This window comes from Streptomyces sp. NPDC047515, assembly GCF_040643055.1.
Taxonomy (GTDB): Bacteria; Actinomycetota; Actinomycetes; order Streptomycetales; family Streptomycetaceae; genus Streptomyces.
Genome location: NZ_JBEYTM010000010.1, coordinates 1 through 56,526, shown reverse-complemented (window position 1 = coordinate 56,526; position 56,526 = coordinate 1). Strand labels below are relative to the sequence as shown.

General features: G+C 71.7%; 51 protein-coding genes, 4 pseudogenes and 1 riboswitch (1 of these 56 only partly in view). Of the genes and pseudogenes, 34 read left to right on the top strand and 21 right to left on the bottom strand.

Features of this window, described 5'->3' with window-relative positions; all coding sequences use genetic code 11:
* From ABZ826_RS11180 to ABZ826_RS11165, 4 genes and pseudogenes are all read left to right on the top strand, one after another.
* Positions 1-26 carry the final stretch of an iron ABC transporter permease gene (locus ABZ826_RS11180; protein WP_361445641.1) on the top strand. Its footprint begins 985 nt before the window's first position, so the window shows 26 of its 1,011 coding nt (coding positions 986-1,011); the start codon falls outside the window, past its left edge; it ends in the stop codon at positions 24-26.
* Complete coding sequence (locus tag ABZ826_RS11175) at positions 23-1,105, top strand: iron ABC transporter permease (protein ID WP_361445638.1); 1,083 nt, start codon at positions 23-25, stop codon at positions 1,103-1,105. The genes ABZ826_RS11180 and ABZ826_RS11175 overlap by 4 nt, the downstream gene beginning before the upstream one ends.
* Positions 1,102-1,974: an ABC transporter ATP-binding protein gene (locus ABZ826_RS11170; protein WP_361445635.1), complete on the top strand. Its 873-nt coding sequence runs from the start codon at positions 1,102-1,104 to the stop codon at positions 1,972-1,974. The genes ABZ826_RS11175 and ABZ826_RS11170 overlap by 4 nt, the downstream gene beginning before the upstream one ends.
* Positions 1,975-2,071: 97 nt before the next feature.
* Positions 2,072-2,416 (top strand): annotated as a pseudogene (locus ABZ826_RS11165) (ABC transporter substrate-binding protein); the annotation flags it as partial.
* Between the two features lie 9 nt (positions 2,417-2,425).
* On the opposite strand, the gene ABZ826_RS11160 reads toward ABZ826_RS11165, so the two are convergent.
* On the bottom strand, positions 2,426-3,541 hold the full coding sequence (locus ABZ826_RS11160) for a hypothetical protein (RefSeq protein ID WP_361445632.1): 1,116 nt from the start codon (positions 3,539-3,541) through the stop codon (positions 2,426-2,428).
* 75 nt (positions 3,542-3,616) lie between these two features.
* On the opposite strand from ABZ826_RS11160, the gene ABZ826_RS11155 reads away from it, so the two are divergent.
* Entirely contained in the window at positions 3,617-6,076 is a 2,460-nt protein-coding gene (locus ABZ826_RS11155) for a helicase C-terminal domain-containing protein (RefSeq protein ID WP_361445629.1), read from the top strand.
* Positions 6,077-6,257: 181 nt separating this feature from the next.
* Entirely contained in the window at positions 6,258-7,901 is a 1,644-nt protein-coding gene (locus ABZ826_RS11150; protein ID WP_361445626.1) for a DNA repair helicase XPB, read from the top strand.
* Between the two features lie 157 nt (positions 7,902-8,058).
* Here the strand turns inward: ABZ826_RS11150 and ABZ826_RS11145 are convergent, their stop codons facing one another.
* The gene (locus ABZ826_RS11145) at positions 8,059-8,247 is read right to left on the bottom strand and encodes a hypothetical protein (RefSeq protein WP_361445623.1); all 189 of its coding nucleotides are present in this window, start codon (positions 8,245-8,247) and stop codon (positions 8,059-8,061) included.
* A 457-nt stretch (positions 8,248-8,704) separates the two neighbouring features.
* On the opposite strand from ABZ826_RS11145, the gene ABZ826_RS11140 reads away from it, so the two are divergent.
* Complete coding sequence (locus tag ABZ826_RS11140; protein WP_361445620.1) at positions 8,705-10,777, top strand: UvrD-helicase domain-containing protein; 2,073 nt, start codon at positions 8,705-8,707, stop codon at positions 10,775-10,777.
* A 223-nt stretch (positions 10,778-11,000) separates the two neighbouring features.
* Here ABZ826_RS11140 and ABZ826_RS11135 read toward each other — a convergent pair whose 3' ends face one another.
* Entirely contained in the window at positions 11,001-11,690 is a 690-nt protein-coding gene (locus ABZ826_RS11135; protein WP_361445617.1) for a copper homeostasis protein CutC, read from the bottom strand.
* A gap of 249 nt (positions 11,691-11,939) precedes the next feature.
* Between ABZ826_RS11135 and ABZ826_RS11130 the strand changes: the two genes are divergently transcribed.
* A complete protein-coding gene (locus ABZ826_RS11130) occupies positions 11,940-14,225 on the top strand; it encodes a heavy metal translocating P-type ATPase (RefSeq protein ID WP_361445614.1) in 2,286 nt (761 codons plus the stop codon).
* Between the two features lie 38 nt (positions 14,226-14,263).
* Here ABZ826_RS11130 and ABZ826_RS11125 read toward each other — a convergent pair.
* Positions 14,264-14,356 (bottom strand): annotated as a pseudogene (locus tag ABZ826_RS11125) (allophanate hydrolase subunit 2 family protein); the annotation flags it as partial.
* Between the two features lie 153 nt (positions 14,357-14,509).
* Between ABZ826_RS11125 and ABZ826_RS11120 the strand changes: the two are divergent.
* Both ABZ826_RS11120 and ABZ826_RS11115 read left to right on the top strand, forming a co-directional pair.
* Positions 14,510-15,214 (top strand): hypothetical protein, encoded by a 705-nt coding sequence (locus ABZ826_RS11120; protein WP_361445611.1) that lies wholly within the window; start codon positions 14,510-14,512, stop codon positions 15,212-15,214.
* A 91-nt stretch (positions 15,215-15,305) separates the two neighbouring features.
* Positions 15,306-16,532: a Cmx/CmrA family chloramphenicol efflux MFS transporter gene (locus ABZ826_RS11115; RefSeq protein ID WP_361445608.1), complete on the top strand. Its 1,227-nt coding sequence runs from the start codon at positions 15,306-15,308 to the stop codon at positions 16,530-16,532.
* On the opposite strand, the gene ABZ826_RS11110 is transcribed toward ABZ826_RS11115, so the two are convergent.
* A complete protein-coding gene (locus tag ABZ826_RS11110; protein ID WP_361445605.1) occupies positions 16,512-16,838 on the bottom strand; it encodes a DUF4031 domain-containing protein in 327 nt (108 codons plus the stop codon). The genes ABZ826_RS11115 and ABZ826_RS11110 overlap by 21 nt on opposite strands.
* Entirely contained in the window at positions 16,835-17,203 is a 369-nt protein-coding gene (locus tag ABZ826_RS11105) for a hypothetical protein (RefSeq protein ID WP_351075214.1), read from the bottom strand. The genes ABZ826_RS11110 and ABZ826_RS11105 overlap by 4 nt, the downstream gene beginning before the upstream one ends.
* A gap of 204 nt (positions 17,204-17,407) precedes the next feature.
* Here ABZ826_RS11105 and ABZ826_RS11100 point away from each other — a divergent pair, with 204 nt between their 5' ends.
* The 3 genes from ABZ826_RS11100 (at position 17,408) to ABZ826_RS11090 (ending at position 21,033) form a co-directional block, all read left to right on the top strand.
* Positions 17,408-18,325 carry a MurR/RpiR family transcriptional regulator gene (locus ABZ826_RS11100; protein ID WP_361445602.1) on the top strand — a complete coding sequence of 306 codons (918 nt, stop codon included), beginning with the start codon at positions 17,408-17,410 and terminating at the stop codon, positions 18,323-18,325.
* A 116-nt stretch (positions 18,326-18,441) separates the two neighbouring features.
* On the top strand, positions 18,442-19,410 hold the full coding sequence (murQ, locus tag ABZ826_RS11095) for an N-acetylmuramic acid 6-phosphate etherase (RefSeq protein WP_361445599.1): 969 nt from the start codon (positions 18,442-18,444) through the stop codon (positions 19,408-19,410).
* A 48-nt stretch (positions 19,411-19,458) separates the two neighbouring features.
* On the top strand, positions 19,459-21,033 hold the full coding sequence (locus ABZ826_RS11090; protein WP_361445596.1) for a PTS transporter subunit EIIC: 1,575 nt from the start codon (positions 19,459-19,461) through the stop codon (positions 21,031-21,033).
* 68 nt (positions 21,034-21,101) lie between these two features.
* On the opposite strand, the gene ABZ826_RS11085 is transcribed toward ABZ826_RS11090, so the two are convergent.
* A complete protein-coding gene (locus ABZ826_RS11085) occupies positions 21,102-21,707 on the bottom strand; it encodes a Uma2 family endonuclease (RefSeq protein WP_361446026.1) in 606 nt (201 codons plus the stop codon).
* Positions 21,708-22,043: 336 nt separating this feature from the next.
* Between ABZ826_RS11085 and ABZ826_RS11080 the strand changes: the two genes are divergently transcribed.
* Positions 22,044-22,742 (top strand): response regulator transcription factor, encoded by a 699-nt coding sequence (locus ABZ826_RS11080; RefSeq protein WP_361445593.1) that lies wholly within the window; start codon positions 22,044-22,046, stop codon positions 22,740-22,742.
* Positions 22,739-23,236, top strand: a pseudogene (locus ABZ826_RS11075) (ATP-binding protein); the annotation flags it as partial. The gene ABZ826_RS11080 and the pseudogene ABZ826_RS11075, both read left to right, overlap by 4 nt.
* A 90-nt stretch (positions 23,237-23,326) precedes the next feature.
* Here ABZ826_RS11075 and ABZ826_RS11070 read toward each other — a convergent pair.
* From ABZ826_RS11070 to ABZ826_RS11060, 3 genes are all read right to left on the bottom strand, one after another.
* Positions 23,327-24,115: a hypothetical protein gene (locus ABZ826_RS11070; RefSeq protein ID WP_361446024.1), complete on the bottom strand. Its 789-nt coding sequence runs from the start codon at positions 24,113-24,115 to the stop codon at positions 23,327-23,329.
* Positions 24,116-24,493: 378 nt separating this feature from the next.
* A complete protein-coding gene (locus ABZ826_RS11065) occupies positions 24,494-24,727 on the bottom strand; it encodes a hypothetical protein (protein ID WP_361445590.1) in 234 nt (77 codons plus the stop codon).
* Positions 24,717-24,965, bottom strand: coding sequence for a hypothetical protein (locus ABZ826_RS11060; protein ID WP_361445587.1), 249 nt, complete (start codon positions 24,963-24,965; stop codon positions 24,717-24,719). The genes ABZ826_RS11065 and ABZ826_RS11060 overlap by 11 nt, the downstream gene beginning before the upstream one ends.
* Positions 24,966-25,079: 114 nt before the next feature.
* Between ABZ826_RS11060 and ABZ826_RS11055 the strand changes: the two genes are divergently transcribed.
* Entirely contained in the window at positions 25,080-25,919 is an 840-nt protein-coding gene (locus ABZ826_RS11055; RefSeq protein WP_361445584.1) for a helix-turn-helix transcriptional regulator, read from the top strand.
* Complete coding sequence (locus ABZ826_RS11050) at positions 25,903-26,166, top strand: DUF397 domain-containing protein (RefSeq protein WP_361445581.1); 264 nt, start codon at positions 25,903-25,905, stop codon at positions 26,164-26,166. The genes ABZ826_RS11055 and ABZ826_RS11050 overlap by 17 nt, the downstream gene beginning before the upstream one ends.
* 95 nt (positions 26,167-26,261) lie before the next feature.
* Here ABZ826_RS11050 and ABZ826_RS11045 read toward each other — a convergent pair whose 3' ends face one another.
* Positions 26,262-27,614: an erythromycin esterase family protein gene (locus tag ABZ826_RS11045; protein ID WP_361445578.1), complete on the bottom strand. Its 1,353-nt coding sequence runs from the start codon at positions 27,612-27,614 to the stop codon at positions 26,262-26,264.
* Positions 27,615-27,829: 215 nt separating this feature from the next.
* On the opposite strand from ABZ826_RS11045, the gene ABZ826_RS11040 reads away from it, so the two are divergent.
* On the top strand, positions 27,830-29,449 hold the full coding sequence (locus ABZ826_RS11040) for an adenosine deaminase (protein ID WP_361445575.1): 1,620 nt from the start codon (positions 27,830-27,832) through the stop codon (positions 29,447-29,449).
* A 131-nt stretch (positions 29,450-29,580) separates the two neighbouring features.
* The gene (locus ABZ826_RS11035; protein ID WP_361445572.1) at positions 29,581-30,594 is read left to right on the top strand and encodes a carboxylesterase family protein; all 1,014 of its coding nucleotides are present in this window, start codon (positions 29,581-29,583) and stop codon (positions 30,592-30,594) included.
* Between the two features lie 17 nt (positions 30,595-30,611).
* Here the strand turns inward: ABZ826_RS11035 and ABZ826_RS11030 are convergent, their stop codons facing one another.
* Positions 30,612-31,196, bottom strand: coding sequence for a TetR family transcriptional regulator (locus ABZ826_RS11030; protein WP_361445569.1), 585 nt, complete (start codon positions 31,194-31,196; stop codon positions 30,612-30,614).
* A gap of 111 nt (positions 31,197-31,307) precedes the next feature.
* Between ABZ826_RS11030 and ABZ826_RS11025 the strand changes: the two genes are divergently transcribed.
* The 5 genes from ABZ826_RS11025 to ABZ826_RS11005 all read left to right on the top strand — a co-directional run bounded on the left by ABZ826_RS11025 (position 31,308) and on the right by ABZ826_RS11005 (position 36,948).
* The gene (locus ABZ826_RS11025) at positions 31,308-32,498 is read left to right on the top strand and encodes a cytochrome P450 (RefSeq protein ID WP_361445566.1); all 1,191 of its coding nucleotides are present in this window, start codon (positions 31,308-31,310) and stop codon (positions 32,496-32,498) included.
* A 5-nt stretch (positions 32,499-32,503) separates the two neighbouring features.
* Positions 32,504-32,722, top strand: coding sequence for a ferredoxin (locus ABZ826_RS11020; RefSeq protein ID WP_361445561.1), 219 nt, complete (start codon positions 32,504-32,506; stop codon positions 32,720-32,722).
* Positions 32,723-32,861: 139 nt separating this feature from the next.
* Positions 32,862-34,841, top strand: coding sequence for a protein-arginine deiminase family protein (locus tag ABZ826_RS11015; protein WP_361445558.1), 1,980 nt, complete (start codon positions 32,862-32,864; stop codon positions 34,839-34,841).
* A 56-nt stretch (positions 34,842-34,897) separates the two neighbouring features.
* A complete protein-coding gene (locus ABZ826_RS11010; protein WP_361445555.1) occupies positions 34,898-36,277 on the top strand; it encodes a histidine kinase in 1,380 nt (459 codons plus the stop codon).
* Positions 36,274-36,948 (top strand): response regulator transcription factor, encoded by a 675-nt coding sequence (locus ABZ826_RS11005; RefSeq protein WP_361445552.1) that lies wholly within the window; start codon positions 36,274-36,276, stop codon positions 36,946-36,948. Before ABZ826_RS11010 ends, ABZ826_RS11005 begins: the two co-directional genes overlap by 4 nt.
* A gap of 149 nt (positions 36,949-37,097) precedes the next feature.
* Here ABZ826_RS11005 and ABZ826_RS11000 read toward each other — a convergent pair whose 3' ends face one another.
* Positions 37,098-37,562 (bottom strand): hypothetical protein, encoded by a 465-nt coding sequence (locus ABZ826_RS11000; protein WP_361445549.1) that lies wholly within the window; start codon positions 37,560-37,562, stop codon positions 37,098-37,100.
* Between the two features lie 486 nt (positions 37,563-38,048).
* Here ABZ826_RS11000 and ABZ826_RS10995 point away from each other — a divergent pair, with 486 nt between their 5' ends.
* Positions 38,049-38,873: a hypothetical protein gene (locus tag ABZ826_RS10995; protein WP_361446021.1), complete on the top strand. Its 825-nt coding sequence runs from the start codon at positions 38,049-38,051 to the stop codon at positions 38,871-38,873.
* Positions 38,874-39,015: 142 nt separating this feature from the next.
* Positions 39,016-40,257 (top strand): hypothetical protein, encoded by a 1,242-nt coding sequence (locus tag ABZ826_RS10990; RefSeq protein ID WP_361445546.1) that lies wholly within the window; start codon positions 39,016-39,018, stop codon positions 40,255-40,257.
* Between the two features lie 604 nt (positions 40,258-40,861).
* Here the strand turns inward: ABZ826_RS10990 and groL are convergent.
* From groL to thrC, 4 genes are all read right to left on the bottom strand, one after another.
* Entirely contained in the window at positions 40,862-42,484 is a 1,623-nt protein-coding gene (gene groL / locus ABZ826_RS10985) for a chaperonin GroEL (RefSeq protein WP_072487928.1), read from the bottom strand.
* A gap of 340 nt (positions 42,485-42,824) precedes the next feature.
* Complete coding sequence (locus tag ABZ826_RS10980) at positions 42,825-43,031, bottom strand: cold-shock protein (protein WP_003967346.1); 207 nt, start codon at positions 43,029-43,031, stop codon at positions 42,825-42,827.
* Positions 43,032-43,453: 422 nt separating this feature from the next.
* Positions 43,454-43,732 carry a MoaD/ThiS family protein gene (locus ABZ826_RS10975; protein ID WP_072487929.1) on the bottom strand — a complete coding sequence of 93 codons (279 nt, stop codon included), beginning with the start codon at positions 43,730-43,732 and terminating at the stop codon, positions 43,454-43,456.
* Between the two features lie 29 nt (positions 43,733-43,761).
* Positions 43,762-45,063, bottom strand: a complete 1,302-nt coding sequence (gene thrC / locus ABZ826_RS10970) for a threonine synthase (protein ID WP_361445542.1) — start codon at positions 45,061-45,063, stop codon at positions 43,762-43,764.
* Positions 45,064-45,080: 17 nt separating this feature from the next.
* Positions 45,081-45,207, bottom strand: a riboswitch (SAM riboswitch).
* A gap of 153 nt (positions 45,208-45,360) precedes the next feature.
* On the opposite strand from thrC, the gene ABZ826_RS10965 reads away from it, so the two are divergent.
* Together ABZ826_RS10965 and ABZ826_RS10960 are read left to right on the top strand one after the other, a co-directional pair.
* A complete protein-coding gene (locus tag ABZ826_RS10965; RefSeq protein ID WP_361445539.1) occupies positions 45,361-46,305 on the top strand; it encodes a glucosyl-3-phosphoglycerate synthase in 945 nt (314 codons plus the stop codon).
* Positions 46,306-46,359: 54 nt separating this feature from the next.
* A complete protein-coding gene (locus ABZ826_RS10960) occupies positions 46,360-47,820 on the top strand; it encodes a trehalose-6-phosphate synthase (protein ID WP_361445536.1) in 1,461 nt (486 codons plus the stop codon).
* 4 nt (positions 47,821-47,824) lie between these two features.
* Here ABZ826_RS10960 and otsB read toward each other — a convergent pair whose 3' ends face one another.
* The 3 genes from otsB to ABZ826_RS10945 form a co-directional block, all read right to left on the bottom strand.
* The gene (gene otsB, locus ABZ826_RS10955) at positions 47,825-48,703 is read right to left on the bottom strand and encodes a trehalose-phosphatase (protein WP_361445533.1); all 879 of its coding nucleotides are present in this window, start codon (positions 48,701-48,703) and stop codon (positions 47,825-47,827) included.
* Positions 48,704-48,934: 231 nt separating this feature from the next.
* Entirely contained in the window at positions 48,935-49,201 is a 267-nt protein-coding gene (locus tag ABZ826_RS10950) for a DUF3263 domain-containing protein (protein ID WP_361445530.1), read from the bottom strand.
* Between the two features lie 41 nt (positions 49,202-49,242).
* Entirely contained in the window at positions 49,243-50,538 is a 1,296-nt protein-coding gene (locus tag ABZ826_RS10945; protein WP_361445527.1) for an extracellular solute-binding protein, read from the bottom strand.
* A gap of 264 nt (positions 50,539-50,802) precedes the next feature.
* Between ABZ826_RS10945 and ABZ826_RS10940 the strand changes: the two genes are divergently transcribed.
* From ABZ826_RS10940 to ABZ826_RS10915, 6 genes are all read left to right on the top strand, one after another.
* On the top strand, positions 50,803-51,711 hold the full coding sequence (locus ABZ826_RS10940) for a sugar isomerase (protein WP_361445524.1): 909 nt from the start codon (positions 50,803-50,805) through the stop codon (positions 51,709-51,711).
* Positions 51,712-51,824: 113 nt separating this feature from the next.
* A complete protein-coding gene (locus ABZ826_RS10935) occupies positions 51,825-52,757 on the top strand; it encodes an ROK family protein (RefSeq protein WP_361445521.1) in 933 nt (310 codons plus the stop codon).
* Positions 52,757-53,911 carry an N-acetylglucosamine-6-phosphate deacetylase gene (gene nagA / locus ABZ826_RS10930; protein ID WP_351075252.1) on the top strand — a complete coding sequence of 385 codons (1,155 nt, stop codon included), beginning with the start codon at positions 52,757-52,759 and terminating at the stop codon, positions 53,909-53,911. The genes ABZ826_RS10935 and nagA overlap by 1 nt, the downstream gene beginning before the upstream one ends.
* Positions 53,912-54,081: 170 nt before the next feature.
* Positions 54,082-55,062 carry a 1-phosphofructokinase family hexose kinase gene (locus tag ABZ826_RS10925; protein ID WP_361445517.1) on the top strand — a complete coding sequence of 327 codons (981 nt, stop codon included), beginning with the start codon at positions 54,082-54,084 and terminating at the stop codon, positions 55,060-55,062.
* 59 nt (positions 55,063-55,121) lie between these two features.
* A complete protein-coding gene (locus tag ABZ826_RS10920; RefSeq protein ID WP_361445514.1) occupies positions 55,122-55,973 on the top strand; it encodes a class II fructose-bisphosphate aldolase in 852 nt (283 codons plus the stop codon).
* Positions 55,974-56,056: 83 nt separating this feature from the next.
* On the top strand, positions 56,057-56,287 hold the full coding sequence (locus ABZ826_RS10915; RefSeq protein WP_361445511.1) for a hypothetical protein: 231 nt from the start codon (positions 56,057-56,059) through the stop codon (positions 56,285-56,287).
* On the opposite strand, the pseudogene ABZ826_RS10910 reads toward ABZ826_RS10915, so the two are convergent.
* Positions 56,284-56,526 (bottom strand): annotated as a pseudogene (locus tag ABZ826_RS10910) (transposase); the annotation flags it as partial. The gene ABZ826_RS10915 and the pseudogene ABZ826_RS10910 sit on opposite strands and share 4 nt — an antisense overlap.

Below are 56,526 nucleotides of genomic sequence, written 5' to 3'. Positions count from 1 at the left end.
TGCGCCGGAAGGCGGTGCCCGCATGAGCGCGGACACGGCCGCCCGGGTGCGGCCCGCCGGGTACCACGTCGTACGCATCGGGGCGCGGGGCCGGTTCCTGCTGCACCGGCGCGCGGCCGTCGTCGCCGCCGCCCTCCTCGTCGTGCTGGCCGCCCTCTGTGTCGCGTACCTCTGCGTCGGCGAGAGCTTCGTCGCGCCCGGCGAGGTCGTGAAGGTGATCCTCGGACAGCCGTCCCCCGACGAGCTGGTCGTCGGCACGCTGCGGCTGCCGCGGATGGTCGTGGGGCTGCTGGTCGGCGCGGCGTTCGGGATCGCCGGTGCGCTGATCCAGACCGTCGCCCGCAATCCGCTGGCCAGCCCCGACATCATCGGCATCAGCCAGGGGGCGAGCGCTCTCACGGTCGGCGCGATGACCTTCGGCGTCACCTCGTACACCGTGCTGCCGTATCTGTCCGTCATCGGCGGGGTGGCCGCGGCGGCGCTGGTGTACGTCTTCGCCTGGCGCGGCGGGCTGCACGCCACCCGCTTCGTCCTCATCGGCATCGGCTTCGCCATCGCGCTGCGGTCGGTCACCACGCTGTTCATGACGAAAGGCGACTATCTCGTCGCCCAGCAGGCGCAGGTCTGGATGACCGGCTCGCTCAACGGCCGCGGCTGGTCCGAGGCCGCACCGATCGGCTGGACGCTGCTGATCCTCCTGCCGGCCGTCCTGTGGGCGGCGCGGGCCCAGCGCACCGTCTCGATGGACGACGACACCACGACGGCGCTCGGGGTGCGTCTGGGACGCGTACGGCTGGGGCTCGTCGCCCTCGGCGTGATCCTGGCGTCCGTGGCGACCGGGACGGCCGGGCCGGTCGACTTCGTGGCGCTGCTCGCCCCGCAGATCGCCCGCCGGATGACCCGTACCGCGCAGATCCCGCTGTTCTGCTCGGCGCTGCTCGGCGCGGTGATCGTGGTCTTCGCGGATCTGCTGGCGCGCAAGCTCTTCTCGCCCACCGAGCTTCCGGTGGGCGTTCTGACGGCGGCGGTCGGCGCCCCGTATCTGATCTGGCTGATCGTCCGAGGCCACGGCGGCGGTCGCGGCCGTAGTGGAGGCACCGCATGAGCTCGACCCGTACGTCCGACGCGTCCGACGCGCCCGAGGCCGCGGCGACCGCGACCGGCCGGCTCGCCGCACGGGGGCTGACCCTCGCGTACGAGGACCGCACCGTCGTGCGGGAGCTGGACCTCGACGTGCCCGACGGCCGGGTCACCGTGATCGTCGGGCCGAACGCCTGCGGCAAGTCGACCACCCTGCGCGCGCTCGGCCGGCTCCTCAAGCCGCGCGGCGGGGCGGTGCTCCTGGACGGCACCGAGCTGTCGAGGATCCCCACGCGGAGGATCGCCCAGTCGATCGGGCTGCTGCCGCAGACCCCGGTGGCCCCCGAGGCGATCACCGTCTGTGACCTCGTCGCCCGTGGCCGGCAGCCGCATCAGCACTGGTGGCAGCAGTGGTCCCAGGAGGACGAGCGGGCGGTGACGGACGCCATGGAGCGTACGGACATCACCGCGCTCGGCGACCGGTCCGTGGACGAGCTGTCCGGCGGGCAGCGCCAGCGGGTCTGGATCGCGATGGCGCTCGCCCAGGAGACCGATCTGCTGCTGCTCGACGAGCCGACCACGTACCTCGACATCGCGCACCAGGTGGAGGTCCTGGACCTGGTGCGCCGACTGACCGCCCCGGCGGCGGACGGCACCCGCGGCCGGACCGTCGTCACCGTGCTCCACGACCTCAACCAGGCCGCCCGGTACGCGGACCACCTGGTCGCCATGAAGGCGGGCCGGATCGTCGCCGAGGGCCACCCGAACGACATCGTGACCGCCGCTCTCGTGCGCGAGGTCTTCGGCCTGGACGCGGTGATCGTCCCGTGCCCGGTGACGGGTTCGCCGCTCGTGGTGCCGGGTGCGCCGTGGCAGGCCACGCCGACGGCGTGAACGCGCGGCCCGCTCCCGGCGGGTGAGTGCCCGCCGGAACGGCTGCCCGACGCCGCGGGCCATCCGCCCTCGCCGGGCGCCCGGGGCCCGGCTCACCGCCGACATCGGCATCTACGGCAAGCAGAACTACATCGGCTCGATCCTCGCCGACGTCGGCATGGGCCGCCCCGCGATCACCGACAAGGCCAAGGACGGCTTCTCGTACGACGTGTCCCCCGAGAAGACCGACCTCGCGGACGCGGATGTCGTCTTCACGTCGACGTACGGCGACCCGGACAAGGCGGGGGCGACGAAGACGATGAGCGGCGGCCTGTGGAAGGGGCTGACGGCGTCCAGGAACGGAAAGGTCTTCAAGGTCGACGACCGGCTGTGGAGCGCGGGCATCGGCTACACGGCCGCGGACCGGATCCTCGACGAGTTCAGGGCGAAGACGACCGGCTGACGCGCGGCCTCACGACCGTGGCCTCCGCGACCGCCACACCAGGTAGAGCGCGGAGGCGACGGCCGCCCCCCGCAGCACCCACGGCCATGTCTGGCCGATCACCTCGTTCATCTGCCCGGTCCCGATGGGTTCGCCCCAGCGGCCCGCCGTCCGGCCCCACAGCCAGACCAGGGCGCCCGCCACGACCACGCCCGGCAGCCCCATCGCGGCCCACTTCGCCTCCGCGCGGGAGAGCTTGCGTGAGCTGTACGCCAGCAGCCAGCCGCCGGCCAGGGCCGGCCAGGAGCCCATCACGGCGCCCGCGACCAGCAGCGCGGCGGCGAGCAGCAACAAGGGGTGGGAGAAGCCGCGACCCGTCGCCCCGCCCTCGCGCGCGGCGCGGCGGCCGAGCCTCGGGAACCGTCGGCGGCGCGGGGCCTCGCCGGGACCGTCGTCCTCGGTGAGGCCGTCACCACCGTCCGGCTCGTCGTGCTCCGGTTCACCGTCGCCCGCGCGCGGACGCGGCACGGCGCCCCCGTCCGGAGCCGGCGGCTTCATCATGTCCGGGATCTCGACGCCGCCGAAGAACCCCGGCACATCGACCCCGTCACCGAACGGCGTCGGCTCGACGCGCCACCAGTCCGGCTCGTTCCCGGACCGGCCCAGCTCGTCCGATCCGGCCATGTGCGGCGGCGAGGGCACCCGCCCGGCCGGTTCCGGAGCCGCGGACTCCGCGGACTCGCCGGCGTGTCCCGGCTCTTCGTCCGGGAACTCCCCGCCCGAGGTCTTTGCCTGCACCCGCGACGCGCCCCGGCCTGAACCCTCTTTCCGGAGCATTCCCCTGCGCGGCCGGGGGATGCCGCTGCCCTCCTGCGCGGCAGGTGCCGGCCCCTGCGGCAACTCCACCGTGCCGTCCGCCGACGCGGCCGCCGCGGCGACCAGTTCGTCCGGCGTGCCGAGCCTCCCGATGATGCGGCGGACCGCCGCCGGGGTGTCCCCGGACTGCTTTCCGCGCTGCCGGTCGATCTCGCCCCGGAGCGTCGCGACGAGCCTCATCCGGGCGCCCGAGGACAGCTGTTGCTGCTGCGCCAGGTCCCCGACCCGGCTCAGATAGTCGTAGACGAGCTGGTCGCTCTCGATGCCCACGCGATGGTTCCCCTCTGCGGCCCTGCACCGACGGTAGCGCCCTCGGGCCTGTCCGGAGCGACTACCGTGGGACGGATGGGGACGACCACACCACCGCGGACGCTCGCCGAGGCTCTCCGCGCCCGGGACGAGAAATCGCTGGCGGGGCTGCTGCGCGCCCGCCCCGATCTCCTCACCCCCGTGCCGGGCGACATCACCCAGCTCGCGACGAGAGCCGGCACGCGCGCCTCCGTCGTACGCGCGCTGGAACACCTCGACCGGTTCTCCCTGCAGACCGCCGAGGCGCTCGCCGTGGCGCCCGACCCCGCACCGTACGAGACCCTGCTCCGCCTGCTCACCGGCGACGGCCGGGACGACGGCGAGCACCGGGGCGACGCGGACACGGCGATCGCGGACGCGCTGCCCGCCGCCCTGGACACGCTGCGCGAACAGGCCCTCGTCTGGGGCGAGGACGACCGGCTGCGACTGGTGCGCACCGCGCGCGAACTCCTCGCGCCGTCCCCCCAGCACCCCTCCCCCACCGGCCTGGGTCCGACCGTCGCGGAGGCGACCGCCGGGATGTCGCCGGGCCGCCTCCAGGAGATCCTGGCGGCGGCCGGTCTGCCCGCCACCCACGACCCGGTCTCCGCCGTGACGGCCCTGTCGGCACTCTTCACCGACCGGGCCAGGATGGGCGAGCTGCTGGACACCGCCCCCGCCGAGGCCCTGTCCGTACTGGACCGGCTGGTGTGGGGACCGCCGTACGGGGAAGTGACCCCGAACCCCACCCCGCCGGTGAAATGGCTGCGCGACCACGGGCTGCTGCTGCCCGTGTCGACCCGCACCGTGGTGCTGCCGCGCGAGGCCGCCCTGCATCTGCGGGCCGGGCGCGCCCACCGCGTGCCCGAACCGCGGCCGCCGGCCGTGGAGGCGGTCGCCGGCCGTGATCCCCAGGCTGTGGACAGCGCCGCGGCCGGCCAGGCGTTCCTGGCGGTGGCCACCGTCGAGGAGCTGCTGAAGGGCTGGAACGGCGGCGGGCCCGCGATACTGCGTGCCGGCGGCCTCAGTGTCCGCGACCTGAAGCGGACCGCCACCGCCCTCGACGTCTCCGAGCCCGTCGCCGCGTTCTGGACCGAACTCGCCTACGCGGCCGGGCTGCTGGCCTCCGACGGCGAGGCCGACGAACGGTACGCGCCGACGCCCGCCTACGACGACTGGGCCGAACTCCCCGCCCAGGACCGCTGGGCGCGCCTCGCCGCCGCCTGGCTCGCCGCGACCCGTACCCCCGGCCTGGTCGGCGGCCAGGACGCCAAGGGCCGGGCCCTGTCCGCCCTCGGCCCCGACCTCGACCGCTCCGCCGCCCCCGAGATCCGCCACCGGGTCCTGGCCCTCCTCGCCTCCCTGGAGCCGGGCACCGCCCCCGACCCGGAGACCGTCCTCGCCAGGCTCCGCTGGGAACGCCCGCTGCGCGGCGCGTCCGCCTCCGCCGGGGGCACCACCGACCTGCGGTCCCGGATCGCCCTGTGGACGCTCAACGAGTCCGAACTCCTCGGCATCACCGGCCGCGGCGCACTCGCCGCGCACACCCGCGCCCTGCTCGACTCCGGCCCCGACGGGGCCGCCGCGCTGCTCGCGCCCCTCATCCCGGAACCCCTGGACCACGTCCTGCTCCAGGCCGACCTGACGGCCGTCGCCCCCGGTCCGCTGGAGCGCCCGCTGGCGGACATGCTCTCCGCCCTCGCGGACATCGAGTCGAAGGGCGGCGCGACGGTCTACCGCTTCACCCCCGGCTCCGTTCGCCGGGCCCTGGACGCCGGACAGTCCGCCGCCGATCTGCACGCCTTCCTCTCCACCCACAGCCGTACGCCGGTGCCGCAGCCGCTCAGCTACCTCATCGACGACGTCGCCCGCCGCCACGGCCATCTGCGGATCGGCGCCGCCTCCTCGTACGTACGCTGCGACGACGAGGCCATGCTGAACGAGATCCTCGCCGACAAACGCTCGGCCACCCTGCGCCTGCGCCGTCTGGCACCGACGGCCCTGGCTGCCCAGGTCGATCCGGCGTCCCTGCTCGAAGGGCTGCGCGAGATGGGCTACGCGCCGGCCGCCGAGTCCGCCGAGGGCGACGTCCTGATCACCCGCGCGGGCGCCCGCCGCACCCCGCCCCGCACGCCCCCCGTCCCCGTGCCCGAGGGCCCGCCGGTCCCGGACGCGACCCTGCTCGGCGCGGCGGTCCGGGCGATCCGCGCCGGGGACACGGCCGCCACGGTGGTCCGCAAGGACCCGGCCGACGCGCCCGCCGCCACGCCCGGCGCCCTGCCCCGTACGACCTCCGCCGAGACCCTCGCCACCGTCCAGGCGGCCGCGATGACCGGCTCGGCGCTCTGGATCGGCTACGTCAACGCGGACGGCGCGGCCAGCCAGCGCGTCATCGCCCCGGTCCGGGTCGAGGGCGGCTTCGTCACGGCGTACGACCACACGGCGGACGAGGTCCGCACATACCCGCTGCACCGGATCACCGGAGTCGCCGAACTGGCCGACGACGCCACGTCCTGAATCGCCCGCGATCACCCGTCGCCCGGCACCCCGCACGGGCGTCGTGCCCGGCCGGTGGGATCCGGCCGGTCCGGACCGACGGCCCCGTGCCCGGCGACGCGACGCGCCCGCACCGCCGGATGCGGCACACTGGACGTTTGGCCGTTCCCGGCCGTCCCCGCAGCAGAAAGGGCTGACGCGCGTGAGTGGACCCCTCATCGTCCAGAGCGACAAAACACTGCTCCTGGAAGTCGACCACGACCAGGCCGACGCCTGCCGGCGGGCCATCGCGCCCTTCGCCGAGCTGGAGCGGGCGCCCGAGCACATCCACACCTACCGGCTGACCCCGCTCGGGCTGTGGAACGCGCGCGCCGCCGGGCACGACGCCGAGCAGGTCGTCGACGCGCTCGTGCAGTACTCGCGCTACCCCGTTCCGCACGCGCTGCTCGTCGACATCGCCGAGACGATGGCCCGGTACGGCCGCCTCACGCTCTCCAAGCATCCGGTGCACGGTCTGGTGCTGACCTCCACCGACCGCCCCGTGCTGGAGGAGATCCTCCGGTCGAAGAAGGTCCAGCCGCTGGTCGGGGTGCGGATCGACCCGGACACCGTCGCCGTGCACCCCTCGGAGCGCGGGCAGATCAAGCAGACGTTGCTGAAGCTGGGCTGGCCCGCCGAGGACCTCGCGGGCTATGTGGACGGCGAGGCGCACCCCATCGAGCTCGCGGAGGACGGCTGGGCGCTGCGGCCGTACCAGAAGCAGGCCGTCGAGGGGTTCTGGCACGGTGGCTCGGGTGTCGTCGTACTGCCCTGCGGTGCGGGCAAGACGCTGGTCGGGGCCGGTGCGATGGCACAGGCCAAGGCGACCACGCTGATCCTGGTGACGAACACCGTCTCGGCGCGGCAGTGGAAGCACGAGCTGGTGAAACGGACCTCGCTGACCGAGGACGAGATCGGCGAGTACAGCGGTACGCGCAAGGAGATCCGGCCGGTCACCATCGCCACGTACCAGGTGCTGACGACCCGCCGGAAGGGGGTCTACCCGCATCTGGAGCTGTTCGACTCCCGCGACTGGGGTCTGGTGATCTACGACGAGGTGCATCTGCTGCCCGCCCCCGTCTTCAAGTTCACCGCCGACCTGCAGGCCCGGCGGCGCCTCGGCCTGACCGCGACGCTGGTGCGCGAGGACGGCCGCGAGTCGGACGTCTTCTCGCTGATCGGGCCCAAGCGGTTCGACGCCCCGTGGAAGGAGATCGAGGCGCAGGGCTACATCGCGCCCGCCGACTGCGTCGAGGTGCGCGTCAATCTGACGGACTCGGAGCGGCTCGCGTACGCCACCGCGGAGACCGAGGAGAAGTACCGGTTCTGCGCGACGACCGCGACGAAGCGGAACGTGACCGAGGCGCTCGTACGCAAACACCGGGGCGAGCAGACCCTCGTCATCGGGCAGTACATCGACCAGCTCGACGAACTCGGTGAGCATCTGGACGCCCCGGTGATCAAGGGCGAGACGAGCAATGCCCAGCGCGAGAAGCTCTTCGACGCGTTCCGGGAGGGTGAGCTCAGCGTCCTCGTCGTGTCGAAGGTCGCGAACTTCTCCATCGACCTGCCGGAGGCGACCGTCGCCATTCAGGTGTCGGGGACGTTCGGTTCGCGACAGGAGGAGGCGCAGCGGCTCGGCCGGGTGCTGCGGCCGAAGGCCGACGGGCACGAGGCGCGCTTCTACTCGGTGGTCGCCCGCGACACGATCGACCAGGACTTCGCGGCGCACCGCCAGCGGTTCCTGGCCGAGCAGGGGTACGCGTACCGGATCGTGGACGCGGACGAACTGCTGGCCGACGGCTGAGGACACCTGCCGGGCCGGTCGACGGGCGCCGGGGGCCGGGGCCGGTCGGTGAGGACGGTGGCCGGGGTCGGGGTCGGCCGCTGGACGGTGACCGGGGACGGTCGTCGGTGCGGACGGCGGCCGGGCCGGTCGGTGGGCGCCGGGCCGCGTGCGGCACTCAGTGGTAGTGGCGGACGCCCGCCTCTTCGGCGTACTCGCCGAGGACCACGATGCCGAACGCGGCGCGGGCGTAGACCTTGACGGCGCGCAGGGCATCGCCGACGCGGTGGGTGTACGGGTGACCGGTGGCCGCCGTCGCGCCGTGCGCGGGACCGGTCCTGCGGGGGTTCAGGGAGACGGTGCTCATGTATTCCATGGTCCTGCGCCCGCCCCGTGAAGGCATCGGCCCGCGGGCGGAATCCCGAAGCGGTGCGTCCAGGCCTCCGGTCGCATGCCGTCCCCTACGGGGTGGACCCGGATCCTCGTCCTTGTCCGGCGGGCCGGGGCCCGGCTCCGGGCTCCCGACTCCGGGCCCCGGGCTCCGGGCTCTGCCCCGATCCGATCCGCCGGACGGGACCTTAATTCGTTCGCCCCCGCCGGGGGCGGTCGATACAATCGCCGGTCTGCCCGCCTCCCGCACCGTGGTACCGGCCTTCGCCGGCAGCCGGGGGAGCGCCGCCGACCGGACGGAAACCGGCCGACAGCCGTACGCGCGCCCGCGCGCGCATCCCGTGATCGATCCCCGAGCGGACCGCATCGCCCCGACCCGTGGCCGGAGCGAGGTGCGGTCCGCCGTCCTGCGTTGAAAAGCCGGAGGCAACACCGTGCCCGCGCACGAACACGAAAGCGACACCACCAACGATCCCCTGGCTCGTGAACGCGCCCATCTCACCGCGTCCCGCTCCGCGTTGCGCGCCATGCGCGAGGACGCCCAGGCTCTCGACATCCGTGACGTCACCGCGAACTGGGTGAACGCGGCCGTTCTGCAGGCCCAGATCGACGAGCGCATCAAGTCGCTCGCCGATCTCGCCCATACGCCTCTCTTCTTCGGGCGCCTGGACTATCTGCACGCGGTCGGTGCGGAACAGGCCGAGGGCGCCGAGGGCGAGCAGTTCTACATCGGGCGCCGCCACGTCCACGACGCCGACGGCGACCCGATGGTCATCGACTGGCGCGCGCCCGTCTCGCAGCCGTTCTACCGGGCGTCCAGGAAGGATCCCCAGGACGTCGGCCGGCGCCGCCGCTTCGGCTACACCGGCGGTGAGCTGACCGCGTACGAGGACGAGCACCTCGACGACCCCGCCGAGGCCGAGCAGACCAGCAAGCTCCTCCAGGCGGAGATCGAGCGGCCGCGTGTCGGGCCGATGCGTGACATCGTCGCGACGATCCAGCCCGAGCAGGACGAGATCGTCCGCAGCGGTCTCGGCGGGACGGTCTGCGTGCAGGGCGGGCCCGGCACCGGCAAGACGGCCGTCGGCCTGCACCGTGTCGCGTATCTGCTCTACGCGCACCGCGAGCGCCTCGCCCGTACCGGCACGCTGGTCATCGGGCCGAACCGTTCGTTCCTCCACTACATCGAGCAGGTGCTCCCGGCCCTCGGTGAGCTGGAGGTGAAGCAGGCGACCGTCGACGACCTGGTGGCGGCGGGCATCGAGGTGCGCGGCACGGACTCGGCGGCCGCCGCCGTCGTCAAGGGCGACGCCAGGATGGCGGAGGTACTGCGGCGGGCGATCCGTTCGCATGTGACGCCGCCGACGGAGCCGGTGATGGTGGTGCGCGGTTCGCGCCGCTGGCGGGTGCCGGCGTACGAGCTGGAGGAGATCGTCACCGAGCTGCTGGCCCGTGACATGCGGTACGGGGCCGCCCATGAGGCGCTCCCGCAGCGCATCGCGCACTCCGTCCTGGTCCGGATGGAGGAGGCGGGCGAGGCGCCCGACGACCGGGTGCAGAACGCGGTGGCCCGCACCCCCGCCGTGAAGGCGGCCGTGAAGGCGATCTGGCCTGCCGTCGAACCGGCCAAGGTGGTGCTGCGACTGCTGTCGGACGCGGAGTTCCTGGCCGCGCACGCGGCGGGGCTGCTCACCGAGGACGAGCAGAAGACGATCCTGTGGACCAGGCCGGCCCGCAGCGTGAAGTCCGCGAAGTGGTCGGCGGCGGACGCGGTGCTGATCGACGAGGCAGGCGATCTGGTGGCGCGTACGCACTCGCTCGGCCATGTCGTGCTCGACGAGGCGCAGGACCTGTCCCCCATGCAGTACCGGGCGGTGGGCCGCCGGTGCACGACGGGTTCGGCGACGGTCCTCGGCGATCTCGCGCAGGGCACGACGCCGTGGTCGACGGAGAGCTGGGCGCAGGCCCTGCACCACCTGGGCAAGCCGGACGCGGTGGTCGAGGAGTTGACGGCGGGCTTCCGTGTGCCGCGCGAGGTGATCGCGTACGCGTCCCGGCTCCTGCCGGAGATCTCGCCGGGGCTCGCGGCGGTGGAGTCGGTGCGTGAGTCGCCGGGTTCGCTGGAGGTACGGCAGGTGGCCGGTCCGGCGGAGCTGGACGCGGCGGTGCTGGCGGCGTGCGAACAGTCGCTGACGCGAGAGGGGTCGATCGGCCTGATCGCGGCCGATGCGCGCGTTTTGGCGCTGGCGGACGCGCTGACCGCGGCGGGCCACGCGTATCTCTCCCCCGGTGAGGAGACGACCGCCGAGTCCCGGCTGACGCTGGTCCCGGCCTCGCTGGCGAAGGGCCTGGAGTACGACTACGTGGTACTGGACGAGCCGGCCGCGGTGGTGGACGGCGAACCCGACGAGCGCACGGGGCTGCGCCGGCTGTACGTGGCGCTGACGCGTGCGGTGTCGGGGCTGACGGTGGTGCACGCGGCGGCGTTGCCGGGAGAGCTGGCGTAGGAGCGGGTGGGGCGCCTGCGGCGGCGGGCCTGTTCCCCTGCCCGCCGCCGGGGCCACCCGGGGCGCCGCGCGGACCCCGTGCCTCCAACGCCGACGAGGCCGGATTCCGCCGGGCGGAGCCAGCCCGTCCGGCAACCACCGGCCGTCCGGCGTTCGAGGACGGAACCGTTCCGCCGGGTGAACCCGAACCCATGACCCGGGAGCACCCCGAACGCCGCCCCGGCTACGCGTCGAGCACCGTGCGCCATTCCCGTACCGCCGCCGCGTCCACCGGGCCCGACCAGCCGTGCGGGCGGGCCGCGCCGCCGATGTGCACCGCGTCGAGGCCCACGGCCAGCAGCTGCGGCAAGTGGTCCAGGCGGAGGCCGCCGCCCACCAGGATCTGCGGCTCGTACCCGGCCTCGCCCTTGCGGGCTGCCTCCACGAGCAGGGTCGGGATGCCGTCGTCCACGCCCTTCGGCGAGCCCGCGGTGAGGTACGTGTCGAGGCCCGGCATGTCCGCCAGCTGCTTGCGCAGGGCGTCGCGGTCGGCGGCCCGGTCGATCGCGCGGTGGAAGGTCCAGGGGCAGCCGTCCAGCTCGGCGACGAGCCGTTCGACGGCGACCAGGTCCGGATGCCCCTCGGCGTCGAGGAAGCCCAGCACGAACTCCTCGGCACCCTCCGCACGCAGTTCGCGCGCCTTGGCCACGAGCACATCGATGTCTCCGGCCGCGAAGCCGTCCGCCACCCTGAGCATCACCCGCAGCGGAATGTCCACCGCCGCCCGGATCTCCGCGAAGGTCGCACGGGACGGGGTCAGGCCGTCCGCCGCCATGTCGGTGACCAGCTCAAGGCGGTCCGCACCACCCGCCTGGGCGGCGACCGCGTCCTCCGCGTCGAGAGCGATCACCTCCAGGACTGCACGGTTGCTCATGGGATCCCAATCCTCCAGGAAGCGGCAATAGGTCTAGTCCAATGGCCAGCCTACGGGTCGGTCGACCGAGGACGCAGCCTCAATCCGACGTGAAGATACGTGAGGTCAGACGCATCCCGGGGGTCGGACGCGGACACTCCGGACCCCGACGAGAGATCCACCCTTGCGCTTCATAGGGCAGGGGGGTATACCTGAACATGCAATGCATACCCCCTAGGGGTATAAAACGTCTCCGCCAGGGAGGACATCGTGTCCGCGCACACCGCCACAACCGGCACCGGCTCCGGCACAGCCACCGGCACCACCGCAGAGGTCGAGCTCGCGATCGGCGGCATGACGTGCGCCTCCTGCGCGGCCCGTATCGAGAAGAAGCTCAACCGGATGGACGGCGTCGAGGCCACCGTCAATTACGCCACCGAGAAGGCCAAGGTCAGCTACCGGGGCGAGGACGTCTCCGTACAGGACCTGATCGCCACCGTCGAGAAGACCGGCTACACCGCGCACGAGCCCGCGCCCCCGGCGCCCACCGAGGCCGACGTCCCCGAGGCGGCGGCCGCCGAGCTGCGGCCGCTGCGGCAGCGGCTGATCACCGCCGTCGCGCTCGCCGTGCCGGTGATCGCGATGGCGATGGTTCCGGCGCTCCAGTTCGACTACTGGCAGTGGCTGTCGCTGACCCTGACGGCCCCCGTCGTCACGTACGCCGCATGGCCGTTCCACAGGGCCGCGTTCACCAACGCCAGGCACGGCGCGGCGACGATGGACACGCTGATCTCGGTCGGCACCTCGGCCGCGTTCCTCTGGTCGCTGTGGGCGCTGTTCTTCGGCACCGCCGGGATGACCGGCATGACGCACCCCTTCGAGCTGACCATCGGCCGGAGCGACGGCGCGGGCAACATCTATCTGGAGGCCGCCGCTGGCGTCACCGCCTTCATCCTGGCCGGGCGCTACTTCGAGGCCCGCTCCAAACGGAAGGCGGGCGCCGCCCTCAAGGCGCTGCTGGAGCTCGGCGCCAAGGAGGTGACCGTGCTGCGCGGCGGCCGCGAGGTGACCGTGCCGACCGCCGACCTCCAGGTCGGGGACCGGTTCCTGGTCCGGCCCGGCGAGAAGATCGCCACCGACGGCACCGTCGTGGAGGGCGCGTCGGCCGTGGACGCGTCGATGCTCACCGGCGAGTCCGTACCGGTGGAGGTCTCCGTCGGCGACTCCGTCACCGGCGCCACGCTCAACGCGGGCGGCCGGCTCGTCGTCGAGGCCACCCGGATCGGCGCCGACACCCAGCTGGCCCGGATGGCGAAGCTCGTCGAGGACGCGCAGAACGGCAAGGCGGCGGCCCAGCGTCTCGCGGACCGGATCTCGGCCGTCTTCGTCCCCGTCGTCATCGCCCTCGCACTCGGCACGCTCGGCTTCTGGCTCGGCAACGGCGCGGGCCTGACCGCCGCGTTCACGGCCGCCGTCGCCGTACTGATCATCGCCTGCCCCTGCGCCCTGGGCCTCGCCACTCCCACCGCCCTCATGGTCGGCACCGGGCGCGGCGCCCAGCTCGGCATCCTGATCAAGGGACCGGAGGTCCTGGAGAGCACCCGCCGCGTCGACACGATCGTCCTCGACAAGACGGGCACGGTCACCACCGGCCGGATGACCCTGCTGGACGTCCACACGGCGGACGGTACCGACGAGCGCGACGTGCTGCGGCTCGCGGGCGCCCTGGAGCACTCCTCGGAGCACCCCATCGCCCGGGCCGTCGCCGCCGGGGCCGCCGAGCGCACCGGCGCCGCCCTGCCCACCCACGAGGACTTCGCCAACATCGCGGGGCTCGGCGTGCAGGGTGTCGTCGAGGGGCACGCCGTCCTCGTCGGCCGGGAGCAGCTGCTCGCCGAGTGGGAGATCCACCTGCCGGTGGAGCTGGCCCGGCACAAGGCCGCGGCGGAGGCCGCCGGCCGGACGGCCATCGCGGTCGCCTGGGACGGCGAGGCGCGGGCGGTCCTCGAAGTCGCCGACGCGGTGAAGGACACCAGCGCGGAGGCCATTCGGCGGCTGCGGGCCCTGGGGCTGACCCCGATCCTGCTCACCGGTGACAACCGGGCGGTGGCCGAGGCGGTCGCGGCCGAGGTCGGGATCGAGAAGGTGTACGCGGAGGTCATGCCGGAGGACAAGGTCGACGTCGTCAAGGAACTCCAGGCCCAGGGCCGCTCGGTCGCCATGGTCGGTGACGGCGTCAACGACGCCGCGGCCCTCGCCCAGGCCGATCTGGGCCTGGCGATGGGTACGGGTACGGACGCCGCGATCGAGGCCGGCGACCTGACGCTGGTACGCGGGGACCTGCGGGCCGCGGCGGACGCCATCCGCCTCTCCCGCCGGACGCTGGGCACCATCCGTACGAACCTCTTCTGGGCCTTCGCCTACAACGTGGCCGCCCTGCCGCTCGCCGCGGCCGGACTGCTCAACCCGATGATCGCGGGCGCCGCGATGGCGTTCTCGTCGGTCTTCGTGGTCGGCAACTCGCTGCGGCTGCGGGGGTTCAAGGCGGCGGCGTAGCAAGCCGCCCACCGCGACGGGGGCCGACCTCGGCCCACCCGCACGAACCGCACCCGGGTTCCCGGCACCGCCTGTGCCGCGCCCGCGAGTGCGGTTTCGTGCACGACACCGACGACCGGGTGACCCCCGGTCGATCACGGGCACACGCCGGCGATGGTTCAACGATCCGAGTGTCGTGGAAGCGGCGCGGATCGGCCGGCCGCTTCCTGGCGCTCCGACTGCCGCCCCGTCAGCTCGCCGCCTCCGCAGGCCTCACCGGCATCCGCAGCCCTTAGGGTCGTCCCATGACCGACAGCTCGCGCGGCAGCGGAAGCAGCGGAAGCGGAAGCAGTGGCCACGAGGCGGGCAGTACCGATGCCGCTCTCCGGGACCGCTGGCGGGAGGCGCTCGTCGGGGCGCGGGGCGGGGCGTCCGAGCCCGATCCGGTGCCGTACGCCGACAATCTGCTGGCGCGCTGGGCCGAGCCGCAGCGGCGGTACCACACCACCGCGCACTTGGTCGCGGTGCTCGACCGCATCGACACGCTCGCCGCTCACGCGGCCGATGCGAACGCCGTGCGCCTCGCCGCCTGGTTCCACGACGCGGTCTACCGGCCCGACCGCTCCGAGAACGAGGAGCGCAGCGCCGCCCTCGCCGAACGCGCTCTGCCGGAGGCGGGCGTACCGGCCGACGTCACGACCGAGGTCGCCCGGCTCGTCCGGCTCACCGTCACGCACGATCCGGCGGACGGCGACACCGACGGCGAGGTGCTGTGCGACGCTGATCTGGCCATCCTGGCGGCGCCCCCGAAGGAGTACGCGGCCTACGCGGCGCAGGTGCGGGAGGAGTACGCCTTCGTGCCCGACGAGGCGTTCCGCGCGGGGCGGGCGACGGTGCTGCGCCAGCTGCTCGGACTGCCGCGGCTGTTCCGCACGCCGTACGGGGTGGAGCGGTGGGAACCGCGGGCGCGGCAGAATCTGCTGACCGAATGGGAGCTGCTCGGTCACTGAGCAACGCGGTGCGGCGGCAGCGTCGGGAATGCGACGCCGTCGACCGCTGTTGGCAGTTGTCATGCCCGACTCTGCCGCTCACCGCTCACGCATGCCACTTGCCGTGTACATTCTCGGCCTCTCCGTCTTCGCGCTGGGCACCAGCGAGTTCATGCTCTCCGGGCTGCTGCCGCCCATCGCCGACGACATGAACGTGTCCATTCCCCGGGCCGGACTCCTCATATCCGCCTTCGCGATCGGCATGGTGATCGGCGCCCCGCTGCTCGCCGTGGCCACGCTCCGGCTGCCCCGCCGCACCACACTGATCGCGCTGATCTCCGTCTTCGGACTCGGCCAGGTGGCGGGCGCGCTGGCCCCGACGTACGAAGTGCTCTTCGCCTCCCGTGTCGTGAGCGCCTTCGCCTGCGCCGGCTTCTGGGCGGTGGGGGCCGCGGTCGCCATCGCGATGGTGCCGGTGAACGCACGCGCCCGCGCGATGGCCGTGATGATCGGCGGCCTGTCGATCGCCAATGTGCTGGGTGTGCCCCTGGGCGCCTTTCTCGGTGAGAACCTCGGCTGGCGGTCGGCCTTCTGGGCCGTGGGTGCGGCGTCCGCCGTGGCGCTGGTCGGGGTGGCGACGCTGATTCCGCGGATCCCGCTGCCGGAGCAGAAGCCGCGGCTGAAGCAGGAGACGAGCATCTACCGGGACCGGCAGGTGTGGCTGTCGATCGTGATCACCGCGCTCGCGGCGGGCGGTGTCTTCTGCGCGTTCAGTTATCTGGCCCCGCTGCTGACGGACGTCGCCGGGCTGGACTCGGGCTGGGTGCCGACCGTGCTCGCACTGTTCGGGATCGGCGCGCTGGTCGGTACGACGATCGGCGGCCGGGTCGCGGACGCGCATCTCTTCGGAGTGCTGATGAGCGGAATCGCGGCCTCGACGGTCTTCCTGGTCGCGCTGGCGCTGTTCGCGTCGAACCAGGTCGCCGCGGTCGGGCTCTCGTTCCTGCTGGGGGTGTCGGCGTTCTACACGGCCCCGGCGCTGAACGCCCGGATGTTCAATGTCGCGGGCGCCGCCCCGACGCTGGCCGGTGCGACGACGACGGCCGCGTTCAACCTCGGCAACACGGGCGGCCCCTGGCTGGGCGGCACGGTGATCGACGCGGACTTCGGTTTCGCGGCGACGGCATGGGCGGGGGCGGCGATGACGGTGGTGGCACTGGCGGCCGTGCTGCTCTCGCTGCGGCTGCACGGCGGGGGCAGGTCGCGACGGGTGACCGGGGCGCCGGCCGCCGCGTCGTCCGGGGCAGCTGCGGAGGTCTCAGCCAAGGCTGCGAGCTGACGGCTGGTCAACCGAGTCCGGTGCCGCATCACGGAGGGCCGGCGCCGGGCGCCCCTTGGGGCGCCGGAGCCCGGCCTCCGTGATCCGGCGGACGAGCTCCTTCGAACCGATCTGCCGGGCCCCTGCCCGTACCGCGTCCACGTACCGCGATTCCGGTACGTCGTAGTGATCCCGCTCGAACGCGTGGGGCGGGCAGCCGATGGACGCCGCGAAGGCGTGCAGCTCCTCGAAGGAGGCATCACTGACCAGGTGCGACCAGAGTCGCCCGTGACCCGGCCAGTCCGGAGGGTCGATGTAGACCGTCACCGCCGCAGTATCCCGCCCAGCGAACCGACCGGTGCGACGGCGACGGCGGCCTTGGTGCACACCCAGTGCGGATCCGGGCCCAGTTCCGGTTCGACGTCCAGGGCGTGCGGGTCGCCCGCGTCGCAGACCGGGCAGAGCGGCCACCGCCCGTACCGTTCGAGCAGGGCGTCCTGCACGTCCTGAGCGACGAGGCCGACCACGAACGCGGCGCCGTCCGGCCATTGTTCGACCCACCAGCGGCGGTGGGTCACGGCATCCTCGACCAGCGAGACGATCCCGGCCTCGGCGACATCACCTGCGGCGAGATCGGCCATGACCAGCGCGCGGGCCGTGTGCAACGCCTGTTCCAGGGGGTTCATCTCCATGGGCCCATTGTCACCCTGCCCGCGAACCCGCTTCTCGCGCCCGCTCCCGCCCTTTCCGCGCTGTCGGAAGCACCGCCCGGGGCAGTCCGGAAGCCGCCGGAATTGCCGGCGGAGGGGCTGTCGGCGGCACGGCCGGACAGTGCCATCAAAGGTAGGGACCAAAGGGGGGTTGACGGGCAACCGGGTTGAAAATATCTTTCAAAGGTGACCCATGACCTGAAGGAAAGTTTCAGCGCTGATTCCCCGCCCGCCCCGGCGGCTCTCGCGGCCAAGGTGCGTACGCTCGCGCCGTCCATGACCCGCTCCATGCAGCGTGTCGCCGAGGCCGTCGCCGGCGACCCCGCAGGCTGCGCCGCCCTCACGGTCACCGGTCTCGCCGAGCTCACCGGCACCAGCGAGGCGACCGTGGTCCGCACGGCCCGTCTCCTCGGCTATCCCGGCTACCGCGATCTGCGCCTGGCCCTCGCCGGGCTCGCCGCGCACCAGCAGTCGGGCCGGGCCCCCTCCGTCACCGCCGACATAGCGGTCGACGACCCGATCGCCGACGTGGTCGCCAAGCTGGCCTACGACGAACAGCAGACCCTCGCCGACACGGCCGCGGGACTCGACACCGTCCAGCTCGGTGCCGCCGTGGCCGCCGCCGCCACCGCCCGGCGCATCGACATCTACGGTGTGGGCGCCTCCTCCCTCGTCGGCCAGGACCTGGCGCAGAAGCTGTCCCGTATCGGCCTGATCGCGCACTCCCACACGGACCCGCACCTCGCGGTGACCAACGCCGTGCAGCTCCGCTCCGGCGATGTGGCCATCGCGATCACGCACTCCGGCTCCACCGTCGATGTCATCGAGCCACTGCGGGTCGCGTTCGACCGAGGTGCGACGACGATCGCGATCACCGGCCGCCCCGACGGCCCGGTGACGCAGTACGCCGACCACGTGCTGACCACGTCCACCGCCCGGGAGAGCGAGCTGCGGCCCGCCGCCATGTCGAGCCGTACGAGCCAGCTGCTCGTCGTCGACTGCCTGTTCATAGGCGTCGCGCAGCGCACGTACGAAACGGCCGCACCGGCGCTCGCCGCCTCCTACGAGGCGCTGGCCCACCGCCACACCCCGCGCCCCCGCTGACCTCTCCGGCCCCTCCGGCCCTCTGGCCTCGAAGCGAACCGACCGCACGCACCGCACCCGCACCCGAACCCGCACCCGCTGAACCGTACGAGATCGAGAAAGCAGAGCTGCCCTCCATGACCTCCACCACCGACGCCGACACCAGCTCCCCCGACGGATACGGGGAGCTGCGCGCCCAGCTCGAAACGCTCACCACCGAGGCGTTTCGGCCCGAGCTCGCCGAGATCGACCGTCTGGACACGCTTGAGATCGCCCGGATCATGAACGGCGAGGACCGGTCCGTCCCGGCCGCCGTCGGCGCCCGGCTCCCCGAGATAGCCGCCGCGATCGACGGCACCGCGGAGCGCATGGCCCGCGGCGGGCGGTTGATCTACGCGGGCGCCGGCACCGCCGGCCGGCTCGGCGTGCTCGACGCCAGCGAGTGCCCGCCCACCTTCAACACCGACCCCTCCGAGGTCATCGGCCTGATCGCGGGCGGCCCGTCCGCCATGGTCAAGGCCGTCGAGGGCGCCGAGGACAGCAAGGAGCTGGCCGCCGCCGACCTCGACGCCCTGGACCTCACCGACGACGACACCGTGGTCGGCATCTCCGCCTCCGGCCGGACGCCGTACGCGATCGGGGCCGTCGAGCACGCCCGCGCCAAGGGCGCGCTGACCATCGGGCTGTCCTGCAACGCGGACTCCGCACTGGGCGCCGCGGCCGAACACGGCATCGAGGTCGTCGTCGGCCCGGAGCTGCTCACCGGCTCCACCCGGCTCAAGGCGGGTACGGCCCAGAAGCTCGTCCTCAACATGCTCTCGACGATCACGATGATCCGGCTCGGCAAGACGTACGGGAACCTGATGGTCGACGTCCGCGCCTCCAACGAGAAGCTGCGCGCCCGCTCCCGCCGGATCGTCTCGCTCGCCACCGGGGCGTCCGACGAGGAGATCGAGGCCGCTCTCGCCGCGACCGACGGCGAGGTGAAGAACGCCATCCTCACCATCCTCGGCCAGGTCGACGGCCCCACGGCCGCCACCCTGCTGACCGCGTCCGACGGCCATCTCCGCGCCGCCCTCGCCGCCGCCCCCCGCACCACCACCTGACCCACCGGCTCCACCCCCGCACCCCCGCACAGCAAGGCACCACGCACCATGGCAACAGAAGACAAGAACCGCGCCACCGCCGCCGCGATCCTTCCGCTCGTCGGTGGCGCCGCGAACGTCAGCTCCATCGCCCACTGCATGACCCGGCTCCGGCTGGGCCTGCGCGACCGCTCGCTCGTCGACGACGAGGCCCTGAAGGCGATACCCGCCGTCATGGGCGTGGTCGAGGACGACACGTACCAGATCGTCCTCGGGCCGGGCACCGTCGCCCGGGTCACGCCGGAGTTCGAGCAGCTGGTGGAGGAGGGCAGGGAGGCCGCACCGGAACCGGCCTCGACCGCAACCGCCGCCCACCCCGAAGGCTCCACCTCCACCTCCGCCTCCGCTTCCGCTTCGGCGGATGAACTGGCCGCCCAGGGCGCCGCGATGAAGGCGGCGCGGAAGGCGAAGAACGCCACCCCGTTCAAGCTCTTCCTGCGCAGGATCGCGAACATCTTCGTGCCGCTGATCCCGGCGCTCATCGGCTGCGGCATCATCGCCGGCCTCAACGGCCTGCTGGTAAACCTGGGCTGGCTGACCTCGGTCACGCCCGCCCTCGCCGCGATGGCGTCCGGCTTCATGGCGCTGATCGCCGTCTTCGTCGGCTTCAACACGGCGAAGGAGTTCGGCGGTACGCCGATCCTGGGCGGTGCCGTCGCCGCGATCATCGTCTTCCCGGGCGTCGCGAACATCGAGGCGTTCGGCCAGAAGCTCTCCCCAGGCCAGGGCGGTGTGCTGGGCGCACTCGGTGCGGCGGTGCTCGCGGTGTACGTGGAGAAGTGGTGCCGCCGCTGGGTGCCCGAGGCGCTGGACGTCCTGGTCACCCCGACGCTCACGGTGCTGGTCTCCGGCCTGGTGACGATCTTCGGACTGATGTACGTGGCCGGTGAGGTCTCCACCGCCATCGGCACGTTCGCCGACTGGCTGCTCTCCAACGGCGGCGCGGGCGCGGGCTTCGTGCTCGGCGGTCTCTTCCTGCCCCTGGTGATGCTGGGCCTGCACCAGGCGCTCATCCCGATCCACACCACCCTGATCGAGCAGCAGGGCTACACCGTGCTGCTGCCGATCCTCGCGATGGCGGGCGCCGGCCAGGTCGGCGCGGCCGTGGCGGTCTACTTCCGCCTCCCCCGCAACGAGTCGATCCGCCGGACGATCAAGTCCGCACTCCCGGCCGGTCTGCTGGGCGTCGGCGAACCACTGATCTACGGTGTCAGCCTCCCGCTGGGCCGCCCCTTCATCACGGCCTGCGTGGGCGGTGCGTTCGGCGGCGGCTTCATCGGCCTGTTCAACCAGCTCGGTGACAAGGTCGGCTCCACGGCCATCGGCCCGTCCGGCTGGGCGCTGTTCCCCCTCCTCGACGGCAACCACGGCCTCGGCACCACGATCGCGATCTACGCGGGAGGCCTGCTGGTCGGCTACCTCGCCGGGTTCCTCGCAACGTACTTCTTCGGCTTCGGCAAGGACCTGCTGACGGAGTTCAACGTCTCCCGGGAACCGGCGGCCTCCACGGTCGCGGCAACGGACGGCCCGACGTCACCGGCTCCCGGCCCCGACACCCCGGCGAAGGAACCGGCCGGGGTCTGAGCCCGATACATGGATGAGGGGTGGTACCCGCAGCGCGGGTACCACCCCTCATCCATGCCCACGGCGTCTCAGACCGGGAAATCCCCTGTGAGGAGCGTCGTACCGAACGGCTCCGGCAACGTGAGGGGCTTCCCGAACGGCACCGGGTCGGACTGCTTGTACGTCCCGTCCTCACTCGGTTCCGTGAACAGCGTGGCCATCGCCCCACGGGTGTCGAAGCGGTCGATCAGCAGGTACATCGGCACACCCGCACGCGCATAGGCGCGGTACTTCTTCGTCTGGTCCTCCCGGGCGTTTCCCCTGGATGTGATCTCGACGACGAGCAGAGCTTCCGACGCGTCCATCGGGTCGCTGGTCTCGGGATCGGCGGCCATGATCAGCTCGCGCTCCATGATCACAAGGTCAGGGACGTACAGCTTCTCAAGTGGCGCAACGTGCACGCCGAGGGTCTGGTAGATGCCCAGCTCCTCGGGAAGTACCCGGTAGAGACGATGCTGCACCATTTCGGCGATTCCGTTGTGATGCGCATGAGGCGGAGGTACCAAGACGATCTGCCCTTCGTCGATCTCGGCGCGCCACCCCTCGGGCACGTCCAGTTCACGCCATGTCTGCAGCAGGTAGTCCCACGGGCGGCCCTCAGAGGCCTGGTCGTTCTCGACCATCGCGGCAGTCATCGCGGGTCCCTTCTCCTGTGGCCTGTCAAAGGAGCGTAGATCGACGGTTCCGCGGCAGTTCGCCGCTCCCATCAGCGTCCCACGATCGTGTGACGTACGCAGCGACCCTCCGCCGTCCGTCCGGTCCCGGTCTTCAGGCGCGCGAAGGCGAGTGGCTGTGCCCCTTCCTGCCCGGCTCCTGCTTCTGCCCCTGGGCCTCGAAAGCCCGTACGAGGAGTCCCGGCGCCGTGGGGCGGGCCGGCCGGGCATGCCGGAAGGGCGGAGTCCCGGCCGGGGCGGCGCCCTTCCGGGCCCTCGGCCCCGCCGAACGGATCCGGCCCGCGCCATACTGGCCGGGTGACCGCTGCACGCATTCTCGTCGTCGAGGACGACCACGGCCTGCGCGATGTCCTGGCCCGCGGCCTGCGCGACGAGGACTTCGACGTCGTGACCGCCGTCGACGGCGCGACCGCCCTCAAGACCGTCGACGAGTCGGTGCACGCGGTCGTGCTCGATGTGGGACTGCCGGATTCCGACGGGCGCGATGTGTGCCAGGCGATGCGTGGTGCGGGGGTCACCGTTCCGGTGATCTTCCTGACCGCGCGGGGCGATCTCACCGACCGGCTCTCCGGGTTCGCCTCCGGCGGCGACGACTACCTGGTGAAGCCGTTCCACCTCAGTGAGCTCGCGGCCCGCGTCCGCGCGGTCCTGAACCGCACCGGTCACCACGACAGCGCCCTCGCCGACAGCGCGGGCTCGATGCGGCTGAACCCGATGAAGCACGAGCTGACGGTCCACGGCTGGCCCGTGGCGCTGACTCCGACCGAGTTCCGCCTGTTGGCGTGCCTGATGTCGGGCCCCGGGAGCGTGGTGCGCCGCCGGGCCCTGCTGCGGGCCGGCTGGCCCGAGGGAGCCCAGGTCAGCGACAACACCCTGGACCAGTACCTGACCCGCCTGCGCCGCAAGCTCCGCGAGGCGGACAGCCCGCAGACCATCAGCACGGTCCGAGGTGTGGGCTACCGCTTCGAGACCCCGCCTCCGTCCCAGGAGCGATGAACAGGACTTCCCTGCGCCTCGGCGAGACGGCCCGACTCCCCGTTGCGCCGCGGATCGCACGCAGCACGAATTGTCATGAACAACGCGAACAGCTCAGCTCGGGGCAGTTACATTTACTTCAGCGAACCATGGCGCGCGGGAGCCGCCGCGATCATCACGTGGGCAGCCGGACCCAACGGCGAGACCCCCGACCGCTCCCCACACGATCGAGCAGCATGAGAAACGCCTCGCGGCAGAGCAAGGGGCGGAAACACGCCACCGCACCGGACGTGAGCATCGGCGTCTCGCAGGACGTCGCCGAGCGCATCCTGACGCCGCTCCTGGACAACGCCCGCCGCTACGCCGCCCACACGATCACCCTCACCTGCGCGGCGGGCGCGGGCGAGGTCACGGTCCACGTCGGCGACGACGGCCCCGGCGTCCCGCCGGACTTCGTCGCCTCGCTCTTCGAACCCGGCCGTCGCGCCCGCCCGGAGGACGGACACGACGGCGCGGGTCTCGGCCTGGCCCTGGCCCGCCGACTGGCCAGGGCCGCGGGCGGCGAATCGCACTGGATGCCGCGGCCCCCGGCGCACGCTTCATCGTCACCCTTCCCGCGGGCTGACTTCCCGTGCGCCGGCCGTGTCAACGGCACCGTCCCGCGCCACATCGCGCCGGGTCCGGGTCAGGAAGACGACCAGGCCGAGGATGACCACGAGGAACAGGATGCTGGTGCCGACCGTGCCCAGCCCCAGCCCGCCGTCCGCGGTGGGCTGCGACAGATAGTCGCCCAGCGAGGCGCCGAGCGGCCTGGTCAGGACGTACGCGATCCAGAACGACCACACCGCGTTGAAGTCCAGCGTGCGGTGCGCGAGCGCCACAGCCGCGATCAGCGCGGCGAACACGACCGCGGAGAGCCAGTACCCCAGGTTCAGCTTCTCCGCCGTGAGGTCGCCCGCGGACGTGCCCAGCGCGAAGGTGAACAGGATCGCCAGCCAGTAGAACGTCTCGCGGCGCGTCGTGCGGATGGTGTGGATGGACAGCGTCCGCTCACTCGCGTACCAGGCGAAGAACGTGACGGCGAGCGCCACCGCGAACACCACGGTCGTGGTCTGGAGCGGAACGCCGAGGTTGTCGGTCAGGTTGTCGCTGATCAGCGTGCCGACCACGCTGATCAGGACCACGGACAGCCAGTACAGGCTCGGCACATACGCGCGCGCCCGGAACTGGAGAACGAGGGTGAGCACCAGCAGCGCGCTCATCAGGTACGAGGTGTTGGTCAGCCCCATGGCCAGGTTGTCGTTGAGCAGATCGGCCGCGGTCTCCCCCACGGTGGTGCACAGCACCTTGATCACCCAGAAGTAGACGGTCACTTCCGGGACCTTGTTGAGCATCTGCCGTGCGCGGGAGCGCGTACCCGGCGCATGCCTGCCGGCCGCGCCACGGGCGCCGTTCGCGCCGGCGGTGCGGTCGGTGTCGGTCGCCCCGGCGGCGCCGTTCGTTTCGGTCGTCATGGAACGGCACGCTGACAGGGCTTCCCTGAACTTTTCCTGACCGCGTGCCCGGCGCGACCCCGCCCGCAGGGCGCGGCCGCGCGCTTACGACACCGAAAAAGAGGTGCCGCCCTCGGGGCGGCGGGGCCCGTGCGCGAAGCCCGCTTCCCGCACAGCGGCAGAACGGGTCCCGCAGGCCTGAACCAAGGGCGGCACCCCGTCCGAGGTGTCGCCCTTCCCGCGCTCACCGTCGTGTCGGCCCTGATCCCCCCGACGCCGTCACGGCAGCCGCCCCTCCCGGTTGATCTCCCTGACCCGCGCCCGCAGCACCTCCCCGAGGGGGGCGGGGCGCACCGCCTCCGGCGGGCAGTCCCACTCGGGGCCACCGCCCGGCGGACGCAGCTGCACATACGGCCCGACGCGCCCCATCACACGCCCCACCCGCCCGTCCCGGGTGTCCACCGCGAACGACCCGGGCTCCGGCCCGGACGGCTCAAGCACCTCACCCGTCATGACCGGCCTGCCTCCGCGTCTCCAGCGCCGCGCTCAGCCGCAGCGCCGTGTCCAGGTTGCACCGACCGAGGTCGACCAACGGCGACGCGGGTTCGTTCCCCGCGCACGACACCGGGTCGATCCGCAGCGAGGGCAGCGTGATCCCGAACCCGGAAAGACCCTCCTTCAACCGCGCCACCGCGTCCTCCGCAGCCCGCACTCTTCCCTCTGTCGCCCTGCGCCGTTCCATCGTCGTCATGATCCATCCCTTTCCACGCTGAGTAATGACAATGCATACCCAGCGTGTCCAACGCGCGGATAGCCTGGAAGAGGCGCAGAGCCAACAACCGCACGTGTGTCACAGGGAGTTGTCATGCCTGGCCCCAAAAAGCTCGACCCCTCCTCCTCTCCGCGCGCCCTGCTCGGCGCCGAACTCCGCCACCGAAGGGAGGGCGCGGGCCTCTCCCAGGGGGACCTGGGCCTGCCCTTGTTCGTCAGCGGCTCCTTCATCGGACAACTGGAGTCCGGCACACGCCGGATGCAGATGGACCAGGCCCAGAAACTGGACGAGATCCTGCACGCGGACGGGTTCTTCGTGCGCAACTGCGCCGCCCTGAAGAAGTCGAAGTATCCGGATCACTTCGCGGAGGCGGCCGAGGCGGAGGCCGCGGCGAAGACGATCAAGGAGTACGCGCCACTGCTCATTCCGGGGCTACTGCAGACGGAGGGATATGCGAGGGCGGTGTTCCGGGCGTACCAGCCGACGGCTACGGAAGGTGCCATCAACGATCTGCTCGCAGCGCGACTGGAACGGGCGCAACTTCTGGCCGATCCAACAACGCCCTTGTTCTGGGCGGTTCTGGACGAGGCGGTGTTACGCCGCCGGGTCGGTGGCCCGGCAGTGATGGCCGAGAGCCTCCGCCACATCCTGAAGCTGGCCCGCGAACACCGGATCATCGTGCAGGTGTTGCCGTTCGGTGCGGGCGCCCACGCGGCCATGACCGGCCAGCTCAAGTTGATGTCCTTCGAGGACGCACCGCCGCTCGCCTACCTCCAGAGCCTGGGCACAGGGACCTTGCACGATGAACCGGCAACCGTCAGGCACCACGAACTGACCTACGATCTGGTGGTGGCCAGTGCATTGTCACCAGAATTGTCCCTGGCTCTGATCGAGTCGGTGGCGGAGGATTACGCCCATGAAGCTCAGCACTGACTACGACCTGTCCGCAGCGCCCTGGCACAAGTCCTCCTACAGCGGCGGCAGCGGCGGCGACTGCCTCGAAGTTGCGACGTGGCGCAAGTCCACATACAGCGGCGGCGACGGCGGCGACTGCCTCGAAGTGGCCGACGGCCACCCCGGCATCGTCCCCGTGCGTGACTCCAAGGCGACCGAGGGCCCCACGCTCGTGTTCCGGGCCGCTGCCTGGACCTCCTTCATCGCGGACCTCAAGCACGCCTGAGAAGGCTTCCCGCTGTGGAGAGGCCCGCCGCACGGCCGGCCTCCCCGCAGGTCGGGTGGTGTCGGACGGCTCGCGCCGGGGCCGGAACCAGGCTGTCACGGCTTCAGCTTGTCGGCCTCCCTGACCTCGTGGAGGTGGATGAGGACGTCGTAGGCCTTGGCGAGCGCGGTGTCGCGCGGCTCCTCGGGGAACAGCGTGCCGACGTTGAGCGTGGGCCGGGCGGTGTTCAGCCAGTCGCGCGCGGCAGCCGGGGCGGTGCGGGTGTCGAGGTAGAAGTCCCGGTAGCGGACCTGGTCGAGGGTGGCCTCGTTCCGGTCGGGCTCGGCGGCTGGAACGGTGAATTTCTTCCACTCGCCGCCCAGCGCGGCGTCCTTCGACAGGAAAGAGCCCTGGTTGAAGGTGAAGCCGATGGGGAGGTAGTTCTTGCCCATCGTGTCGCGCAGGAACGACCCCTGCGTCTTGGAGTACGTCTCGGGATCGCTGGCGACGTAGGCGACATGGTCGTTGTGTGCGGAGAGCAGCACCTTCTGGCCGGTGCGCTGCTGCCACCAGGAGACGTTCTGGGCCATCACCTCGTCGCGGAAGCGCTGGGAGGCGGCGTTCGACTCCGGGTCGTCCGGGTTCAGGGTGAGGAACTTGGCGGTCTGGGCGACGGACCGGGCGTTCTGCTCGGCCCAGTCGAACGCTTCACCGCCGGAGCCCTTCAGACCGCTGACCAGCTCCAGGGCCTGCTGTGCCTTGGCGGCGAGCTGCTGCCGTTCCGCGAGCGGCTTGCCCAGGTAGGCGAAGACGTCGTCGATCGGGCGCAGGCCGGTGTAGAGCTCGTTGAGCCGCGGCAGCGCCTCCGGGTGGTTCTTCTGCACGTAGCCGGTCACCCGGCCGAAGAACTCGTCGCTCAGTGCGGGGGCGCCGATGTCGTCACCCATGAAGTGGACGGTGCGGTCGGGGTGGTGGCGGTTGTAGTCCCGCATCCACTCGATGAGGCTGACGAACTCCTCGCGATCCCAGGGTGAGTTGGTGAGCGTCTCCTCGGCGATCTCGCGGGCGTCGCCCTTGCCGGTCTGGAGATAGTCGTCGATCTGGAGTCCTGCGGACCAGCTCAGCTCCAGGGCGAAGGTGGTGAAGCCCTTCTTCTCGACGAGGTGGCGGAAGACTCGCTCCTTCATGGTGAAGAACTCGTGGGAGCCGTGGGTGGCCTCGCCGAGGCCGACCACCTTGGCGTCGCCGATCATCGAGCCCAGGGCTCGCAGGTCGGCCGTGTTCCCCCCGGGCTCGGTCGAGCGCAGCGGGTGTGCCGCCTGCTCCAGTGCGCGGACCGGGTTCTGCCCCCTGCCGGCCGTGTCGGCCGTGGCCGCCTGGACCGCCACAGGGGTGAGGACCACTCCCGTCGCGACCGCCGCCATCGCCAGCAGTACCCGTCGACTGATCCGTTTCCGGTGCCTAGCCATGCCGCTACCCCTCCACTTGTGTATGACCACTTGAGAGAGATCATTGCCTGCGATTCCACTGCCGCGCGCTGGGAGAAGCCCCCGACTCTTCCCGGGAGACAGCTCCCGGAAGAGTCGGAGGGCAGCACCCGCTCGCCCACTCGATCGGGTGGAGGTTTCCGGCCATAGACGCGGTTTGGGTGAGAAACGGACTCCCCGAGCGCAATCATTCGGCGGTGATCTCATCGAACCGGACGGTCCACCGTCCCAAGTCCCTGCTCCCGGCCGGGCTCGGCGCACTCGCCGTACTCGCGCTGCTTCCGGCGATCCCGGCCACGGCCGCACCCGCCTCCGCACCCGTGAAGGACCCCTCGGCCCGGCCCGCCGCGTACGCGTCGCCCCGCGCGGTGACCCGGGCCGAGCGCAGGACCGCCGCGTACCTCGACTCGTTGCGGAACAGGCCCGAGAGGCTGAGGGCCTTCTTCAAGGCGCTGCCGAAGGGCGGCGACCTCCACAACCACCTGTCGGGGGCGGCGAGGACCGAGTTCCTGATCAAGCTCGCGGGCGAGAAGGGGCTCTGCATCGACGCGACGATGACGGCTGTCGCGCCGCCGTGCGGGCCGGGCACGAGGCCCGCCGCCGACGCGCGGACCTATGCCGCCTTCCGCCGGCAGATCGTCCGGGCCTGGTCCATGCAGGACTTCCCGTCCAACCAGTCCGGGCACGACCACTTCTTCGACACCTTCGGCAAGTTCGGCCTGGCGACCTGGGACCGGGGCAAGCTGCTCGCCGATGTGGCCGACACCGTGGTGGAGCAGAACCAGTTCTATCTGGAGACCATGGTCACCCCCGCGTCGGACAGCGCCAAGAAGCTGGCCGACACCGTGGGTTACGACCCCGACTTCGCCGCCTTCCACCGCAAGCTCCTGGCCGGCGGGCAGCTCGACCGGGTCGTGAACGACGCGGTCAAGGAGGCCAATGACGCCAACGCCCAGTTCCGGGTGGCCGCGCACTGCGACACCCGCCGCCCCGACCCGGGCTGCCGACTGCCCGTCAGGTGGATCTCCCAGGTGTCCCGGGGCAGTTCCCCGGCGCGGGTGTTCACACAGATCGCGGTCGGCATGCGACTCGCCGAACGCGACCCGAGGTTCGTCGCGGTCAACCTCGTGCAGCCCGAGGACGGGGAGAGCGCTCTGGCCGACTACAGCCTCCAGATGCGGATGCTGAAGTACCTGCACGGCCAGTACCCGGGCGCCCACCTCACCCTGCACGCCGGTGAGCTGGCCCCCGGCCTGGTCAAGCCCCAGGACCTGACGTTCCACATCCGCGAGGCCGTACTCGTCGCCGGGGCCGAGCGCATCGGACACGGCGTGGACCTGGTCCACGAGAACGACTGGCGGCAGCTGGCCCGGACGATGGCGCGGCGCAAGGTGGCGGTCGAGGTGCCGTTCTCCAGCAACAAGCAGATCCTCGGCATCGCGGGCGCCGACCACCCGTTCAACGCGTACCGCCACTACGGCGTCCCGGTGGTCCTGGCCACCGACGACCCGGGGGTCTCGCGGATCGACATCAGCCATGAGTACCAGTACGCCGCCAAGACGTACGGCCTCCGCTACACCGAGCTGAAGGACCTGGCCCGCGCCTCGCTGGAGTACGCGTTCCGCGGCGGCCGGAGCCTGTGGGCCACCAACTCCGCACCCTCCGCCTATCAGCCGGTTTCCGCCTGCCGCAACGACCGGCTCGGCGCCGACCGCCCGAGCGCGCGCTGTGCCCGCTACCTCGCCGACAACCCGAAGGCGGCCACGCAGTGGCGTCAGGAGACGGCCTTCGCCGCCTTCGAGCGCCGTCACCGCTGATCCCTCCGCACACACCTCCGGGCCCGGGGACTTGAGCCCCGGGCCCGGACGCAGCTCCACGACGGGGTTCACGCCGCGTCGGGACGCGAACGCTCACAGGATTCCTCGACCAGATCGCGGCCCTGCACTGGGTGCGGCGGAACATCGCCTCCTTCGGGGGCGACCCCGGCCACGTCACCGTGGCCGGACAGTCCGCCGCGGCGGGATCGATCGCCGCCCTGCTGACGATGAAGCCGGTGCGCGGCCTGTTCCGACGGGCCATCACCCACTCGGTGCCGGGCAATCACTGCACCCGCGCACTGGCGGAACAGGTCACCGCCGCGCTCGCGGACCGGCTCGGCACGGCGCCCACCGCCGCGGCCCTCTCCGCCGTGGAACCCCTGCGCCTGGCCGAGGAGCTCTCCTCGCTCGGCGCCGAACTCTCCGACCATCACGAGAGCTGGGGACGGCTCTCCCGGACCGGTGTCGCCATATGCCCCGTCGTCGACGGGGACGTCCTCTCCGAAACACCCTGGCCCGCACTGGCCAGTGGCCGCGCGAGCGGAGTCGACCTCCTCGTCGGCCATACCCGCGACGAGTTCCGGCTGTTCAGCGTCATGAGCGGACGGCTGGGCCAGTTCACCGAGCAGGACGCCCGTAGCGCCCTGGCCCTGTTCGCCCCGGCCCCGGGCGGCGCGGACGCCTACCGCGCCGCCCATCCGCGGGCCACCCCGGAGGAACTGCTGGAATCGGTGTACTCCGACGCACTCTTCCGGATGCCTTCACTTCGGTTGGCCGAGGCGAACACCACGGCGGGCGGCACCTCGTTCCTGTTCGAGCTGCGACTGGCCTCTCCGGCCCTCGGAGGAGTCCTGGGCGCGTGCCACAGCCTCGACGTCCCCCTGGCGTTCGGCACGCTGGACAGCCCCTCCGGCCGGGGACTCGTCGGCGACCCTCCCACTCCCGAGGTCTTCGCGGTGTCGCGGGAACTCCAGCAGGCGTGGGTCCGTTTCGCCACCACAGGTGACCCCGGATGGGCCGCCTTCCGACCCGACCGGCCCCTCACCCGCGTCCTGGACGCGGAATCGAAGACCCTGCCCTACCCCGAAGAGCTCTCGCGCCGGATCTGGGAGGGCCACGCCCCGGCTCCGTTCGATCTCACCTGAAGCGTGTCGCGGAACCGCTACTCCGGCGCCGACCAGAGGTGGGCGAGCGTGCCGAGCACGAGGCGGCAGACGTCGTCCGGTTCGGCACCGGCCAGGGGTTCGCGGTGCACGACCGTCCGCATCAGGCCGATGCCGAGCAGCCAGGCCATGGCGAGATCCGCGCGCAGGGCGCCGTCCCCGGTGCCGGAGAGCCCGGCCAGCGCGCCCTGGTATTCCTCGCCCAGTTCCCGCAAGGTCCCGGCCGCCTCGTCGCCTCGTCCTATGGAGCGCAGGTAGACCTCAAGAGACCGGTCCCCCGTCCCGTCCGCGCTGCGGGTCAGCATCGAGCGCAGGGCGGTCTCGAAGAGCTCCTCGGGCGGGGTCGCCCGCAACTGCTCCAGTCCGCCCTGAGCGATCACCTGCGCGAGCAGTCCCTGCTTGGACCCGAAATACCGGAACAGCAGCGCCTGATTGGCACCGGCCCGTTCCGCGATGCTCCGGACGGTCGTCCCTTCGTAACCCCGTTCCGCGAACAGGTCGCGGGCCGCCTCCAGCAGCCGGCGGCGCGTGGCCGCGGCGTCCCGGCGGCGCTCTCCGGACGGGGGTGCGGGGGCGGAATCCATGAGCGATTTCCTCTCGGGCGGCCCGTCAGGATAACGGCCGTAAAGGGTCGTTGACTGCGGGTGGTGCCACTCCTACCTTTGTAAGCAGCTGCTTACATATCGGAGGCCGCAGTGACGAAAGCAGACATCGCTCCCCTTGCCTACCCCTTCAACACCGCCGACGGGCTCCAGCTCGCGGACGAGTACGAGCGCGTACGCGACCAGCCGGGCCTGTTACGGGTCCAGATGGCGTACGGCGAACCGGCCTGGCTCGTCACCCGCTATGCCGATGCCCGGCTCGTCCTGGGCGACCAGCGCTTCAGCCGCGCCGAGGGCATCGCGCACGACGAGCCCCGGCAGTCCGAGGGGCGGCGCGACAGCGGCATCCTCAGCATGGATCCGCCCGACCACACCCGGCTGCGTTCCCTGGTCGCCAAGGCCTTCACCGTCCGCCAGATCGAGAAGCTGCGGCCCCAGGTCAAGGAGCTGACCGCGAGCCTCCTCGACGACCTGGAGGCGGCCGGGCCGCCCGCGGACCTGGTCGACCTCTACGCGCTGCCGCTGCCGGTCGCGGTGATCTGCCGGATGCTGGGCGTGCCCACCGAGGACCGTCCGCTCTTTCGCGTATGGAGCGACGCGGCGCTGTCGACCACTTCCCTCACGGCCGAGGAGTTCGACGCCAGCCGGGAGGAACTGCGCGCTTACATGGCCGAGTTGATCGCCCAGCACCGCAGGTCCCCGCAGGACGACCTGATGACGGCACTCATCGAGGCCCGCGACGGCGGCGACCGGCTCTCCGAGCTCGAACTCGTCGATCTGTGCGTGGGCATCCTGGTGGCGGGCCACGAGACCACCGCGTCCCAGATCCCCAACTTCGTCCTGACCCTGCTGGACCACCCGGACCAGCTGGCCAGGCTCAGGGCCGAGCCCGAGCTCGTCCCGGACGCGGTGGAGGAGCTGCTGCGCTTCGTGCCGCTGGGCAGCGGTGCCGGTCAGCCCCGCTATGCCACCGAGGACATCGAGGTCGGCGGCACCCTCGTCCGGGCGGGCAGCCCGGTCCTGGTCGCCACCGGTGCCGCCAACCGCGACGCGCTGCGGTTCACCGCCCCGGGCGTGCTCGACATCACCCGCGAGGGCAACCAGCACCTCGGCTTCGGCCACGGGGTCCACCACTGCCTGGGCGCCCCGCTCGCCCGGCTGGAACTCCAGGAGGCGCTGATCGCACTCATCACCCGTTTCCCGGGGCTCCGGTTGGCGGGCGATGTGACGTGGAAGTCCGAGATGCTGGTACGCGGCCCGCGCGTCATGCCGGTCGGATGGTGAGAGCCATGACCTGGAACGTACGCGTCGATCCACAGCTCTGCCAGGCGTCGGGCATGTGCGCCGGGACCGTTCCCGAGGTGTTCGCGCTGGACGGCGAGCACGCCCGGGTGCGGGCGGACGGCATCGAGCCGGACGAGCGGGTCCTGGACGCGGCGGACATCTGCCCGGCCCAGGCGATCACCGTGCACGACGGGAACACCGTCATCGGCCCCCGCCGCGACTGAGAGCCTGTCGGGCGGCCTCTGATCGGGTCCGACGCGGTCCGGCAACCCCGCCGAAAGGATGAGACGGTTCCCGTCCACCTGACAGGAACCGGCCATCCGGTGGATGCCCGGCGTTCGGCCCCTCGCCGAGGGTGGGTCCATGGACGACGAAAGCTCCCTGCCCACCCCCGGCTCCCGCCCCGTCGGGCGCCCGCGCCACCGGCGCCGCCGTCTGGTGCCCGCGAGCGCGGGCGTACTCGGCGCGGCCCTGCTCACGGTCGCGTCCGCGACGATTCCGGGGCATCCGGCGCACGCCGCGCCGCTCGGACCGGCTATCCGGGCGGACACGAACCGGGACGGCCGGGTCACCGCCGACGACGACCCCGGCAAGGACGCGTGGACCCGCGACCGCGGTGCGCTGATGCTGCCCAACGTGGACGACGACCAGCGGCGCTGCCCCACCGTGGGCCCCTCAGACGCGCGGTTGCCCGATGACCGCCTCGCGGCCTGCAACGACGCCGCGAACACCGTCGTCGACGGCGCGGCCGACCTGGCCGACCTGGCCCCCGTGCGCATCACCGCCGATCCGCGCGCCGAGGCCGGAACCACCGCCACCGTCGCCGCCGACCCGGCCTCCCGGGACCACGTCCGGATCTTCGCCGAGCGCCATGGCCGCATGGTCCTGCTGGAGCCCGGCGGCCGGCTGACCACCGGCGAACTGCGCCACGGCGTCCCGCTGGGCGTCGAGGCACGGGACTTCGTACGCGACCCCGAGCAGTGGACTGGCTTCACCGACCTCGTCCTGAGGGTCGACCGCGGTGGCGACACCACCGAGGACCGGGTACGGCTCCGGGTCGCGCCGCTGGTGTTCGAGCACGACCTGATGCCGATACGAAGCATGATGACGGCCGATCACACCACCGAGCCGGCCGAGGTGGAGCGCGGCAAGCGCTACGACCCCGCCGCACAGCCACGCCCCGTACAACCCGGGGAAGCCGCATTCCGCCGCGACCTGCGACGCGGCCTCGACCGGGCCGGACTGCCCGCCCCGCTGTACAACTACCCCACGGGCGGTGACATCTGGATGCAGGACTTGTTCAAAACCGCCTACGCCTCCATCCCCGCTCCCGGCGGCCGGGAGCACCGCGTCACCGTCATCGTGCGGTCCGCGGACGTGATGCCGGGCACGGCCACACGCGCGTTCCCGCTGAGGGACGCCTCGCGAAGCGCTTTTCCGCTGCTCCGCGGCCCCGGTACGGGAGTGCTCCAGCAGTACGACCCCCGGCGCGTCGGCGGCGAGGACAGCCAGTACTACGGCTCCTTCAGCTCCACCGGAAACTTCGGCACCCTCCCGCCGTACACCTGGCGTGGCCACCGCTACCCGGTCGGGCGGGTCATCTACGGCGGGACCGGGGACAAGGAATCCCCGGACGCCTCCTTCACCCGGATGCTCGCCGCGCAGGGCTACCAGCGGCCGGTAGCAGTGGACACCAGCTGGCTGGGGGTCGGCCACATCGACGAGTTCCTGTCCTTCGTCCCGGCCCGGAATGCCCGGGGCTGGGCGGCGGTCGTCGCCGACCCCGACCTCGGCCGGAACCTGCTGAGCGACCTCGCGGAGCACGGCGGGGGCGGTCGGGCGCTGGTCCGCGGGATCGCCGCGAAGGACACCGAGGACCCCGGTCTCACGGTCGCCGACGCGCTGCGCAAGCCGTCCCTGACCCGTGGCACCGAGATCGCCAGGCAGGGCATCGACGCCGCCCTGCGCACCCTGCGTGATCGGGCCGGGCTGACGGATCGTGACATCGTGCGTGTCCCCGCCCTCTTCAACCGGCTCGACGTGCCCGCCGGGTATCCGCGCCAGGACGTGGTCGCCAACTACCTGCCCGGCGCGGCCAACGGCGTCAGCACCGGCACCGGGTTCTATCTGGCGCCCCGCCAGCACGCGCCGAAGGCGGGCGGCCGGGACGTCTTCGAGCAGGCTGCCGAGAAGGCCCTGCGCCGGACCGGCACGCGCATCTCCTGGGTGGAGGACTGGGCCTACTCGCACCACCGGGGCACCGTCGGCGGCGAGGTGCACTGCGCGACCAACGCACTGCGAAGCCCCTCCGGAAACCGGCCGTGGTGGACCGAGCGGGACTGAACCCGATCCTGGGCCGCCACCCGGACTCACCGCTCTGTCTCATAGGGTCGATGCTCATGAGCAACCGGTACCTGCCTCACCTTCGTGTGCTCAGCGGGCTTCTGTTCCTCGGTGTGGCAGCCGCCGCCTGGACGACCGGGCCTGCCACGGGCGTCACGATCGTCGCCGTGGGACTGCTGACGGCCGGTACGGCACTGGCGGCGGCGACCCACCTGCCCCGGCGCCCGTCGGTCCGTCGGTGGCTGGGGCTCACCGCCGCCGCTGCCTCCGCGGCGGTGACGGCCTGCTACCAAGGGCCGGTCGTCAACTCCACGGGCTGGTGGTGGGCGCTGGAGACACTCGCGCTGCTCGCGCTCATGGTGCCGACGGCGCGTCGGACGAGTGGAAGGGTCGGGGCGATCGCATACACCTCTGTGCAGGGTGCGGCGATCGCGGTGCTGCCCCTGCGTATCGGCCTGCGTCTGACCCCGCCCGCGGGGCCGGCGGAGACCGGCGTGCTGTGCCTGCTCTGGTCGCTGCTGGCGGTGGGTGCCGCCGCGTTGGGCGGCTATCTGCGGGTCCAGGACTCCAGGAGGCGCCGGGCCCTCGCGGAGCAGCGTCGCGAACAGCGTCTCGAAGTCGCTGGTGATCTGCACGACTTCGCCTCGCACGACGTCATGGGCGTGGTGGTGCTCGTGCAGGCAGCCCGGCTCCTTGCACGGGACGACCCCGCGCGCGCCGTGGAGTTGCTGCCGCGGATCGAGGAAGCGGGGCTGCAGGCGCTGGCCGCGATGGACCGTACGGTGTGGACGCTCAACGCGGACACGGACACGGACACAGACACTGACACAGACGCGGACAGGGGCCGGGGCCGGGCCGGGGACGCGGCGGTGCCGGGCGGCGCGCCCGCCGGGCGGCCACCCGGTGCGGATCGCTCCGACCGCTCGCGGGATCGGCGGCGCGACCTGAGTGAACTGCCCGAGCTGGCAGCCCGGTTCACCCGCACCGGCACCGTCCCGGTCCATCTCGACGTGACCGGAGGTGCGCTGGACGGGTTGCCCGGGGAGGTCAGCGCGACCGGCTACCGGATCGTGGTGGAATCCCTCACCAACGTGCGCCGCCACGCCTCCGCCGCCGCAGTCGTCGACATCGCCGCCCGGCGGGTGCCGTACCGGGCCGGCACGGCGCTCCGTCTCACCGTCACGGACACGACCGGGGCCGAGGCCGCCCCACGGACGTCCCTCCGTCGGGATCGCGCGCGGGGCGGCCTCGGACTGACCGGCCTCACCGAGCGGACCGAAGCTCTCGGCGGCTCGCTGACCGCGGGGCCGCACGGGACCGCGGGCTGGCAGGTCACGGCCACGCTTCCGCTGCACGGCAGCGCTCCACCGACGGCGGCCCCGCACGAGCGAACGAGCCCCGCGCGGCGCGCGGCACCCGAGGAGACCGTCGCATGACCGCCCCCGGCGCCATCCGGATTCTGCTGGCGGACGATCAGGAGACCATCCGCGCCGGTTTCCGCCTCGTCCTCGACGCCCAACCCGACATGACCGTGATCGGCGAGGCGGCCGACGGCGTCACCGCGCTCCATGCCGCCCGGCGCCTGCGTCCCGATGTACTGCTGGCGGACATCCGGATGCCGCGCCTCGACGGCCTGGAGCTGACCCGGCAGCTCGCGGGGCCCGACGCGGACCCGCCCGTCCGGGTCATCGTCGTCACCACCTTCGACCTCGACGCGTACGTACACTCCGCCCTCCGCGACGGAGCCTCGGGCTTCCTGCTGAAACGCTCCGGACCGACGCTGCTGGTCGAGGCGGTGCGGGCGGCGATGTCCGGCGACGCGCTCATCAGCCCCCAGATCACCGCACGCATGCTGCACCGACTCGTCCCGCCGGTCGCCCGGGACGGGAACCCGCCCGTCGAGCCGCTGACCCCGCGCGAGGAGGAGGTCGCGGCGCTGGTCGCCGGGGGCCTGTCGAACACGGACATCGGCGAGGAACTGTTCATCTCACTCGCCACCGTCAAGTCCCACGTGGCCAACCTCCAGCGCAAGCTGGTCGTCCGCAACCGGGTCGGCATCGCCGCCTGGGCCTGGCGGTCCGGCCTGGCCCCGACCGATCAGGTCTGAGGGCGGATCACCCGGAGCCCGTTGCCGCGTCCCGGTCTTCGTGTCGGCGTCAAACCTCTGGTCAGCACGCATGCGCCAACACACCGCAGCCGCCCGTGCCAGGAAGAACGACCCCGGCACGGGCGCCTGCGGGACAGACCGAGCGAGTACTAGCCGACCCGCTCCAGGACCCACTGCGGCCCACCGTCGTAGCTGATGACCGCGCGGCTGCCCTGCGTGGTCAGGCGACCCAACTCGCCACGGCCGAGAGCGATGGCGACCGGCCCGCCATCGGCAGCGCCCTGGATCGACCACTGGTCGGGCTGACGGCCGCACTGGTCCACCCACACGGCCGGCGGGTAGATCCGGATCGGCGAGAGCGCCAGGCAGCGGTTCTGCCCACCCGCCTGACGGATCTGGGTCAGGCCGTCGTCCAGGTTGTTGACCTCCCACACGGTGCCGGGATTGCAGGTCTCGATGTGGCCGCCCAGCGGGCCTTCGCCGCCCGCGAGACACAGACCGCTGCGTACGTCACGGATGAGGTAGGAGCCGTCGTCGGCAGCCTGGGCGGGGGTGGCCAGGGCCGCCACCGCGACGGCGGCCGCGGCGAGGGAGAGAATCGAACGAATACGCACGGGACTCCTCGTACGAGAGAGAAATGCGGAAGGCCAGGCCACGTCGGCGGCGGCCCGGAGTCCCCAAGATCACAAAGATGTGCGGCCGTTCGCGCGCCCGGCAGACCTCCGGCCCGAGTTTCCACCCCAACGGCAGCGGCGCGCACGCATCACGCACGGCGCATGCGTACCTCTCTCGCGCCCCCAGCGACGACGGGATTCCTCCCGGAGCTCAAGCCGCGAAGTCCGAGCGCTCTTTCCGAGGAAGGGGAGGTGGGCCACTTCCCACCCACCCTCCCTGCCCGGCCAGTTGACTTCTCGTGACCGGCTTGCCACGGATGGTGGCGACGCTCTAGCGTTCCGAATAACGAACGACCCCTGCCGGTGCGGGAACACCGGACAGGGGTCTGACCAACTCGATCGAACGGACCTCGATCCATGGCTGTCAGCCAGCTTAGTGCCGCCCCGTGCGCACCGCACGTACCTCTGCCCACGCTCCCGCACCCGATGGCCAATCCGGGCTACGGCAAGCGCTCCGCCCCCGCACAACACGCATGCACCGAGCACGATTTCGCGCATCTTCCGCCCCGCGAGGCATCCATCGCGGCGTACATCGACCGGCTTCCCGAGGGCGCCGACATCTCCGTCAAGACGCTGGCCAAGGTCCTCCCGTACGGCCAGTGCGCACTGCGGACCGCCCTGAACCGGCTCCAGGACGCCGGTCATCTGCGGCGCGGCAGCGAGTGCGTCGCCCATGACGAGGTCCTGCTCTGGGTGACCCGCACGTTCTTCTCCCGCACCGCGCGGGACGACGACTGGTGGGCGGCGTTCAGCCGGGGCGACGCACCGCCGGAGCGGCGACAGCGGTATCAACACCCCACCCGCTCCCGCGCGTTCGTACTGCTGGCCGCCCTGGGCCGCACCGCCCCCGCCCTCACCCTCTCCGCGGCGGACTGCGCGGCACTGGAACCGCAGGTCACCGACTGGTTCGAGCGCGGCGCCACAGAAGCGGAACTGCTCCACGCCCTGACCGACGGCCTTCCCGCCCCGGTCCACCACGCGGCGGCCCTCGTCCGCAGGCGGCTGACCGACAAGATGCCACCCGAACGGGTCGCTCCGGCACCACACCGGACGGTGTTGCGCACCCTCGAATGCGGCGAGTGCCGCGCACCCGGCAGCGCGGAGGTCCTGATCGGCGGACGGTGCGGACCCTGCCGGGGCAACCCCGTCGACGCCCCCGCAGGACCGGCCGGAACCGTCCCGCCCACCGGCGTACGCAGCCGCATGAGCGAGATTCGGGCGGCGATGACGCCACACTCCGAGAGGAGATAGGGCGGGAGTGCCCCGAGCTCACCGGGTGTCCGAAACCGGCTCCCACCTGGGGGTGGTTTGATCCACTTCTCCCACCCGATCGTTACGTTGCGTGTTCTTTTGGACGCACAGTGTAATCAATCGACCTCAAGGGGAACGATCCATGTCCGAACCGACCCACGAGCAAATCGTCTCGGCGCTCCACAGCATGCCCGCCATCACCCTGGCGCCCGGCCCCCGCCTGGACGCCGAGAAGCACGGGGCTCTCCCCCTGCCACCCAGCACCGTGTGGGACCTGCCGGGCGGTACCGCCTGGGTCTACTACGGCGAGGGGAATCGGGGCCTCGTACGGCCCGTGATCTTCGCCGACGGATTCAACACCGGTCCGAGCAGCCTGGACTTCTGCTGGGAGATCATGGAGTTCGGCGACTACGCGCTCATCAGCGAACTGCGTCGCCGGGGACACGACGTGATCCTTCTCGGCTTCCACGAGCGCAGTGCGTCGATTCTGGACAACTCCAGGACCGCACAGGCCGCGATCCACCGTGCCGTCGCGGAGCGGCTGGGCGACTCGCCACTGGCCGTCGGCGGATTCAGCATGGGCGGGCTCGTGACCCGGCACGCGCTGGCCAAGATGGAGAGCCAGGGCGTCGACCACGAGACGTCGCTGTACTTCTCGTACGACAGCCCGCACCGCGGCGCCTGGATCCCGATCGCGCTGCAGGCATTCGCGCACTACATCAAGGATCTCGACAGCCGGTTCTCCGACCAGATCAACAGCCCCGCCGCGCGCGAGCTGCTGTGGCGGCACATCGAGAAGTGGGACGGGACGCCGGACCAGAGCGACGAGCGCGCCGCGTTCCTCGCGGAGATGGCGGCCGTCGGCGAATGGCCGCGACGGCCGCGGCGGATCGGTGTCGCCAACGGCGTGGCCGACGGCACCGGCTCCGACGTGCGGGCCGGAGAACTGGCCCTGGAGGGCAAGGGCCTCTCGGTCGCGGGCACCAAGCTCTACACCCAGGCCCCGGGCGACGGCGAACTCGTCGCGAAACTGCGGGTGGTGACACTGAAGACCAACGAGGTGCGTACGTCCGGACTGCCCGAGATCGACGGCGCGCCCGGTGGCTCGCTGGAGGGCTTCGGCATCCTCGCCGACGCCTTCAACGCCCTCAATCCCCTCCTCGGGTTCAAGACCGACGTACTGATCCGCTCGCACTGCTTCGTCCCCGCCGTCAGCGCGGTCGACGTCCGCGACCTGGACACGGACGAGGAGCTGTACGCGAGCATCTCGGAACTCCCCTACGGAGAGGGCGGGCTGGACGAGTACAGGCTCGCGTCCCGGAACGAGGGGCACACCCTCGTGACGGAGGAGCTCTGCACCTGGCTCCTCGACCGGCTCCCGTAGGGGCGGGGCGTCGCGGCGTCCGGCGCCCCGTCATACCGGGGAGCCAGGCGTCCATGGGGAAATGGGGACTGCGGTATCACGCACCCACGATGCTCCGGCGGGCATCGTGGGCGCGTCCACCGCGCATCTACGGGGAGCCCACGTGACCGTTGTCCCGCACGACCACAGTCGTACCCTCAACCGCCGTCAGGCGCTCGTCACCGGGCCGGCGGCTTCGGCGCTACTGGCCACGGGCGCCATGCCGTCGCCCGCCGCCGCGGCCGGACGGGCCCGCCGCTCCTCGCTGCCGAAGGCCGGGCTGCCGCGCCCCACCGGCCCGTTCGCCGTCGGAACTGCCGCGCTCCACCTCGTCGACCGCTCGCGGACCGTCACGACGGAGACGCAGAGAACTCCGGCGCTGCGCGCCTCCGGGCCAAGGATGCGTTTCCCTCCCCGGCTGAAGCCGGGGATACCCACGCAAGATCACGGATGGTCTTCGCACGCTAGGAGGAGCTCAGGGCGCGCAAGCACCGTCCCCGCCCCGGAAACGACATCGGCCCCTGGGACCAGCTGGTCCCAGGGGCCGATGCGGCAAAGCTGTGCGGGAACTACCGATCCGTCAGGATCAGAAGTCCATGTCACCGCCCGGCATGCCGCCCGGAGCGGCCGCGGCGGCCTTCTCCGGCTTGTCGGCGATGACGGCCTCGGTGGTGAGGAACAGCGCGGCGATGGACGCGGCGTTCTGCAGGGCGGAGCGCGTGACCTTCGCCGGGTCGAGAATGCCCTCGGCGATCATGTCGACGTACTCGCCGGTCGCGGCGTTCAGACCGTGGCCGACGGCCAGGTTGCGCACCTTCTCGACGACGACGCCGCCCTCAAGACCACCGTTGACGGCGATCTGCTTCAGCGGGGCCTCCAGCGCCAGCTTGACGGCGTTGGCGCCGGTCGCCTCGTCACCCGAGAGCTCCAGCTTCTCGAAGACGGCCGAGGCCTGGAGCAGAGCCACGCCACCACCGGCGACGATGCCCTCCTCGACGGCGGCCTTGGCGTTGCGCACCGCGTCCTCGATGCGGTGCTTGCGCTCCTTGAGCTCGACCTCGGTCGCGGCGCCGGCCTTGATGACGGCCACGCCGCCGGCCAGCTTCGCGAGGCGCTCCTGGAGCTTCTCGCGGTCGTAGTCCGAGTCGGAGTTCTCGATCTCGGCGCGGATCTGGTTGACACGACCCTGGACCTGGTCGCTGTCACCGGCACCGTCGACGATCGTGGTCTCGTCCTTGGTGATGACGACCTTGCGGGCGCGGCCGAGCAGGTCGAGACCGGCGTTCTCCAGCTTGAGGCCGACCTCCTCGGAGATGACGGTGCCACCGGTGAGGATGGCGATGTCGCCGAGCATGGCCTTGCGGCGGTCACCGAAGCCCGGGGCCTTGACGGCGACGGACTTGAAGGTGCCACGGATCTTGTTGACGACCAGGGTCGACAGGGCCTCGCCCTCGACGTCCTCGGCGATGATCAGCAGCGGCTTGCCGGACTGCATGACCTTCTCCAGCAGCGGAAGGAGGTCCTTCACGTTGCTGACCTTGGAGTTCACGATCAGGATGTACGGGTCGTCGAGGGACGACTCCATGCGCTCCATGTCGGTGGCGAAGTACGCCGAGATGTAGCCCTTGTCGAAGCGCATACCCTCGGTGAGCTCCAGCTCCAGACCGAAGGTCTGGGACTCCTCGACGGTGATGACGCCTTCCTTGCCGACCTTGTCCATGGCCTCGGCGATGAGCTCGCCGATCTGGGTGTCGGCGGCGGAGATGGAGGCGGTCGAAGCGATCTGCTCCTTGGTCTCCACGTCCTTGGCCTGCTCCAGGAGGGCGGCGGAGACGGCCTCGACGGCCTTCTCGATACCCCGCTTGAGGGCCATCGGGTTGGCACCCGCGGCAACGTTGCGAAGGCCCTCGCGGACGAGCGCCTGGGCGAGAACGGTGGCGGTGGTCGTACCGTCGCCGGCGACGTCGTCCGTCTTCTTGGCGACCTCCTTGACCAGCTCCGCACCGATCTTCTCGTACGGGTCCTCCAGCTCGATCTCCTTGGCGATGGAAACACCATCGTTGGTGATCGTGGGGGCACCCCACTTCTTCTCAAGGACGACGTTGCGACCCTTGGGGCCAAGGGTGACCTTGACGGCGTCGGCGAGCTGGTTCATGCCGCGCTCGAGACCGCGCCGGGCCTCCTCGTCGAACGCGATGATCTTGGCCATGTGAAGTGGTCCTCCCGGACAGGGGTGGATTTCTCCGGACCGAGTGGCGCCCGCGACGGACGGCCTGCGTGACCGGTGGTTCCTTGCCCCACCGGACCTGCGGGCCTCACCGGCCCGGTCCAAGTTCTGTCACTCTCACCTGGAGAGTGCTAACGCAATGATTAGCACTCGACCCCCGAGAGTGCAAGCGTCCCCCTCGGGATGTGGACAACGACGACTCCGCGCGGAGGGCCCGGACACGGACGCGCGGAAGGCCCGGACGCGGACGCACGGAGGGCCCGTACCCCAGGGGTACGGGCCCTCCGTGCGCGAGTGGTGTCGTTGGCCGACCGCGTCGAGCTCAGCCGACGGCGAGCTTGACCATGTCCGCCTGCGGCCCCTTCTGGCCCTGCGAGATCTCGAACTCAACTCGCTGACCCTCTTCAAGGGTGCGGTACCCGTCCATCTGGATCGCGCTGTAGTGGACGAAAACATCCGCACCACCGTCGACCGCGATGAAGCCGTACCCCTTCTCCGCGTTGAACCACTTGACGGTGCCCTGAGCCATGCCTAACTCCCCTATTACTGGCCCTTGCGCAGGACCGCACTTCGCGGACCCGGGTCAGAACTCACCCTCCGACAGGAGAGGGTGTGTGCGCCGGAACGCGTCGACCGCGGCCGAATGTATCTGCCCAACTGCCCTCTGCAACAGGTCAATCGGACGAGAATTCCGGGCAGCGCCGAACGCCCGAATATGTGGAATTCATGGGATTCCCGGGCAAGTCGGGCCGGGCAAAAGTGACTTATGGCGCAAGGAGATCGCACACTTTGGCTGCATCTTGTCGCGACCCGGCGCATTCTCATATGCGGGCGGCACGGGCAGCTGGGGGGACTTCCCACACTGTACCGCGCTCAACCATGCAGAATTGCCCCCTCCGCTTCTCTCGCAGAGGGGGCAATTCCTATAACGCTGTGCAGTCGGACGCAGGGTCAGCAGCCGCCCGCGACGGCCGGGATGATCGAGATTCCGGCGCCGTCCGGCGTCGCCGTCTCCAGACCGCCCTCGAAGCGCACGTCGTCGTCGTTGACGTACACGTTCACGAAGCGGCGCAGCTTGCCCTGGTCGTCCAGGACGCGGGCGGCGATGCCCGGGTGGTTCTGCTCCAGGGACTCGATGACCTGGGAGAGGGTCGAGCCCTCGGCCGGGACCTCGGCCTGGCCGCCCGTGTAGGTGCGGAGGATGGTGGGGATACGGACCTTGACGCTCATGGTGGGTGCCTTCCTTCGGTCTCGGGTGGTCAGCTGGTGGCGAGGCCGGCGGCGCGGAACGCGTCCAGGCTCGGCCGGATCGTCGCGGTCGCCTGCGAGGTGGCGGCCACCGCGTCCAGGGTCTTGAGGCCGTCGCCCGTGTTGAGCACGACGGTGGTCAGCGCCGGGTCGAGCAGACCGGCCTCGATCAGCTTCTTCGTCACGCCGACCGTCACCCCGCCGGCCGTCTCCGCGAAGATGCCCTCGGTGCGCGCCAGCAGCTTGATCGCCGCGACGACCTGCTCGTCGTCGACGTCCTCGACCGCGCCGCCGGTGCGGCGGGCGATGTCCAGGACGTAGGGGCCGTCGGCCGGGTTGCCGATCGCCAGGGACTTGGCGATGGTGTTCGGCTTCTGGGGCCGCACGACGTCGTGACCGGCCTTGAAGGCGGTGGAGACCGGGGAGCAGCCCTCGGCCTGGGCGCCGAAGATCTTGTACGGCTTGTCCTCGACCAGGCCCAGCTTGATCAGCTCCTGAAGACCCTTGTCGATCTTCGTGAGCTGCGAGCCGGACGCGATCGGGATGACGATCTGGTCGGGCAGCCGCCAGCCGAGCTGCTCGCAGATCTCGTACGCCAGGGTCTTGGAGCCCTCGCCGTAGTACGGGCGCAGGTTGACGTTGACGAAGCCCCAGCCCTCGCCGAGCGGGTCGCCGATGAGCTCCGAGCAGAAGCGGTTGACGTCGTCGTAGTTGCCCTCGATGCCGACCAGCTCACCGCCGTACACCGCGGCCATGACGACCTTGCCCTGCTCCAGGTCGTGCGGGATGAACACGCAGGAGCGGAAGCCGGCGCGGGCGGCGGCGGCGCCCACCGCACCGGCGAGGTTGCCGGTGGAGGAGCAGGAGAGGGTGGTGAAACCGAAGGCGCGGGCGGCCTCGACGGCGATCGCGACGACGCGGTCCTTGAAGGAGTGCGTCGGGTTGCCGGAGTCGTCCTTGACGTACAGACCGCCGGTGACACCCAGCTCACGGGCGAGGTTGTCGGCCTTGACCAGCTTGGTGAAGCCGGGGTTGATGTTGGGCTTGTCCGCGACATTCGCGGGAACCGGCAGCAGCGGCGCGTACCGCCAGATGTTGTCGGGTCCGGCCTCGATGCGCTTCTTCAGCTCGTCCGGGGAGCCGGTCGGCAGGTCGTACGCCACTTCGAGCGGCCCGAAACAGGACGCGCAGGCGAAAAGGGGGCCGAGTTCGAAGCGCTCGCCGCATTCGCGGCAGGAAAGCGCCGCGGCGGGGCCGAGGTCGACGGCGTCGGTGGAAGAATCGGTGCTTACTGCAACAGTCTGCGCAGCCATGGAGGCGAGGCCCTTTCTCCTCATCTTCCTCGCGGCGCGTTTCGCCACGAGACGGAATTGGCACCTTCCCCACCTGACCTCGCGGTCGGCGGGAGGGTTGCCGGGACTTCAACGGGCCGTTCCCTCAGTCCCTCTGGATGAGCGCTGTGGCACCGGATCGACGATCCGGGCGTTTATTGGCGGACTGACCCCGACATGCGACGGCCATCCGCGTTGTTCAAGACTGTAACCGAAGCACCGGACAGTTGAGATAGCCGTCCGAACCGCGAGATGGATCACATACAGGGAGTATCGACCGTGCTGGAAGAGGTCGAAAGCTGGCTGGCCAGGCGTTCCTGGTCGGCCGCCGACCGCCCGCTGGACCGGCTCCTCGCCGCCAAGGAGCCGGGCCGCGGGAGCGTGAGTGTGGTACTGCCCGCGCTGAACGAGGAAGCGACGGTCGGTGAGATCGTCGCGACGATCCGGCGCGAGCTGATGGAGAAGGTCCAGCTGGTCGACGAACTCGTGGTGATCGATTCCGGTTCCACGGACGCGACGGCGAAGGTGGCCCGGGAGGCCGGTGCGCGGGTGGCGCACCGGGACGACATACTCCCGCGGATACCGGCCGTGCCCGGCAAGGGCGAGGTGCTGTGGCGGTCGCTCCTGGTGACCGGCGGTGACATCGTCTGTTTCGTCGACGCCGACCTGAAGGAATTCTCGGCCGATTTCGTCTCCGGCATCGTCGGCCCGCTGCTGACCGATCCGGACGTGCGGTTCGTCAAGGCGATGTACGACCGCCCGCTCGGCGACACGGCGGGGCAGGGCGGCCGGGTCACCGAGCTGGTGGCCCGTCCGCTGCTCAATCTGCACTGGCCGCAGCTGGCCGGCTTCGTCCAGCCGCTGGGCGGCGAGTACGCGGCGCGCCGCTCGCTCCTCGAACAGCTGCCCTTCCCCGTCGGCTACGGAGTGGAACTGGGCCTCCTGGTCGACGCGCTGCACACGGTGGGCCTGGACGCGCTGGCCCAGGTGGACGTGGGGGTCCGCAAACACCGCCACCAGGACGGGCAGGCGCTGGGCCGGATGGCGGCGGCGATCTACCGGACCGCCCAGCTCCGGCTGTCCCGCGGCCACCTCGTGCGGCCTTCGCTCACCCAGTTCGAGCGCGGCGAGGACGGCTTCGTGCCGCGCACCCATCCGGTGGACACCGAGGAGCGCCCGCCGATGCGCGAGATCGAGGAGTACGTTTCGCGCCGCGCGGCCTGACGTCGCCTGACTTCGCACGTTTGGGCGGTTCGTGATCGGGCTAGATTCCGCAACATGGTCTCCGAGCACGAAGCCCAGTCCGCCGCCCGGCCCTGCGCCCGGCTCGCCGATCCCTCCGCCGCGCCTTCGGTCCAGCCGCCCGCCGAGCCCTCCGAGCAGGTTCTCGTCGCGTCCAACCGCGGCCCGGTGTCGTACACCCTGGCCACCGACGGATCGCTGGAGGCGAGGCGGGGCGGCGGCGGACTCGTGTCCGGGCTGAGCGCTGTGAAGGACAAGCTGTGGGTGTGCGCCGCGCTCGGTGACGGGGACCGGGAGGCGGTCCGGCGCGGGGTGGGTGAGCAGGGCGTCCGCATGCTCGACATCGACGCCGCCGTGCACGCGGACGCGTACAACGGCATCGCGAACTCGGTCCTGTGGTTCGTCCACCACATGCTGTACCAGACCCCGCTGGAGCCGGTCTTCGACGCGGAGTTCCGGCGTCAGTGGGCATCGTTCGAGACCTACAACCGGGCCTTCGCCGAAGCGCTCGCCGAGGAGGCGGGCCGGGGCGCGGCCGTGCTGGTGCAGGACTACCACCTGGCGCTGGTGCCCGGCATGCTCCGCGAGCTCCGCCCCGACCTGCGGATCGGCCACTTCTCGCACACCCCGTGGGCGCCCGTCGACTACTTCCGCCTGCTCCCCGACGACATCGCCGAGCAGTTGCTGCACGGCATCCTGGGCGCGGACCGGGCGGCCTTCCTGACCCGGCGCTGGGCGGACGCGTTCATCGGCTGCTGCACGGAGATCCTGGGCGGCACCGGCCGGACCAGGGTCGGGGTGCACGGGCTGGGCGCGGACGCGGACTTCCTGCGCCGGCGCGCGCACGAGGCGGATGTGGACGAGCGGATGGCGGCGCTGCGGGAGCAGGTCGGCCCCGGGCGGAGGACGATCGTGCGAGTGGACCGAACAGAACTGTCCAAGAACATCGTGCGCGGCCTGTTCGCCTACCGCGCGCTCCTCGAAGAGCGGCCCGAATGGCGTGAGCGCGTCGTCCACGTCGCCTTCGCCTACCCCTCACGGCAGGACCTGGCGGTGTACCGCGACTACACGGCCGAGGTGCAGCGGGTCGCCGACGAGATCAACGCCGTGTACGGCACCGCGGGCTGGACCCCGGTCGTGCTCCACGTCAAGGACGACTTCGCCCGCTCGCTCGCCGCGTACCGGCTGGCCGACGTGGCGCTCGTCAACCCGATCCGCGACGGCATGAACCTGGTTGCCAAGGAGGTCCCGGTCGTCTCCGACCACGGCTGCGCGCTGGTGCTGTCGCGGGAGGCGGGGGCGTACGAGGAGCTGGGCAGCGACGCGGTCGTGGTGAATCCGTACGACGTGTCCGCGACGGCGGCGGCGCTGCACGAGGCGCTGACGATGGCGGACGACGAACGGGCCGCGCGCACGGAACGGCTGGCCGCGGCCGCGGTGGCCCTGCCTCCGCAGCAGTGGTTCCTGGACCAGCTGGACGCACTGCGGCGGGAGTGAGTCGTCAGATCCTTGCGGCCAGCGCCGCCAGGAAGTCGACGACGGCTCCCGGGCCGTTCAGCAGCAGGTCGGCGCGCTCGGCCAGGTCGGGCACCTCCGCGCTGCCGCTGCAGACCAGCAGGCCCGGAACGCCGTCGGGGCCCTCGGTGCGGAGCTTCTCCACGGCGGCGTACGCGGCGAGGTCGCCCAGGTCGTCGCCCGCGTACAGGACGGACTCGGCGTCCATCTCCCGTACGTACTGGGTGAGCGCCACTCCCTTGTCCATGCCCGGCGGGCGCAACTCCAGGACCAGACGGCCCGGTTCGACGATCAGCCCGTGCCGGGCGGCGAGCTCGCCGAGAGGGGCGCGCAGGGCCTCGAACGCGCCCTGCGGGTCGGCGGCGCGGCGGGTGTGGACGGCGAGGGCCTGGCCCTTCTCCTCCGTCCAGGTGCCGTGCCAGGAGCCGAACCGGTCGAGCACGCCGGGGAGTTCGGCACGGACCGCGGCCACGCCGGGGTGCGGGGCAGGGGCGTGCACGGTGCCGGAGACGGCGTCCCAGCGTTCGGCGCCGTAGTGGCCGAGGACGACGAGATGGTCCAGCCCCGGCACTCCGGCGAAGCCGCCGTACCGGACCGCGACGCCGGCCGGGCGGCCGGTGATCACGGCGATGGAGGCCACCTTCGGGGCGAGCGCGACGAGCGCGTCGACGGCGCGGGGGTGGGCGCGGGCCTGGTCCGGGTCCGGGACGATGTCGGCGAGGGTTCCGTCGAAGTCGAGCGCGACGACGGCCCGGTCCGGACGCGCGAGGATCGCGGCGAGGGCCTCTCGGCCGGGTGGGGTGGTGGGGGTGGGGAGCTCGGACGGGGTTTCGCTCGGCGCGGGTGCGTGCGGGTTGCTGCCCATGGGGGGAGCCTATAGCGGGATGCGGGCAGCCGGCGGGCCCGTTCCCCTGCCCGTCCCCAAGCTCTCGACTTCGTTCGATCAGGGGGACCCCACTCTTCCCGAGCCGGGGCTCCGTCCCGAATCCCGCGCCGCAGACGCCGACGAGGCTGGAACTCACGCCGCACCCGGCAAAGACAAGCCTCTCCGGCGATTGAGGAGCGGGGGGCCGGGCAGCGCCCCCGGGAACACCCCTCAGCGGCGCCCCCGCCGCGCGTCGCGGACCCGGCGCAGGCGGTTCACCGTCACCGGGTCCTCCTCCAGCGCGCGGCGGTCGTCGAGCAGGGCGTTCAGCAGTTGGTAGTAGCGCGTGGGCGAGATCCCGAGCCGCTCGCGGATCGCGCGGTCCTTCGCTCCGGGTCCGGCCCACGACTGCCGCTCGACGGCGAGCACGGCGCGATCCCGGTCGGAGAGTCCGGCGGGGCCGTTCGGGTCGTCGGGGCCGTTCGTGAGGGCGGTCATATCAGCCAACATATCGCCCGGCCGGAGGCCGCCCCCGGTCGTCACCCCGCGTGCTCCGCCGCCGCGGATTGCCGCGCGATCCGCCCCAGCACGCTCTCGGGGCTCCCGTTCGGCTCGACCGCCCTGCCGATGTTCTCCTTGATCGACTCGCTGGCACGGGCCCAGGACGTCTTGCCGTACGGGTAGAACTCCGCGTTCGGCAGCGCGGCCAGGAACTTCCGCAGCGGCTTGTACCGGGGATCGGTTTCCATCGCCGCGGAGGCGCTGTCGGTGACCGGCAGCAGTCCGTACTCGTCGGCGAAGTCGATGACGTTCTTGTCGGTGAACAGATAGTCGAAGAATGTGGCCAGCTGCACCCGGTGGCCGCGCTGCTTGAAGCCCATGATCCAGTCGGCGACGCCCATCGAGCCCTTGGTGGGGCCGCCGACGCCGGGCAGCGGCACCATGCCGACGGAGACGCCCTTCTTCTCGGCCTCCTGCATCAAGGTCGGATGACCGTTCAGCATGCCGACCTCGCCGCGCGTGAACGCGGCGAACGCCTTGCCCCGGTCGAGCTTGCCGGGGGCCACGGGGCCGACGAGGCCCTTGTCGACCAGGTTCGTCTTCAGCCAGTCGAAGGTCCTGACGTTCTCGGCCGAGTCGATCTCGTACGAGCCGGTGTCGTCGATGTAGCCGCCGCCCCCGCTCAGCAGCCACATCATGGTCTCGGCCTGGGACTCCTCCGGACCGAGCGGCAGCGCGAACGGGTACGTCACGCCGCGCTGCTTGAGCACCGTCGCGTCGTCGCGTATGTCGTCCCAGGTCCGCGGGGCGGCCAGGCCCGCCTGGGCGAAGAACTTCTTGTTGTAGAAGAGCAGCCGGGTGCTGGCGACGAACGGCAGCCCGTACTGGGTGCGGTCCACGCTGCCCGCGTCGGCCAGGCGCGGCAGGAAGTTGGCCTGGGCAGTGATGTTCAGCATCTCGTCGGCCCGGTAGAGCTTGCCCGCCTTGGCGTAGTCGGCGTACGAGCCGATCTGGGCGATGTCGGGGGCCTCCCCCCGCTTCACCATCCCGGCGACCTCGCGGTCGACGTCCTTCCACGAATAGACGCTGACCTCGACCTTGATGCCGGGGTGGGACGCCTCGAAGCCCTTCACGAGTGCGGCCCAGTACTTCTTGGAACTGTTGGCCGCGCTGTTGCCGTAGTCGGCCGCGACGAGCCTGAGGGTGACGTCCCCCGAGCCGCCGCTGCCGCCGCAACCCGACAACGTCGCCGTCAATGCCAGCGCGGCCCCAGCCGCGGTCAGTCCCCAGTAGCGCCGCTGCACAGCCCAGTCCGTCCTCGTCCTCGGTGTCATCCGCGCCGGCCACGTCCTCGTGGGGGTCTCCGGATGAGCTGTGATCCTCCCCCGAGCGATCGCCGAAGGTCTACACCAGGGCGGTATCGCTTTCGCAACGCAGCCGGATCCGCGCCCTGTTGCCGCGCGGGGGCATTGCCCTTGACCTGCGCCGACTGCTAAGTAGGTTGCGGCGCAAGGCTCTTCGTGGTCCAGACCTTCGCTCCACCGCCGTGCCGCACCGCCCGCACCGTCACCGTTCCACGCCCCAAGGAGCCGTCGAGCATGTCGCGTACCGCATCGGAAATTGCCACCCAGCCCGGCTGTTGGCGGCGTGCCGCGGAGGCGGGGGCGGCGTTCGACGGACTGCCGCGTCCGGGCGAGCGGGTCGCCGTCACCGGGTGCGGCACCTCCTGGTTCATGGCCATCGCGTACGCGGCGCTGCGCGAGGCGGCCGGGCAGGGGGAGACGGACGCGTACCCCTCGTCGGAGTTCCCGGTCGGGCGGCCGTACGACCGGGTCGTGGCGATCACCCGCTCCGGTACGACGACCGAGGTGCTGGAACTCCTCGCCGGGCTGCGCGGCAAGGTCACCACCGTCGCGCTGACCGCCGACCCGCGGGCGCCGGTGATGGACGCCGCCGACACGGTGGCCGTACTGGACTGGGCGGACGAGGAGTCGGTCGTCCAGACCCGGTTCGCCACCACCGCGCTGGCCTTTCTGCGGGCCGGTCTGGAGGCGTCGGGTCCGCTTCCGGCCGGGGTGAAGACGGTGGCCGCCGCGGCGGTCGACGCGGAACTCGCGGTGACGGAGCCGCTGGACGAGGCGGTGGTCTCGGCCGAGCAGTGGACGTTCCTGGGGCGCGGCTGGACGTACGGCCTGGCGCAGGAGGCCGGGCTGAAGATGCGCGAGGCGGCCGGCGCCTGGACGGAGTCGTACCCGGCCATGGAGTACCGCCACGGCCCGATCTCGATCACCGGGCCCCACCGGGTGGCATGGGCGTTCGGTCCGCTGCCGGAGGGGCTCGCCGGCGAGGTGGCACGGGTGGGCGGCACGCTGATCGCGCACGCCACCGCGGACCCGATGGCCGATCTGATCCGGGCGCAGCGGCTGGCGGTGGCGCTCGCGGAGTCGAAGGGGTACGACCCGGACCGCCCGCGCAACCTCTCGCGCAGCGTGATCCTTTCGCCCTGAGTCCGCTGCTCGGGCCGCTGCGGCGATACCGCGCCGGTGATTTTGTATGGATGCGCAACAAACCGCACTAGTGGACTAGACCTATCGGGGTTCCTCGGGCGAAACTGTTTCCCGTGAAACACGTCATCGCCCTCGATGTGGGCGGCACCGGAATGAAGGCCGCACTGGTCGGGGCCGACGGCGCCCTGCTGTACGAGGCGCGGCGGGCGACCGGCAGAGAGCGCGGCCCCGACGCCGTCGTGGAGTCGATCCTCGCCTTCGCCTCGGACCTGCGGACGTACGGCGAGGAGCACCTCGGCGAGAGCGCCGTCGCGGCCGGTGTCGCCGTGCCCGGCATCGTCGACGCGGAGAACGGGATCGCGGTCTACGCCTCGAACCTGGGCTGGCGCGACGTACCCATGCGGGAACTGCTCGGCGAACGGCTCGGCGGTGTCCCCGTCGCGCTCGGCCACGATGTGCGCACCGGCGGACTCGCCGAGGGCCGGATCGGCGCGGGCAAGGGAGCCGACCGCTTCCTCTTCGTACCGCTGGGCACCGGGATCGCCGGGGCCATCGGCATCGCGGGCACCATCGAGTCCGGCGCGCACGGATACGCGGGCGAGATCGGCCACATCGTGGTCCGGCCGGACGGCCCGGACTGCGGCTGCGGCCAGCGCGGCTGTCTGGAGACCCTGGCGTCCGCCTCCGCGGTGACCCGTGCCTGGGCCGCCGCGTCCGGCGACCCGGCGGCGGACGCCGCCGACTGCGCGAAGGCCGTCGAGTCGGGCGATCCGGCGGCCGCGGAGGTCTGGCGGAACGCGGTGGACGCGCTCGCCGCCGGGCTGGTCACCGCGCTGACGCTGCTCGACCCGCGCGCCCTCATCATCGGTGGCGGGCTGGCCGAGGCCGGGGAAACCTTGTTCACACCACTCCGTGCGGCCGTCGAGGAACGTGTCACGTTCCAGAAGCTGCCCCACATCGTTCCGGCGGCCCTCGGGGACACCGCCGGATGCCTGGGCGCAGGGCTGCTCGCCTGGGATCTTCTCTCCACGGAGGTATCCGCCTGATGGCCGGACGCGCAGACAGCACAGTTCTCGCAGGTGCCCGGGTGGTGCTTCCCACCGGGACCGTCGAGGACGGCCGGGTGATCGTCGAGGGCACCCGGATCGCCGGCTCGGTACCGGAGGGCGCCCCGACCGTCGACCTGAGCGGCCACTGGGTGGTCCCGGGCTTCGTCGACATGCACAACCACGGCGGTGGCGGCGCGTCCTTCACCTCCGGCACCGTGGACGAGGTCCTCACCGGCATCCGCACCCACCGCGAGCACGGCACCACCACCCTGGTCGCCTCCACCGTCACCGGCGAGATGGACTTCCTCGCGCAGCGGGCCGGCGTCCTCTCCGAGCTGGTCGAGCAGGGCGACCTGGCCGGTATCCACTTCGAGGGACCGTTCATCTCGCCGTGCCGCAAGGGCGCGCACAGCGAGGATCTGCTGCGCCACCCGGACCCGGCCGAGGTCCGCAAGCTGATGGACGCGGCGCGCGGCACCGCGAAGATGTTCACGCTCGCCACCGAACTGCCCGGCGGCATCGAGTCGGTGCGGCTGCTCGCCGAGCACGGCGTGATCGCCGCGATCGGGCACACCGACGCGACGTACGAGCAGACCGTCGAGGCGATCGACGCGGGCGCCACCGTCGCCACGCACCTGTTCAACGCGATGCCGCCGCTCGCCCACCGCGAGCCCGGTCCGATCGCCGCCCTGCTGGAGGACGAGCGGATCACCGTCGAGCTGATCAACGACGGTACGCATCTGCACCCCGCCGCCCTGGAGCTGGCCTACCACCACGCGGGCGCCCACCGCGTCGCGCTGATCACCGACGCCATGGACGCGGCCGGATTCGGCGACGGCCGGTACCAGCTCGGCCCGCTCGCGGTCGAGGTCAAGGACGGTGTCGCGCGGCTGGTGGAGGGCAACTCGATCGCGGGCTCCACGCTCACCCTGGACACCGCGTTCCACCGGGCCGTGACCATCGACCGGATCCCGGTCGACGACGTCGTGCAGTCCATCTCCGCCAACCCGGCACGGCTGCTCGGCGTGTACGACCGGGTCGGCTCACTGGAGCCGGGCAAGGACGCGGACCTGGTGGTCCTGGACGCGGACTTCACACTCAAGGGAGTCATGCGCAAGGGCGAATGGATCATCGATCCGCAGATCGGTTGATTCGACCCGTTGTTGACGGCGAATCGAATGCGTAACGAAGAGACGGCGGTTGTTCCGGAGGTCTGGGCCGACCGCCACCTCTTTGACATGATCGCCTGGGAAACAGGCAGAGCAAGCGCATTCCGTCCAAGGATTCGCGCTCCAGAGCAGGGATCGAGGGAGCGGCCGCGGTGATCCTCACGGTCACACTGAATACGGCACTCGACCTGACGTACGGCGTCCCGGAACTCGTCCCGCACGCCAGCCACCGCGTCAGCGACATGTCCGAGCGCCCCGGCGGCAAGGGCCTCAACGTGGCACGGGTGCTCTCCGCCCTCGGCCACGACACGGTGGTCACCGGATTCGCCGGAGGCTCCACCGGAGCCGTACTGCGCGAGCTGCTGGCCACAGCGTCGCCACGGGGCACGGACCCGACGGCCGCCACCGGCACCGCGCCGGCCGCCGCGCCGATCACCGACGCCCTCGTCACCGTCGCCGGGAACACCCGTCGCACGATCGCCGTCGTCGACCGGGCCACCGGCGACACCACCCAGCTCAACGAACCCGGCCCGCTCGTCGGCGCCGACGAATGGGCCGCGCTCCTCGGCCGGTACGAGGAGCTCCTCACCGGGGCCGACGCCGTCGCCCTCTGCGGCAGCCTGCCGCCCGGCATCCACGTCGGCGCCTACGCGGAACTGGTCCGCCTGGCCCGTGCGGCACACGTCCCCGTCCTCCTGGACACCAGTGGCGAACCGCTGCGCCGCGGTATCGCCGCCCGCCCCGACCTGATCAAGCCCAACGCCGACGAGCTCGCCCAGCTCACCGGCTCCCGCGAACCGCTGCGCGCCACCCGTGACGCCCGCCGCCGCGGTGCGCACGGGGTCGTCGCGTCCCTGGGACCGGACGGCATGCTGGCGATCACCCCCGACGGCGTCTGGCAGGCGTCCCCGCCCGCCAAGGTCCGGGGCAACCCGACCGGTGCGGGCGACTCCGCGGTGGCCGGACTGCTGTCCGGCCTCGTCGTGGGGCTGAGCTGGCCGGACCGGCTGCGGCGGGCGGTGGCACTGTCGACGGCGACCGTGCTCTCCCCGACGGCCGGGGACTTCGACCGCGCTGCGTACGAGGAGCTGCTGCCGCGCGTCGGCGTCGAGGAACACCCAACGGCGGCCTGAGGCCGCGCCCGTACCGGACCCGCCCGAGCGCGGGTCCGAAGAAGTAGCAAGAGGTCAGCATGCCGCTCGTCAGCACCGGTGAACTCGTCTCCGCCGCACAGGCCGAGGGACGCGGGATCGCCGCCTTCAATGTCATCACTCTGGAGCACGCGGAGGCCATCGCGGCCGGCGCGGAGCGGGCCGGAGCCCCCGCCATCCTGCAGATCTCCGAGAACGCCGTGAAGTTCCACGGCGGACGGCTCTGTGCCATCGCCGCCGCGGCCGCCGCGGTCGCCCGCACCTCCACCGCCCCCCTGGCTCTCCACCTCGACCACGTCGAGTCCGTGGAGCTGCTGCACCAGGCGCACACGGAGGGGTTCGGCTCGGTCATGTTCGACGCCTCCAAGCTGCCGTACGAGGAGAACGTGCGCGCCACGGCCGATGCGGTGGCCTGGGGCCATGAGCGCGGCATCTGGATCGAGGCCGAGCTCGGCAAGGTCGGCGGCAAGGAGGGCGAGGCCCCGCTCGACGCCCACGCCCCCGGCGTCCGTACCGACCCGGCCGAGGCCGCCGCGTACGTCCGCGACACCGGAGTGGACGCGCTGGCCGTCGCGGTCGGCTCCTCGCACGCCATGACCGAGCGCACCGCCGCCCTGGACCACGCCCTGATCGGCCGGCTCCGCGACGCCGTCCCGGTCCCGCTGGTGCTGCACGGCTCCAGCGGCGTCCCGGACGACGAGATCCGCCAGGCCGTCGCCTCCTCCGGCATGGTCAAGATCAATGTGGGCACGGCACTGAACACGGCGTTCACCGGCGCGGTACGGGCCTACCTGGCCGAGAACACCACGGGCGTCGACCCGCGCAAGTACATCGCGCCGGGGCGCGAGGCGATGGCCGCGACAGTGGCGGGGTTCCTGGCGCTGATGGGCTGACCGCGGCACGCAGCGCGTTGCGCGCGCCGAACAATGGAGTTTTCTCATCCTGGCTCGTCGCGAGGTCGGACGGTCTTAAACAGGTGAGTGTCTTCCGGGCGGGCGTCGCGGAGCGTCGCCACGACCGCATCGAACTCTTCGCCGTAGGCCACACACCCAACTCCCCCGAGAAGTCCGCTGTCCTCACCAAGCTGGACGAGGCCGTGACGTGGGCCAACATCGATATCGCCCACCGTCAGGACAAGCTGCCCGTACGCGACCAGGATCGGCAAGGCCGTGAACTCGCCGCAGGTTCGTCTAAGCTTGGCGTTTAACGTGGGCGGGCTTGGTGTTCTTTGATCGATTCGGCGCGTTTGACGGTCTTGCCGACGTCGTGGTGCCTGGCCCGGTGGCTGTTCTTCGACCCTGCGGGCCGTCCTGGCCCTGGTCGGGAGGGTTTCGGTGCCGTCGCCGGGCTGGTCGTGGTCGCGCGGACGTTGCGAAACCCTCGCCGCACCCGGGCTGGGGTGAGGCGGCGGGGCTCGGCTGGTCTTTCCCAGGGGCGGCGGAGGTC

Bases quoted from the DNA above. Each gene is read 5' to 3' on its own strand.
- ABZ826_RS11175 (WP_361445638.1), top strand. From the start codon at position 23: ATGAGCGCGGACACGGCCGCCCGGGTGCGGCCCGCCGGGTACCACGTC.
- ABZ826_RS11170 (WP_361445635.1), top strand. From the start codon at position 1,102: ATGAGCTCGACCCGTACGTCCGACGCGTCCGACGCGCCCGAGGCCGCG.
- ABZ826_RS11155 (WP_361445629.1), top strand. From the start codon at position 3,617: ATGGGGACGACCACACCACCGCGGACGCTCGCCGAGGCTCTCCGCGCC.
- ABZ826_RS11145 (WP_361445623.1), bottom strand. From the start codon at position 8,247: ATGAGCACCGTCTCCCTGAACCCCCGCAGGACCGGTCCCGCGCACGGC.
- ABZ826_RS11135 (WP_361445617.1), bottom strand. From the start codon at position 11,690: ATGAGCAACCGTGCAGTCCTGGAGGTGATCGCTCTCGACGCGGAGGAC.
- ABZ826_RS11120 (WP_361445611.1), top strand. From the start codon at position 14,510: ATGACCGACAGCTCGCGCGGCAGCGGAAGCAGCGGAAGCGGAAGCAGT.
- ABZ826_RS11115 (WP_361445608.1), top strand. From the start codon at position 15,306: ATGCCACTTGCCGTGTACATTCTCGGCCTCTCCGTCTTCGCGCTGGGC.
- ABZ826_RS11105 (WP_351075214.1), bottom strand. From the start codon at position 17,203: ATGGAGATGAACCCCCTGGAACAGGCGTTGCACACGGCCCGCGCGCTG.
- murQ (WP_361445599.1), top strand. From the start codon at position 18,442: ATGACCTCCACCACCGACGCCGACACCAGCTCCCCCGACGGATACGGG.
- ABZ826_RS11090 (WP_361445596.1), top strand. From the start codon at position 19,459: ATGGCAACAGAAGACAAGAACCGCGCCACCGCCGCCGCGATCCTTCCG.
- ABZ826_RS11085 (WP_361446026.1), bottom strand. From the start codon at position 21,707: ATGACTGCCGCGATGGTCGAGAACGACCAGGCCTCTGAGGGCCGCCCG.
- ABZ826_RS11070 (WP_361446024.1), bottom strand. From the start codon at position 24,115: ATGCTCAACAAGGTCCCGGAAGTGACCGTCTACTTCTGGGTGATCAAG.
- ABZ826_RS11065 (WP_361445590.1), bottom strand. From the start codon at position 24,727: ATGACGGGTGAGGTGCTTGAGCCGTCCGGGCCGGAGCCCGGGTCGTTC.
- ABZ826_RS11060 (WP_361445587.1), bottom strand. From the start codon at position 24,965: ATGACGACGATGGAACGGCGCAGGGCGACAGAGGGAAGAGTGCGGGCT.
- ABZ826_RS11055 (WP_361445584.1), top strand. From the start codon at position 25,080: ATGCCTGGCCCCAAAAAGCTCGACCCCTCCTCCTCTCCGCGCGCCCTG.
- ABZ826_RS11050 (WP_361445581.1), top strand. From the start codon at position 25,903: ATGAAGCTCAGCACTGACTACGACCTGTCCGCAGCGCCCTGGCACAAG.
- ABZ826_RS11045 (WP_361445578.1), bottom strand. From the start codon at position 27,614: ATGGCTAGGCACCGGAAACGGATCAGTCGACGGGTACTGCTGGCGATG.
- ABZ826_RS11030 (WP_361445569.1), bottom strand. From the start codon at position 31,196: ATGGATTCCGCCCCCGCACCCCCGTCCGGAGAGCGCCGCCGGGACGCC.
- ABZ826_RS11020 (WP_361445561.1), top strand. From the start codon at position 32,504: ATGACCTGGAACGTACGCGTCGATCCACAGCTCTGCCAGGCGTCGGGC.
- ABZ826_RS11015 (WP_361445558.1), top strand. From the start codon at position 32,862: ATGGACGACGAAAGCTCCCTGCCCACCCCCGGCTCCCGCCCCGTCGGG.
- ABZ826_RS11010 (WP_361445555.1), top strand. From the start codon at position 34,898: ATGAGCAACCGGTACCTGCCTCACCTTCGTGTGCTCAGCGGGCTTCTG.
- ABZ826_RS11005 (WP_361445552.1), top strand. From the start codon at position 36,274: ATGACCGCCCCCGGCGCCATCCGGATTCTGCTGGCGGACGATCAGGAG.
- ABZ826_RS10995 (WP_361446021.1), top strand. From the start codon at position 38,049: ATGGCCAATCCGGGCTACGGCAAGCGCTCCGCCCCCGCACAACACGCA.
- ABZ826_RS10990 (WP_361445546.1), top strand. From the start codon at position 39,016: ATGTCCGAACCGACCCACGAGCAAATCGTCTCGGCGCTCCACAGCATG.
- groL (WP_072487928.1), bottom strand. From the start codon at position 42,484: ATGGCCAAGATCATCGCGTTCGACGAGGAGGCCCGGCGCGGTCTCGAG.
- ABZ826_RS10980 (WP_003967346.1), bottom strand. From the start codon at position 43,031: ATGGCTCAGGGCACCGTCAAGTGGTTCAACGCGGAGAAGGGGTACGGC.
- ABZ826_RS10975 (WP_072487929.1), bottom strand. From the start codon at position 43,732: ATGAGCGTCAAGGTCCGTATCCCCACCATCCTCCGCACCTACACGGGC.
- thrC (WP_361445542.1), bottom strand. From the start codon at position 45,063: ATGGCTGCGCAGACTGTTGCAGTAAGCACCGATTCTTCCACCGACGCC.
- ABZ826_RS10960 (WP_361445536.1), top strand. From the start codon at position 46,360: ATGGTCTCCGAGCACGAAGCCCAGTCCGCCGCCCGGCCCTGCGCCCGG.
- otsB (WP_361445533.1), bottom strand. From the start codon at position 48,703: ATGGGCAGCAACCCGCACGCACCCGCGCCGAGCGAAACCCCGTCCGAG.
- ABZ826_RS10950 (WP_361445530.1), bottom strand. From the start codon at position 49,201: ATGACCGCCCTCACGAACGGCCCCGACGACCCGAACGGCCCCGCCGGA.
- ABZ826_RS10945 (WP_361445527.1), bottom strand. From the start codon at position 50,538: ATGACACCGAGGACGAGGACGGACTGGGCTGTGCAGCGGCGCTACTGG.
- ABZ826_RS10940 (WP_361445524.1), top strand. From the start codon at position 50,803: ATGTCGCGTACCGCATCGGAAATTGCCACCCAGCCCGGCTGTTGGCGG.
- nagA (WP_351075252.1), top strand. From the start codon at position 52,757: ATGGCCGGACGCGCAGACAGCACAGTTCTCGCAGGTGCCCGGGTGGTG.
- ABZ826_RS10920 (WP_361445514.1), top strand. From the start codon at position 55,122: ATGCCGCTCGTCAGCACCGGTGAACTCGTCTCCGCCGCACAGGCCGAG.